Source organism: Flavobacterium piscinae (assembly GCF_004122145.1).
GTDB lineage: Bacteria > Bacteroidota > Bacteroidia > Flavobacteriales > Flavobacteriaceae > Flavobacterium > Flavobacterium piscinae.
On record NZ_SBKQ01000001.1, the window covers coordinates 1 to 57,671 of the forward strand.

Below are 57,671 nucleotides of genomic sequence, written 5' to 3' on the forward strand. Positions count from 1 at the left end.
GAATTGTTTGATAAAGGTAACGCATCCGCTGTTGCTCCTTGGCAATAAGTGGTGGTTATCGTATCAAAAGTAGCCGCTTGGGTTGGTTTTACCTCTACCGTAATTGTGGTTGCAATAGCACATTCAAAGGTGCCATCAGGCGTGAAAGTAAAATCAAAATTACCCGCCACACTCGTGTCAATTGTCCCACTCCATGTTCCCGTTACTCCCTCCAATGAAGTCGTCGGTAATAACGGTGATTCCGAACCTTGACAAACTGATATCGGATCAAAAGTTGGTAAAATCTCTGAGGATACGGTGACAGTAAAGCTACTTTGATCTGTACAATTAGGTGTTGTTTCTGAACTAGCATAAACGTAAACAGTAGAGGTTTCTGTAATAAATTCACCAGGAAGTAACTGAGTCCCCAAACCGTCTGCTTGAGTGTAATAAGCATTATTTGCACTTAGATCAGGTAATGTATAACTTTCACAAACACTTACATCTTCAAAAATATCTGCAACAATTGTATTAATTGTGATAGTAAATGTTTCCTCGTCTGAACAATCATCGTTTTGAACGAAAACAAATAGAGTTGTCGTTTCTGTAATTTCGGAACCAGCAAGTAATTGTTCTCCGGTTCCATTAGATTGAGTATAATAATTTCCAACTGAAAGTTCAGGTAGCACAAAAGTATCACAAGCTGAAACATCCTCAATTGGTTCAATATCAACAAAAGGAATGACTGTTACCGTTGTAGAAGCAGTATTTGTACATCCTCCAAAATCAACAGTAACTTCATAAACACCTGCGGTAGTTACTGAAATAGAACTAGTTGTATCAGGCAGAGGATTGGTATCAATTGTCCAAGAAAAAGTAACAGAATTTGGATCATAGTTGGTTGGTGTAACTTCAATGGTTCCAATAGCTCCTTCACAAATGGAGAAGTCAGGTGTTATTGTAAACTGAGGCGTTAAGTCTTCCACAATTAATTGGAAATTATTCAACGCAAAACAATCACCACTCACAGGAGAAACTCTAACGTAAATCGTTTGAGGGTTTTCAGTGTTGTTGAAAGCGGTTGGATTCGCTATTACATTTTGGTTAAGTGTAGCGTCTACTTCAGTTAAATAATAACCAATAACATAGTTAATTCCTAAAGGAGCTGTTAAGGGCTCATCATTTTGAGTTAAATCAAATGTTCCAAATCCAGAAGCACTACAGAAGTATAAATCATTTGGTTCACCAGTAACAAAATCATCAAAATATTCAATGATAATTGAATCTGAAGTACTACAGTTGGTATTGGTATATTGTGCTATAAGTGTGTATTGTCCCGGTTCATCAACAACAAGAGATGGACCTGTTTCATCAGCAATTACATCTTCGCCTAAAAGCCATTGGAATGTAAAAGTATCTGGACTTAACCCAGAGTCAATAACAGTAGTGTCACCAGGGCATAAAGCATTTCCAGAAGCTACTAAAAAGTCCTCTCCTAACTCGATATTACCAATATTAAAACTGCCCCCTTTTAAGAAAACGGCAGAGTCAAACGAGTTGTCTTGACGATCTGCAATAACTAACTTAATTCTGTAAGTGTTATTTGGAATTACAGATGAAGATGCAATCATTGGGATTGTAACTCCATTATAATCTATTGGTGCACCAAGGGGATTTAATCCTGTTGGCAACTCATAAAAAGCATCAAAATATTCAGGGTTAACAGACCCACAATCGTCATTATGTGCCTGATCACGAATCGTTACAACTGAAACTGGAACGTTTGTATTAGGAATTACAGCTAAATTAGTTGTTACGTTTGTATTTAAATCGGTTAATAAAAAAGCAAATGCATCGGAGAATGTACATTGGAAAGTTCCATATTCTTCAGAAGCAAAAATAAAATCAAAACTTATAAAGTCAGTTAAGGGTACAAAATCAAATTCTATGATTGAAGCGTTTCTGGAATTCATCGGATTACCTGTAGCCGCTAAAATAATAGCTTCTAAATCAGCATCTCCGACCCAAGCTTGATTACCATCTCCTAAAGTATTTAAATTTGGTCCAGGTGAACTTGCCGCATTACCTGTTGTCATTACAATTCCGTTTTCAAATGGGAAGGTAGAACCGTTTTGTTCAAAATAACCAATACCATTTTCAGATCCAAAATTTGTGCCCGTAGACCAAGTGATATTACTTACCAAAGCACAAGTAGAATTAATTAAAATATCTTGAACAAGTTCAGGGACAGTGTATTGTGTCGTATTCGCTGAAATTGGAGGAGGAACAGTTCCAACACACACATCAAATGTTGACGTTTGATTTGGAGTACCTGTCCAAGTGAACACTCTAATTTTATATGTTTCACCCGGTGTTAAACCAGAAATAACACTTTGGTTATTATCATTACATTCGATTTGAACAAGATTACCACATTCGTCTCCTGAATAAACAGCATGTATCAAGAAAGTAGTAGAGCCTGTTATATTAATTAAGTTGACAGAGTGTGTAGTGGTTTCTGCTACGAATTCAAACCAAACATCATCATCTGCTGTTCCGTCACAATCATTTGGTTGAGAAGAGGCTGTTGCTCCAATTACCGTTCCGTTCACAAATAGAGAACAATTTGTATCAGGATTAACAGGCACAGGTATAGCATTATCACAATCGTCATTAGCAATCAAAGTTACAAAAGCTCTTGGTCCGGCCCAATTGCTAAGATCATCTACTGCACAAATTGCTCTTACATAAAACACATATGCAGTACCGGGTTCTAAATCATTTACAGTGTATGTTGGTTCTGTAAGCACAACACCGGTATCAGTTGGAAGAGGTGCAGGAGACCCTGCCGGTAGAATTATTACTTCCCAGGAGGTAGCAGTTCCTATTTCATTCCAAGTTAAGGTTGCTCCGGTTTGTGTTAATGCAGAAGCTACTAATGTATTCGGCTTTGGGCAAGATGGGGGAGTACAACTTACAAAGCCAGAATACAATGATGTTCCTTGCGTACCTTCACCAGGTAATTTTATAAATAATTGTTCTCCAAATGGGTCAATAATTTCAACACCAACTTCAAATGCAAAAGCACCACCTGTATTCCAAAATAATTCAAAAGGTAAGTTGTCACAAAGTGGTACTGTCACGGTTACAGGGCCAAATCCATTTGTAAAAGTCGGTCCAATCACTCCAACTACAATGCCATTTTGTGTAACATTCATCGTATTTCCATTCCATCCATCACCAAAACTATCTGTCAAAATAAATGAATATAAACATTGATTTGCCACTTCACAAATGGTTGTGTTAAATGAAGCAGGTTGAGTCCAATTACTTGGTGTTGGTGTAGAACAAATTGATCGAACATATACATCATATAAGGTGGCTGCTGTTAATCCTGTTAATTCAAGCGAATTTCCGGTAACAATTTCACCTGTACTGGATGCAGTAGGAGCAGGAGAACCTGCAGGAAGCACAATCACTTCATATTGTGTCACTCCGGGAATTACAGTCCAACTAACTGTTGCTGATGTATCTCCAATAGTACTGACAGTAACACCGCTTGGTGGTAAACATGCAGGATTATCACAGTCAACCGTTCCGGAATAGAGAACACTTCCAACTAACCCGGGAGAGGATGTTGTTAAGGCATAAAGTACTTGATTAAAGGGTGAGGGATTAATGATTGAAACCCTAACTTCAGTAGAAAAACCTCCACCATTTTCCCAAAAAAGGTCAAATGGTAAGTTATTACATAGCGAAACTGCTATATCAATTGGCCCAAAACCATTAATGAAAGATGGACCTAAGGTAGCTACAATTATCCCGTTTTGTCTTACCAACATGGTTGCACCATTCCAGCCATCACCAAAACTATCTTGCAACCTAAATGTATAGGTACACTGTTCGCTTGGTTCACAAATGGTTGTATTAAATAAAAATGGACCTGACCAAACACTGAATGTTCCGTCTCCACAATCTGCTCTGACATAATATTGATACGCAGTTGCTGCTGTTAAGCCATCGGCTAAAAATCCTGAATTTGTAGTTGCCGTTACACCTGATCCAGATGGAATTGCAGAACCAGCAGGTTGCACGGCTACTTCCCATGCAGTCGCACCACTCGGATTAGACCAAGATAATTCAGCACTTGATTGACCGATATTGGCAGCTGAAAGTGATGCCGGTGGTGGACAATTAACAACTTGAAGTGTTAAAGTGTATGCAACACTCTGAGGTGCAGCCCAAGTTGAAATTACAATATAATAGGTTTGGCCTGCCGTAACCGGTAAGTCTATGACTCTAGGTGTTTGATCACTGTTTGCAACACCGGCAATACAACTCACTCCAACATTAGCACAACTATTATAAACAAATAATCCTGACCATGTTCCTGTGGGCGTCATTGTAATGTTAACTACGCCATTGTTTTGGGCAGTAAATGAATAAAAAACATCATCACCATCTAAAAATCCATTTGGACTACCACAACCTGTTCCTGGGGGTCCATTTACATCATCTCCATAAACGGAGGTATTATCTGTGGTTGAATAAGGTAATGAGGCAATTTGAATCGGTGCATTACACGTTTGACCGGGTGATGTTGTTAAGAAATTTGCCGGACCAACCCATTCGCTATTACTTTGGTCGCAAACTGCACGAACATACACTTCGTATTGTGTAGTTGCAGAGAGACCGGTTGCATTAAATGTTGTTCCCGTTACCAATTCCCCTGATCCAGTGGGAGTGTTTGGAAATTCTACTATTTCGACTTCAAATTGAGCTGCTCCACCCGGATTATCCCACGTAATGGTAGCTCCATCTAAGGAAATCCCACCCACTTGAATATTTTCCGGATTAATACATTGCTCCACTAATCGTATATCATCCACAATCCATCTATCTCCGGTGGGAGCAGTAGTAGGTTGATTTACTAACATCACAAAAGCAATGTATATATCTTGTCCTGCGAATCCTGCAGTACCTAAATCGACCGTTTTTTCTTCACAGATGTTGAATATTGCGTTCAACTCCGCTTCTGACCATTGAGCTACTATAGTAAACCCACTAGTTTGAGACACTGTAGAAACTCTAATTTGGTAAGTTGTGTTATCAAATCCGTTGATAGTAGAACGCGTCGAAAAAATTAATTGACCGTTTTGAGGAACAGTCAAAAGGTCAGTAACCATCCATTTTTCAGAGGTGTTTCCGGCCCCAATATTTTCGCGGCCATTTGCAAAGGCAGAAATTGTTCCTTCACACACGGTTGGGGGATTTGTTACTGTTGATACGGTTGTCCATTGATTGGTACCAAACCCATTGTTAAATACTGTCCATCCTGATGGAATTCCGCCCTCAAAGTTTTCTTGAGCGAGGGAAACCGTTCCGGTCAGTAAAAACAACAGCAATAAAAATGTAATTTTTTTCATAAAATAAAGACGTTTAGGTTGTTGTTATTTAGTCATCTAAAATAGAAAAAATATGTTGCTATAAATAGTAAAAACGACAAAATGAACTTAAAACCGATATAATTCACAAAAAAGAGATAAAATGTTTAATTATTTATAAAAGATACAATTTTGAAGTTTAAAAAGATGATAAACATTTTTTGTATCTTTGAATCACATTATAATAATTTGAAAACAAAAATATACTTCGCATCCGATCAACATTTTGGGGCCCCGACTCCAGCGGCCAGTTTCCCAAGAGAACAAAAATTTGTGGCTTGGTTGGATGAAATCAAACACGATGCTACAGCACTTTTTTTATTAGGTGATTTATTCGATTTTTGGTTTGAATATAAAACAGTTGTACCTAAAGGCTTCGTGCGTGTTTTGGGAAAGTTAGCCGAACTTCGAGACAGCGGAATTCCCATTTATTTTTTTGTGGGAAATCACGATTTATGGATGCATGATTATTTTGAAAAAGAATTAAATATTCCCGTTTTTCATGATAATCAAGAATATACGTTTAATGGTAAAACTTTTTTAATTGGCCATGGCGATGGAAAAGGTCCGGGCGACAAAGGCTATAAACGCATGAAAAAAGTGTTTACCAATCCGTTTTCTAAATGGTTGTTTCGTTGGTTGCATCCGGATATCGGGGTGAAATTAGCTCAATATCTTTCCGTAAAAAATAAATTAATTTCAGGAGCAGAAGACGTAAAATTTTTAGGTGAAGAAAACGAATGGCTCGTGCAATATGCTAAACGAAAACTGACTTTCAAACACTATAATTATTTCATTTTCGGACATCGTCATTTACCCATGCAATTGGAAGTAGGAGAAAATTCAACCTACATCAACCTCGGTGATTGGATTGGCTATTTTACTTATGGTGTTTTTGATGGCGAAAAATTTGAGTTGAAAGAATTCAAAAACTAACGAACATCTTTCGCTCTTAATTGAACCGTAACATTTCCATTGAACTCATTTTCATCAATACAAAAAGCCATTTCAAACGGTTTGTGATTTTTGGTTAGCTCTAATTTTTTTCCTAAACCAAAACCAATTACACCAAAACCTTCTGAGTTATTTTGTTTTACAAATAATTTCAAATGTTCATCGTTTTGACCAAGTGTTTTTCCATAACCGGTATCCGTTAGATTTTTTGCTGTAAAAACTGGGGTCATGTTTTCAGGACCAAAAGGCTCAAATTGATGTAAAAGTCTAATTAATTTCGGATTAATTTCTGTTAAATCTATTTCGGCATCAACCGATATTTCAGGAATTAATAAATCGGGATGAATGGATTCTTGTACTACTTTTTCAAATGCTTCTTTAAATTGTATATAATTTTCTTCTTTCAATGTCATTCCGGCGGCATACATGTGTCCGCCAAATTGCTCTAAATATTCGGAACATTTTTCCAACGCATTATACACATCAAAATCTTTGACAGAACGAGCCGAAGCCGCTAATTTATCACCACTTTTGGTAAAAACTAACGTCGGACGATAATAGGTTTCCGTCAAACGAGAAGCTACAATTCCAATTACACCTTTGTGCCAATTTTCATTGTAAACAACTGTTGTAAATTTTTCTTTTTCGTTGTTTTCTTCAATTTGAGCCAAGGCTTCAATGGTGATTTGTTTGTCTAAATCTTTTCGATTCAGATTATATCCTTCAATCTCAGAAGCAAATTGTTCTGCTTGTTCCAAATTAAATTCAGTCAATAACTCAACTGCGTGATTACCGTGTTTAATTCTTCCGGCGGCATTAATTCGTGGTGCGATTATAAAAACTACGTCGGTAATCGTAAGCACTTTTTTCTTTACATTTTGAATCAATGCTTTAATTCCGGGTCTTGGGTTGGAATTGATGAATTCTAAACCAAATTTGGCTAAGATGCGATTTTCTCCCGTCATCGGAACAATATCGGCGGCTATTGCTGTAGCGACTAAATCTAAATACGGAATCAAATCTTCAATCGTTTCACCTTTATTTTGTGCTAAGGCTTGTATCAATTTAAAACCCACTCCGCAACCACAAAGTTCATCGTAAGGATAAGTACAATCACTTCTTTTTGGGTCTAAAACGGCAATGGCGTCGGGTAAATTTTCCCCAGGTCGATGGTGATCACAAATGATGAAATCAATATTTTTTGATTTCGCATAAGCTACATGATCAATTGATTTTATCCCACAATCTAAGGCAATGATTAAAGAAAAACCATTATCGTCTGCAAAGTCAATTCCTTTGAACGAAATACCGTAACCTTCATCATACCGATCCGGAATATAGGTAGCAACATTCGGATAAAAACTTCTAAAATAAGAGGAGACCAAAGAAACCGCTGTTGTTCCATCCACATCATAATCGCCAAAAACTAAAATATTTTCTTGATTGGCAATCGCTTTTTCAATTCGTTGAACAGCTTTGTCCATATCTTTCATCAAATACGGATCATGCAAATCGTTTAAAGACGGTCTGAAAAATTGTTTGGCTTGGTTAAAAGTAGTAATTCCTCTTTGTACTAAAAGAGAGGCAATGAGTTTGCTAACCTTAAGTTCGGTTGCTAATTGCGAAACCAAATGAGGCTCCGGTTTGGGTTTGATGTTCCAACGCATAATAAATTAATTTTGAATGGCTTATACTTTTGGATGGTACTCAATTTTCACATCCACTTCGGCAAATTTACGAAACATTTCCATAACGCCGCAATATTTTTCTACTGATAAATTTACGATTTTTTGTAATTTTTCTTTTTCTAAATCATTTCCATAGAAGTGGTAAACTACTCGAACAGCATGATAATATTTAGGATGCTCTTCGGTTAAATCGCCTTCAACATCAATATGAAACGAATCTACTGCAACTTTCATTTTGGGCAACAAAGAAGCCACATCAATTCCTGTGCAACCCGCTAAGGCATCCAACATCAAGGCTTTTGGACGAAGTCCGTTATTCGTTCCACCAATTTCAATATCGGCATCAATTCTGAAATTTCCTCCTGGATTGGTCGCTTCAAACGCCATTCCTCCCAACCATTTTGTTGAAATTTGATGTGTCATGTTGAACTTTTTTTTCAAAGATAATGATTTTTTAAAAATTTTTTAATTCAAAAAAATATTGTAAATTTGTTGCATATTTGTTTCATTAATGAACAAAATAAGTAATAATGTATCAAAATAGCTACAATAAAAATTGGTATGCCATGACCGATGCCGCTGTTGTTCGATCGCTTTGTTCCAGTTTGAAACAAATGCGACTAAACAAAAACATCTCTCAAGAAGAGCTTGCCGAACAATGCGGTTTAAGCCGAATAACCATTAGTCGTATGGAATCCGGAAAGGCAATCAACTTGTTAACCATGGTGCAAGTCATGCGAGCATTGGGAAAATTAGAACTACTCAATTACCTCAACGAAGAACCGGAAATTAGTCCGTTACAAGTTATGGAAGAACGTTCCAAATACCGCAAAAAAGCTTCTCCATCCAAATAAATATGAATACAATTGCTGCTGTAAAAATATGGAATCGCAAGTTAGGTGCGGTGCTTTGGGACGAGTCTAAAAATGTGGGGGTTTTTGAATTCGACAAAAATTTTATTGACTCTGGTTTAGATTTATCGCCTATAACACTTCCAATGTCTGAGGTGAGCAAAGGACGGCGGGTTTTTTCATTTCCATTTTTAAATTTTGAAACATTTAAAGGGTTGCCTGGTTTGTTAGCAGACAGTTTACCGGACAAATTTGGAAATCAAGTAATTGATGCTTGGCTCGCTCGACAAGGTAAAACTGCTCAAAGCTTTAATCCGGTTGATCGACTTTGTTACATTGGCAAACGTGGCATGGGAGCATTAGAGTTTGAACCAGAATCAGGACAACAAATGATTCCTTCCAATGCATTAGAAATTGAAGCTTTGGTTGAATTTGCGAAAGAAGTTTTGGCGGAACGGGCTTCTTTTCAAACCAATTTGAAAGATGAAAAAGGTTTTTCAGATATTCTTCAAGTGGGAAGTTCTGCCGGAGGAGCACGTGCGAAAGCCATTATTGCCTACAATCAAAAAACGGGTGAAGTTCGCTCAGGTCAAATTGATGGATTGGAAGGTTTTGATTATTGGTTGATAAAATTCGACGGTGTGACCAATCATCAATTGGGCGACCCAAAAGGCTACGGAAACATTGAATATGCCTATTATTTGATGGCAACCGCTGCCGGAATCAACATGATGGAAAGCGAATTGAAAATTGAAAATCAGCGAGCTCATTTTATGACGAAGCGTTTTGATCGACAAAACAATCAGAAAATGCACATGCAAACGTTGTGTGGTTTAGCTCATTTTGATTATAATTTGCCGGGTTCCTATTCGTATGAACAAGCGTTGATGGTGATGCGACAAATGCAATTGCCCTATCCCGACATGGAAGAATTATACCGAAGAATGATTTTTAACGTAATGGCCAGAAACCAAGATGACCATACTAAAAACATTTCTTTTTTGATGAATTCGGATGGAAAATGGTCGCTTTCACCGGCATATGATGTGACTTTTGCCTTTAATCCGTCCAATTTTTGGTTGAAAGCTCATCAAATGACGGTTAATGGAAAAAAGGTAAACATTGAGTTGAATGATGTAGTAACGTTAGCGAAAAACGTCAACATTAAAAGGCCAAAACAAATTATTGATGAATGTCGGAAATCGATTTTAAAATGGGATGAATTTGCCGAAAAAGCACTCATCTCTTCGGCTCAACAAAAAGAAATAAAAAGCTTTTTTAATTTATTGATGTAACTTTATTGTTTCATTAATGTTTAAAAACAGTCATAACGAAACTTATTTGTTACAATTTATTTTGATGCTTTTCCCCCAACTACCACTACAATTTCCCCTTTGGCGGGTTTAGCTTCAAAATGTTTTAAAACATCAGCTGCTGTTCCGCGAACGGTCTCTTCATGTAATTTTGATAATTCCCTAGAAACGGAAACTTGTCTATCGGCACCAAAATACTGTACAAATTCCGCTAAGGTTTTATTTAATTTGTGTGGCGAAACGTAGAAAATCATCGTTCTGACTTCTTCGGCTAAGGCTAAAAAACGAGTTTGTCTTCCTTTTTTATCAGGCAAAAAACCTTCGAAAACAAATTTATCATTGGGTAATCCGCTGTTCACCAAAGCAGGAACAAAAGCGGTGGCTCCGGGCAAACATTCTACTTCAATGTTATTTTCTACACAAGCTCGGGTGAGCAAAAATCCCGGGTCGGATATAGCAGGAGTTCCCGCATCAGAAATCAACGCAAGGGTTTCTCCGGTTTGCAAACGTTTAATCAAACCTTCTACGGTTTTGTGTTCGTTATGCATGTGGTGACTTTGCATGTGCGTTCCAATCTCGAAATGCTTCAATAATTTTCCGCTGTTTCGAGTATCTTCGGCCAAGATGCAATCGACTTCTTTGAGCACTTTGATGGCTCTGAAAGTCATGTCTTCTAGGTTTCCGATGGGTGTGGGAACGATGTAGAGTTTGCTCATCTACGCAAATTTTTTCTCCACCAAATTCATAAAACGATCCGCATATTCTTCTTTCCCTTCCCAATTATTGTAATCAGGTTTCACCATATCAACGATAAATTGTTGCACTTCTTCAAACGAATCGTAGGTGCTGATTTGAGAGATTACACGGTTAAAATCTTCGTTACTTCCGCCAAATAAATGTTTCACAAAGGCAATTCGGTCATTCAAACCAATGTTAATTCCTTTGATTAAGGTATCATTTAAAGAGGCTGTTTTGTGTTCGGTTTTTACTGTAAAAGCCTCTGTTTTGGTTTCGTTTTTAACCTCCGGAATGATGGTTTCTTCTACTTTTTCAAATGAAATTTCGGTTACTTTTTCTACTTCTTTCGGAACGTCATTCACTTTTACAAATTCCGGTTCTTTATAATCTGTCCCTAGTAAATCTTCAAATGAAATTTGTTTTTGCTCCATTTTAGCAGCCGGTTTTTCCTCTTCTTCTTCCGCCAATTCAAATAGTGGACTAAAAACCGGTTCTTGTTTTTCCTCTTTTAATTCTTCTTGAACAGGCTCTGCTTCTTCGGATATTTCCTCTTCTATTACTTCTTCAACCATAATTTCCTCTTCCTCCAATACGATTTCTTCTTCCATGGTTTCTTCTGCCACCACTTCTTGAATAGGTTCCTCTTCCACAGTTTCTAGAGAAACTTCTGTTTTAACTTCTTGTATTTTTTCTTCCGCGACAACGACTTCCGGTTGAGATAGAGTTTCAGCTAGGAGTTTTTCTTCTAATTCATCTTCTGAAATTTCATTCTTCAACACGTTTATGTTTTCTTCATAAAACCGAAGAACCGCTAATTTTTCATATAATTTTTGAGCTTCCTGATGCAATTGAATTACATCTTCTTTTCCTTTTAATTTTAAAACACGGTGTGCAATACTAATTAAATCTGCTTCTAACTTTTTCTTCATAACTTTTACAATTATATTGAATTTAGCGAATGGAATTTTATAAATTTGTTTCTGATACAAAATAACATAAAATATGTTATTCTTTAGCTAGAAAAGTAGAAAATGTTTCTTGAAAATACCGTAAATCATAAAGAACAATTTGGCTGGATTGAAGTAATCTGCGGTTCAATGTTCTCCGGAAAGACCGAAGAACTCATCCGAAGACTAAAAAGAGCTCAGTTTGCCAAACAAAAAGTGGAGATTTTTAAACCGGCCATCGATACGCGTTACCACGATGAAATGGTGGTTTCTCACGATTCAAATGAAATTCGTTCTACACCCGTTCCGGCCGCCGCCAATATTCGTATTTTAGCTCAAGGTTGCGATGTGGTGGGTATTGATGAAGCTCAATTTTTTGACGATGAAATCATCACCATTTGTAATGATTTAGCCAATTCCGGCATTCGGGTAATTGTTGCCGGTTTAGATATGGATTTTAAAGGAAATCCTTTTGGTCCAATGCCCGCACTAATGGCTACAGCTGAATATGTCACCAAAGTGCACGCCGTTTGCACCCGAACCGGAAATTTAGCTAATTACAGTTTCAGAAAAGCAGACAATGACAAATTGGTTATGCTCGGCGAAACCGAAGAATATGAACCGTTAAGCAGAGCCGCCTATTATCATGCTATGCGTGAACAAGCAGAAAACAAAACGGAAGCAGAAAACAAATCAAAAACCTAACCGTGAGTCTCGTTGTCAACGATATTATTCCTCAACTACAAGCTGAATTTTTCGGAAATCATCCTGAAAATAGTATTCAGAATGTTTCCATAGACAGCCGTTCGTTGCAAAATAATGAATTCACGCTTTTCTTTTGTATCATTGGTCCAAACCATAACGGTCATGATTACATCCAAGAGCTGATTGAAAAAGGAGTAAAAAACTTCGTGGTTTCACAAGTGGTGAATCCAACACCGGAAATTAATTTTTTAAAAGTTGAAGATACACTAGTTGCCCTCCAACAATTTGCCGCTTTTTATCGAAAAAAATTCAGTTTCCCAATTATTGGTGTTACCGGAAGCAATGGTAAAACGATTGTCAAAGAATGGCTTAATTTTTTATTGAGTCCTGATTATAACATCATCCGAAGTCCGAAAAGCTATAACTCTCAAGTAGGTGTTCCACTTTCAGTGATTGGGATCAATGAGCAACACAATTTAGGCATTTTTGAAGCGGGAATTTCCACCGTAAATGAAATGCAAAAGTTGGAAGCCATCATCCATCCTACCATAGGAATCTTAACGAATATTGGTTCTGCTCACGATGAAGGTTTTGAAAATTTGGGTCAGAAAATCAAAGAAAAATTAAAACTTTTCCCGAATGTTGATGTTTTGATTTATAACAAAAATAAATCAATTGACGCTTTCTTAAATCCGAACATCAAAACATTTTCATGGAGTTCAAGTGACAAATCAGCAGATGTTTTGATTCATCATAAAACTACGAATGATAAAACGAGTTTGAATATCACCATTGATAAAACCTGTTTTAAAATTAACATCCCATTTTCTGATGAGGCTTCTATTGAAAATGTGATTCAATGTTTGATGGTCATGTTTTATTTTAAGTATGATTTTGACACCATTCAAAATCGGTTGTCGCTTTTATATCCGATTGAAATGCGGCTAAAAGTGAAAAAAGGCATTAACAACACAACCATTATTGATGACAGTTACAGTTCCGACTTTCAATCGTTAAAAATCGCCTTAGACTTTTTGGAAAGTCAAAAACAACACCATAAAAAAACCTTGATTTTATCGGATATTTTTCAGAGTGGTTTAGAAAATGACGAATTGTATTCTCGCGTTTCTCAAATGGTGATTTCCAATAAAATTAATCGGGTTATTGGTGTAGGCGAGACCATTTCTCACTATAAACACAAATTTTTAAATGGCATAACATTTCTTTCTCAAGCCGACTTTTTAGCTCATTTTGATAGTTTACAATTTGAAAACGAAACCATTCTTATTAAAGGAGCACGCAGCTTTCATTTTGAAGAAATCGTATCGTTGTTAGAAGAAAAAACTCATGAAACGGTTTTAGAGATAAACCTGAATGCTCTTTCGCACAATTATAATTTTTATAAAGCAAAGCTAAAACCGGAAACCAAAATGATGGTGATGGTGAAAGCGTTTAGCTATGGAAATGGTGGGTTAGAAATTGCCAAATTGCTGGAATACCTCAAAGCAGATTATTTAGGGGTGGCTTTCGCCGACGAGGGAATTGCTCTCAAAAGTAACGGAATCCATTTGCCAATTATGGTTTTAAATCCGGAGTCTACCAGCTTTGAGGCCATTATTCAACATGAATTAGAACCCGAAATTTATAGTTTAAAAGGATTGAATGCCTTTTTAAAAATTGCCAAACAAAAACACTTGAAGGACTTTCCGATTCATTTGAAAATTGATACCGGAATGCATCGATTGGGTTTTGATGAAATTCACTTGGAAGAATTAATCTCGATTCTAAAAAACTGCAAAACAGTGCAAGTAAAAAGTATTTTGTCGCACATGGCCACAAGCGATGATTTAGCACACCACGATTTTGCATTGGAACAAATTGAAAAATTCAACCGTATTTCTACTTATATAAGTGCCGCATTAGAAATTAGTCCGATTCGACATATTTTAAACACCTCCGGCATTTCCAATTATCCGCAAGCTCAATTTGATATGGTTCGTTTGGGGATTGGTTTATATGGTATTTCAAACGATGCAAACGAACAAAAGTTTTTGGAAAATGTGGGCACTTTAAAATCGGTAATTTCACAAATTCGAACAATTCAAGCTGGAGAAAGTGTAGGTTATGGTAGACGTTTCATCGCCGAAAAAGAAACAAAAATCGCTACTATCCCAATTGGCTATGCCGACGGAATCAGAAGAAGTTGGGGCAACGGACTAGGTTTTGTAGTCATCAACAACCAAAAAGCCTCGATTGTTGGCAGTGTTTGTATGGATATGTTAATGGTCGACATTACTGACATTCCATGTGTGGAAGGAAACGAAGTCATCATTTTAGGCGAAAATCCATCCGTATCCTTCATGGCAGCAAAATTGAGCACCATTCCTTATGAAATTCTGACCGGAATTTCACAACGTGTCAAGCGAATTTTCTACAGAGAGTAATTTTTTTATTGCAATTGTTAAAATTTTAACTAACTTCGTGTTAACAAAACTTTAAAAACTAAAATTATGTTGAAAGAATTTAAGAATTTTATCATGACCGGCAATGTTATTGAATTTGCCGTTGCAGTAATTATGGCAGGAGCTGTAGGAGCTGTAGTGAATGGATTTGTTAGCGACATCGTTATGCCTGTTGTTGGGATGTTAACCGGAGGCGTTGATTTTTCTGAAATGAAAGTAGTTTTACAAGCAGCCGTAGCAGAATCAGAAGGCGTTGCTGCCGTTCCTGAAGTTGCCATCCGTTGGGGAGCTTGGGTAAACACTTTAGTTAATTTAGTGATTGTAGGCTTTGTGATGTTTATGATTATCAAAGCATACAACAAAATGAAAAAACCGGTTGAAGAAGCTCCAGCTGCACCTGCCGGACCAACACAAGAAGAATTATTAGCAGAAATCAGAGATTTATTGAAAAAATAGTCGTTCCGCTACACTATATATTCTAACTAAACCCCGACTTGTTCGGGGTCTTTTTTTACAAAAAACCAAAATTTTGTGAAACTGATTTTTTTCAACGTACTATTCTTTACTTTTGTACTTTAAATCTAAAAATTCACACATGAGAGTTGCAGTTGTTGGTGCTACCGGAATGGTTGGCGAAGTTATGCTTCAGGTTTTAGCGGAGAGAAATTTTCCGATTACAGAATTAATTCCGGTTGCTTCGGAAAAGTCGATTGGTAAAGAAATTGAATTCAAAGGAAATAAATACAAGGTAGTTGGATTGCAAACCGCAGTTGAAATGCGTCCCGACATTGCTTTGTTTTCTGCCGGAGGAGAAACTTCCTTAGCTTGGGCTCCCAAATTTGCTGAAGCCGGCACAACCGTAATCGACAATTCTTCCGCTTGGCGAATGGATCCAACCAAAAAATTAGTGGTTCCAGAAATCAATGCTTCCGAATTAACTAAAGATGATAAAATCATTGCTAATCCAAACTGTTCAACGATTCAAATGGTGATGGTTTTAAATCCGTTACATAAAAAATATAACGTAAAACGAGTAATTGTTTCCACGTATCAATCCATTACCGGAACGGGTGTAAAAGCGGTGCAACAATTAGAGAATGAGTACCACAACATCCAAGGAGCTATGGCGTATCCATACCCCATCCATAGGAATGCCATTCCGCAATGTGATGTGTTTGAAGACAACGGCTACACCAAAGAAGAAATGAAATTGGTTCGCGAAACCCAAAAAATTATGGGCGACAGAAGCATAGCCGTGACAGCAACTGCCATCCGAATTCCGGTGGTTGGCGGACACAGTGAAGCGGTGAATGTGGAGTTTTCAGATGATTTTGAGGTGAATGAAGTGCGTTCGATTTTACATAACACACCCGGCGTGACCGTTCAAGATAATTTAGACACCAAAACCTATCCCATGCCGATTTATGCACAAGGAAAAGACGATGTATTTGTGGGTAGAATTCGCCGCGATGAAAGTCAGCCCAACACCTTAAACATGTGGATTGTGGCCGATAATTTACGCAAAGGTGCAGCGACTAATACGGTGCAAATTGCGGAGTATTTGGTGGAGAATAATTTAGTTTAAGATAATATTATATAGTTAAAAGCTCCTTTTTAGGGGCTTTTTTTGTTTATAAAGAATTTTTTATAAAACAATATATTGCTGAATTTTTTTTATTTTTAATTAAATTTATATTACGCAAAGTTGGGAGACATTGTGGAGCGGGTTTGTAAGAAAATTCAATTCGTAAAAAGTAAATTAGTATTTTTGATTCAAAAAGTAATACAAGTGAAGAAAACATTACTTAGTATTTGGAAAGACCCTGTTTGGAGTAAAGTAATATCAGTTGCAATCATTGCAATAGTTGGCGGTATTTATACAGCTTATAACTGGGGGAGAGCAAAAAACTTCTTAAAAGAACAATATAACAATTTTATAAATTTGAATGTTCCTTTATACTATATAATATTATTTATTTTAATATTAGGTTTGTTTATTTGGGTCCTTTCTAAATTAAACATTACTAAAGTTAAAACTAAAAAAGACCACTTTATTGGTGATGATTATCGCTATACTTTTGGAGATGTAAATATATTATGTAGATATAGTGTTGGTGTTAGTAATTATACTGGTAAACCTTTCATTTTTAATCTAAAAGTTTATTGTAATAAACATACTCCTGCATTAGAATTAAATGAAGGTTATTGTTCTGTTAGGGATTGTTCAAATGATAAAGTATATATAGATTTATTTAAAGTAGAGAAGATTTTAGAAGCAGACATTATACATAGATGGGAGGAATATGACAAAAAATAGAATTTAAATTTAGTTCGTTTTTAATATCATTACCCTCATTAAAGACTTTCTATGAAATAATCCCCTTCCTAAACTCTTCCTAAAAATTTCCCTTTAAAGAGCTTTTTCCCTACCTTTGCACCCAATGAAAAAGAAAGTAGCCCTACTAAACCTGTATTTAATGTCGGCAGTGTTGTTCACAATACTGTTTCAGTCATTGCATAGCTATCAGTATTTAGTGGCTGGTTATGTTGAGGAAACGGAAGCTTGTCATCATTCTCACGATGGTATTTCGCATCAACATTCGGAAGAGAGCTGTTCCATCTGTGATTTTCATTTTTGGTTTTACACCCAACCGGAGGTATTAACCTATCGATTTGATTTCCCAATCAAACCTGTTCCTTACTTGTATCAGGAACAAGCACTAATTACTACCTTTTCAGGTTCCCTTTTTTCGCATCGCGGACCGCCGCAAACCGTTTAAAATCTTAGAAACAAAAAACAGTCATTTGCTACAAAATAGTAATGGCTTCATGTGTTTTATATTTTGAACCGGAAAAATGCGATACTTTTTTATCCTTTTCTTCTTGTTGTGGTTTGGATTTTCGAGCTATGGTCAATTCACGTTAAGTGGAACAATCACCAACGAAAAAAACCAACCGCTAACCGGAAGTCACATTCATACTCAATATTTGAATACCGTCAGTAATCCCATTGGCGAATTCGAAATCAATGGTTTGCCCAAAGGCGAATTGCGGGTGTATATTTCCTATTTGGGGTATGCAACCTGTGATACGTTGGTGGATATGACCCAAGATGTGGTACTGAATGTGCAATTGAAACCATCCGAAACGAAATTAGAATCGGTTACTGTCAAGCAAAAAACAGCCAAAGTCAGCAGTAGTTTATCGGAACAACGCATTTCAAAAGCGTCAATCGAGCGAAACAGTTCTAAAACCTTAGCTGAAGCGTTGAAGGAAGTCCCCGGCGTTTCGCTTTTACGCACCGGAACGACCATTGTCAAGCCGGTGATTAACGGTTTGCACAGCAGTCGAGTGCCTATTTTTTCCAATCAAGTTCGCTTGGAAGACCAACAATGGGGAACTGAACACGCTCCGAATTTTGATTTGAATGCGGCCGGAAAAATTTCGGTTGTCAAAGGAGCTTCGGGTTTACAATACAGTGGCGATGCGGTGGGCGGAATGGTAATTATTGAGTCAACCAATGTGAAACAAGACACCTTGTTTGGCAGAACGATTGTCAGCGGCTCCACGAACGGTCGTGGCGGAACAATAAGTTCGAGTATTCACAAAGGAAATTCGGAAGGTTGGCGATGGAATGCATCAACCACGCTTACTTATTTTGGTGATCGCGAAGCTCCGAATTACATTTTATCCAATTCCGGAAACCGCGAACTGAATTTTTCAGGTGATGTTTCGTATGTGAAAGAAAACTATGAACTCTCCGCGTTTTACAGTTTGTATAATGCTACGATTGGCATTTTGAGTGCTTCGCATATTGGTAATGTGACCGATTTGTATAATTCCATCAACAACCAAGTTCCTTATAGAATTGATGATTTCACCTATTCGATTGAACAACCGAGACAAGCCATTCAGCATCATTTATTCAAGTTGAATTATATGCAAAAGTTGGATGAAAGCAGTTCGATTACTACTTTTTATTCGCTACAATTCAACAACCGAAATGAATTTGACATCCGTAGAGGAGGAAATATCAACAAAGCCGCCTTGGATTTACAATTGACCACACATTCGCTTCAATCGGATTACAAAAAAGAGTTGGAACGTTTTAGTTTGAAAACCGGAATCAGTGGATTGTTTCAAAACAATTTTGCCAATCCGGAAACCGGCGTGCGACCATTGATTCCAACCTATGTGCGATTTGACGGAAGTTGGTATGGCATCGGAACGTATGAAATCAAAGAAGATGTAGTGGTGGATGGCGGAATTCGGTATGATTTTTCAACCATCGAAGCCACGAAGTTTTATTTGAAATCCCGTTGGGATGAACGCGGTTATCAAGCTGATTTTGCAGATATTATTGTGGGTGAAGCGGCCAGCCAATGGTTGACCAAACCGCATTTTACCTTTCATAATGTTTCGGCGAGTTTGGGGGTTCGAAAAGATTTTCAATCGGGTTGGAAATGGTTGAATAATTTGAGTTTGGCTAACAGAAATCCGAATCCGTCCGAATTTTTTTCGGATGGATTACATCATTCCACCGGACAAATTGAGTTGGGTGATTTGCGTTTAAAGAAAGAAGAATCGCTTAAATTTTCTTCCTCTTTATCCAAAAACGGAAAATCCTTTTCAGTGGAAATCAATCCGTTTTTGCATTACATTTCCAATTTTATGTATTTGCGATCTGTTGGATTTGAATCCACGATTCGCGGAGCTTTCCCGGTTTGGGAATTTCAACAAACCGAGGCTCGTTTACTCGGACTTGATTTTCATTCGCAGTGGAATATTTCTTCTAATTGGCAACATAAATTTTCATTTGTATACGTTAATGGGGAAGATATATCCGAAAACCAACCGTTGATTGATATGCCGCCGATGACGATTTCTACTTCCATCCACTACCAAAAACCGGAATGGAATGGATTGATTCTAGAACTTCAATCGGAATCGGTTTTTCGTCAAAACCGTTATCCTAATTTCAATTTTGAAACCGATATTATTGTGGATGGCGAATTTGTTCCGGTTTTGGTTGACATCAGCACACCGCCAAAGGGGTATCAACTGTTTCATTTTTATTCAGAAATGACGTTCAAGACTTTCAAAAATTTGGATACAACATTCGCTTTGTCCGTTCAAAATATATTCAACACAACTTACCGTGACTACTTAAATCGCCAACGTTTTTTTGTGGATGAAATGGGTAGAAACATACAATTACAAATAAAAATTAATTATTAAAAACACACAAAAATGAAAAATTTAAAAATCATGGCTTTGACCTTAACAGCAATCTTTACCTTCAATTCTTGCAGCAACGATGATTCTCCGGTGAACGAAGAAGAAGTAATTACCACCGTAATCGCACAATTTGTGGGAGGCGGTCAAACCATTACATTAACATCAAGAGATACAGATGGAGATGGTCCAAATGCTCCGACAATTACGGTAAGTGGTAATTTTGCAACTGCAACAACGTATACGGGTTCTGTTCAATTTTTAAATGAATTGGAAAATCCGGCAGAAGACATCTCCGTGGAAGTAGCAGAAGAAGATTTGGAGCACCAGGTTTTTTATCAAATTTCTAACAGTTTAGGTAATTTTAACTATGTAGATTTTGATTCTGAAGGAAAACCACTTGGGTTAGAATTTACCTTTACAACCGGAGCAAATGCAGGGACAGGAAATATTACTGTTATTTTGAGACATTTATTAAACAAAAATGCAGCAGGTGTTTCAACAGGTGATATAACCAATGCAGGTGGTTCAACCGATGCTGAAGTTACTTTTCCGGTAGTTGTAGAATAAAACGGTTCCATTTTATTATAAAAAAGCAAATTCGAAAACACGAGTTTGCTTTTTTTATTCCATATTGTGATTTTTATAATTAATTTTTTATTAATTTAGACAATTCAATATCAAATTCTAACCAAAAACTCGATAATTATGAATTCACAATTTACAAAACTTATGCGGATATTACTGGGAGCCATCCTGGTCATTTTCGGACTAAACAAATTTTTTAATTTTATTCCTGCTCCTGAATTACCGGAAAACGCTGCTGATTTTATCAATTCATTAGCCTCTACAGGATATGTTTTACAAGTTGTTGGAATTGTGGAGATACTAATTGGAGCATTGTTATTACTCAATAAATGGGTGGCATTTGCTTTGATTGTTTTGGTTCCGATTTCGGTCAATATTCTACTATTTCATTTGTTTTTAGACATTCCGGGAATTAGCGGAGCGTTACTGGTTACCATTTTTAATGGAGTGTTAATGTATAAGCTATGGCCTAAATACAGACCTTTATTTAACTAAAATTAACAACTCGATTGATTACTTTTGTACATCAATCAATTATTTCAATGAAAAAATCTTTATCAACAATTGCAATTGTTTGTGTGATGAGTATGAATGCACAAACCAGTTCTTCTATTCAATATCCTGAAACCAAAAAAGGGGAAGTAAAAGACACCTATTTTGGTACGGAAGTAAACGACCCTTATCGTTGGTTGGAAGACGACCGCTCTAAAGAAACCGAAGAATGGGTGAAAACTCAGAATGTAGTGACGTTTAATTATTTGAATACGATTCCTTATCGCAATCAAATTAAAGAACGTTTAGAAAAATTGTGGAATTACGAACGAATTTCTGCTCCTTTTAAAGAAGGTGATTATACCTATTTTTATAAAAATAACGGTTTGCAAAATCAATCCGTTTTATACCGAAAAGATAAATCCGGCAAAGAAGAGGTTTTCTTAGACCCCAATACCTTTGCCGCAGACGGAACCACCTCGTTGGCGAATTTAGAATTTTCAAAAGATGGTTCGTTGGTTGCCTATTCGATATCTGAAGGAGGAAGCGATTGGAACAAAATCATCATCATGGATGCCGTTTCAAAAAAAGTATTGGAGCAACCGATTGTGGATGTAAAATTCAGCGGTATTTCATGGTTAGGAAATGATGGATTCTTTTATTCCAGCTATGACAAACCGGAAGGAAGTGAACTTTCAGCCAAAACCGATCAACATAAATTGTATTACCATAAATTAGGAACTGCTCAAGAAGAGGACAAAGTCATTTTTGGACTGAACGAAAAGAGACGATATGTGGGTGGTGGTGTTTCTGAAGACCAACAATACTTGATTATCACGGCGGCTAATTCTACTACCGGAAATGAATTGTATATTAAAGATTTAAGCAATCCAAATAGTAAATTGGAAACCATTGTGGACAATTTCAATAGTAACAATTATGTGATTGATAATGTGGGTTCAAAACTATACATCGTGACGAACTTGAATGCTCCTAACCAAAAAATCGTAACGGTGGATGCTAAAAATCCTAAACCTGAAAACTGGAAAGATTTTATTCCGCAAACGGATTATGTGTTATCTCCTTCAACCGGAGGAGGCTATATTTTTGCCCGTTACATGAAAGATGCTATTTCGCAAGTAGTCCAATATGATTATGAAGGAAAAGCAATTCGCGAAGTAAAATTACCCGGCGTAGGTTCAGCCGGAGGTTTCGGTGGGAAAAAGACAGAAAAAGAATTGTATTTTAGTTTTTCAAATTATGTCACACCCGGAACCATTTATTCCTTTGATCCAAAAACCGGAACATCTAAAGAGTATCAAAAACCGAAAGTAGATTTCAATTCTACCGATTACGAAAGCAAACAAATATTTTATACTTCCAAAGACGGCACAAAAATTCCGATGATAATTACCCATAAAAAAGGACTAAAATTGGATGGTAAAAATCCAACTATTTTGTATGGATATGGTGGATTCAATATCAGTTTAACACCAAGTTTCAGTATTACCAATGCTGTTTGGATGGAAAATGGCGGAATTTATGCGGTGGCTAATTTACGTGGTGGCGGTGAATACGGTAAAAAATGGCACGATGCCGGAACACAAATGAAAAAGCAAAACGTATTTGACGATTTTATTGCCGCCGGCGAATATTTGATTGCACAAAAGTACACCTCATCTGATTATTTAGCCATTCGTGGTGGTTCAAATGGAGGATTATTGGTGGGAGCTGTTATGACGCAACGTCCGGATTTAGCAAAAGTGGCATTACCTGCGGTAGGTGTGTTAGACATGTTACGTTACCACACATTTACAGCAGGAGCAGGATGGGCGTATGATTATGGGACGGCCAATGACAGCAAAGAAATGTTTGAGTATTTGAAAAATTATTCGCCTGTTCACAACGTGAAAAAAGGAGTACAATACCCTGCCACTTTAGTGACAACCGGCGATCATGACGATAGAGTAGTGCCGGCTCACAGTTTTAAGTTTGCTGCGGAGTTGCAAGACAAACAAGCCGGAGAAAATCCTGTTTTAATTCGAATTGATGTGAATGCCGGGCATGGTGCCGGAAAACCAATTTCTAAAACCATTGAGGAAAACGCCGATATTCAGGCATTTACGTTGTTTAATATGGGGATAAAGAAAATTTAAAAACAGATTTAGAAAAGGATAACCGCTAATTCGCGAATAATAATCTGCGAATCAGCGGTTATTTTTTGTTTATTTAGTATAGAGATTAAAGGAAGAAATAAAATTTTTAAAATTATATAGTTACTATTTTTAAAATCCGTGTTCCTAAAAAATTAATACTCAATTTTCCCTAAATAACTCATTTGTCTTACGATGAAATTTTTTCTGCGGTTAATATAATTAGAAGAATTAGAAGCTTTAAATTTTCTTGGATTAGGAAGAATCGCTGCAATTCCGGCGGCTTCTCTTGGTGTTAAGTTAATCGCATCTTTTCGGTACCAAACTCGGGAGGCTTCTTGAGCACCATATACGCCATTACCCATTTCAATACTATTTAAATATACTTCCATAATGCGTTCTTTTCCCCAAATCAATTCGATTAAAACGGTGAAATAGGCTTCCAAACCTTTACGCAAATAACTTCTTCCTTGCCATAGAAAAACGTTTTTAGCGGTTTGTTGCGAAATCGTGCTTCCACCTCGTAATTTTTTGCCTTTTTTATTGGCTTCCATGGCTTTTTCAATCGCCTCAAAATCAAAACCATTATGGGTTAAAAAATGACCGTCTTCACTGGCAATGACTGCTTTTTGCAGATTGATGGAAATTTCTTCTATCGGCACCCAATCGTGACTACAAATCATTTCTTTGCCTTCTTTTTTTTGTTCGATGGCTCTAATTCCCATTAAAGGGGTAAAGGGAACCGGAACAAATTTGAATAGAATCACTAAAAAAATAGAAATTCCAAAAAACCACCACATCGCTTTCCAAAGGAAACGGAATAATTTTTTTATCATACATTAATCGATTAAATCTGCTAATTCTTTACCCACCAAACTACCAATCGCCACACCCATTCCCCCTAAGCGAACACCACAAAATACATTTTCACTCAACTGTTTTACAATTGGTTTTTTATGATTGCCAACACCCATAATTCCGCTCCAGCGGTGTTCAATTTCAAACGATTGATTGGGCAAAATTACTTCTTTTAGCAATTGCTCCAACTTATTCTGAATAATTTCTGTTTGGGATAATTCTGTTGTCGTTTCACCTTCAAAATCTAAATTTCTTCCTCCGCCTATTAATATTCTATCTTCAAAATTTCTGAAATAAAAATAGCCTTTATCCAAATGAAACGTTCCTTTTATATCTAAATTAGGGATTGGTTTAGTAATCAAAACTTGAGCTCTTGCCGGTTTAACTTCGCCATTGGTCAATGCATTGGCAAATCCATTTGTAGCAAAAAATAATTTTTTACTTGAAAAAGAAAAATCACCTAAAAATACTTCTACCTGACTGTTTGTCTCAACAAAAGAAGTAACGGTTTGTTGATTTAAAATTAGAATATTGTTTTGTACTGCTAATTTCAACAATTGTTGCATCATATTTCCGGTATCAATTTGAGCTTCATACGGATTAAAAAGCACATATTCCTGAATTCCCTTGAATGCAAATCGATCTACTTCTTTTGAGAAAACATCATTTTTAAATAACGGTTTCAACAATTCATTGATAAACGGTAGCTTCTGCAAACATTCTTCATACGTAGATTCATCTTCTATTAAAAACAATTCATATCCGCCGTAAGGTTTTAAATCTAATTTTTCATCACCCACTCGCTTACGAAGTAATTGCAATCCATCCCATCTTTTTTGGACCAATTGCAAGACTTCTTCTTCGGTGTGTGAGTTTAAATCATCTAAGATTTCAGAAACAGAGCCGAAGCAGGCAAATCCGGCATTTTTTGTACTCGCTCCTTGTGGAAGAACACCTTTTTCGAGTACTAAAATTTTTGCAGAGGGAAATTTATCACGCAATTCAAGAGCACAATGCAACCCGACAATTCCACTACCTACAATCGTGAAATCTACGTTTGTAAACCAATTTTTAAGTTCCCAAAAACTAAGCTGCATGATGATGAAAATTTTTTCATAAATGTACTTTTTATTTTAATGTATTGAAAATATTTTCCAAAGCGATGGTTTTTTATTGAATCTGTTTCTGTATATATTCTAAATTTTAACATATGTATTGTCAATACATCAACAGGTTAAACATATTTTTTTCAAATTGTTAATAAAATAGTCATAACATCGGTTAACAGCATGAAAATAATTTTACATTTGGCTTTCTATTAACTAATTAACCAAAATGTATGAAGCTTAAATTACTTACGATTGCACTGCTGGCAAGTGTATGCTTTTCCAATGCACAAGAGAAAAGCAATTTTTGGAAATCCGCTACTTTAAAAAGTACATCAGCTCTTTTGGAAAGCAAAAAAGAAATTCCTCAAAGTAAATTGTTTGAATTGGATGTCAATGGTATTCAATCGGTTTTATCAACTGCACCTAATCGCTTTGCACAAACCAAAAACGGAAAAGTTATCTCTTTACCAAATGGAGAGGGTATAATGGAACGTTTTAGTGTATATGAAAACTCAATTTTAGCACCTGAATTAGCCGCTAATTATCCCAATATTAAATCCTATATCGGAATTGGTATTGACAATCCAACCTCAACGGTTTATTTTAGTATTTCTCCGTTAGGGTTTCAATCGATGCAATTAAATGGCGGAAAGCCAGCTGTTTTCATAGAACCGCTTACCCAAGATTTACTTACCTACTCAGTGTTTAAAAAAGCGGATAAAGTAAAACAATTTTCTCCATTTGAATGTGGTGTCATCGATGCGGTAGCAGATCAAATCGACCCTTCAACTTTACGCCCAAATGCGGATGACAGTACCTTAAGAACTTTCCGTTTAGCGGTTTCAACAACCGGTGAATATACGGCTTATTTTGGTGGTACAAAAGCACAAGCATTGGCTGCCATCAATGCTACAATGACAAGAGTAAACGGTGTTTTTGAAAAAGATTTTGCCGTGAGAATGGTTTTAATTGCCAATACCGATTTAGTAATTTATACTAACGCCTCAACCGACCCTTATACTACAAGTTATAACAGTCAGGTTCAAAGCACATTGACTTCTGTTATTGGTGAGGCCAATTATGATATTGGACATCTATTTGTGAGAGCTTCTAACAATGGAAATGCGGGTTGTATTGGTTGTGTATGTGTGAATGGTTCGAAAGGAAGTGCATTTACAGCTGCAACAGTTCCAACCGGAGATTTATTTGACATTGATTATGTAGCTCACGAAATGGGTCACCAATTTGGTGCCAATCATACTTTTTCTTTCAGCAACGAGGGAACAGGTGCTAACATGGAACCGGGTTCAGGCTCTACGATTATGGGATATGCCGGAATAACCGGTCAAGATGTTCAACCAAATTCAGACGCTTATTTTCATGCATTTAGCATTCAACAAGTAACGAATAATGTGAAAGGAAAAACCTGTCAAACGAATACAGCAACAGGAAATGCGGTACCAACTGCTAATGCAGGTTTAGATTATACCATTCCAAGAAGTACTCCTTTTATGTTAACCGGTTCAGGGACCGATGCAAATGGAGATGCCTTAACCTATATCTGGGAACAGTTTGACAATGCCGCTTCTAACGCAACAGGAGCAAGTTCTGCGGCTAGTGCAACTCGTACTTCCGGACCTACTTTCAGGTCTTACAGTCCGAGTACCTCGCCTGTTCGTTATTTTCCAAGAATGCAATCTATTCTAGCGGGTGCGACTACAACAACAGGAACAGAAATTACCGTTGAAGCTCTTCCTTCAGTTGCCAGAACGATGAATTTCAGATTAACTGTTCGTGACAATAGAGCCGGTGGTTCTGCCAATAATAGCGACGATATGATTGTAACAGTAAATGGAACTGCAGGTCCATTTACAGTAACTTCACCCAACACAGCAGTATCTTATCCGGCCGGAAGTACACAAACCGTCACTTGGAACGTAGCCGGAACCACAGCCAATGGCGTTAATTGTGCAAACGTTGATATTTTAATCTCTACAGATGGAGGAAACACATGGTCAAATTTAGTTACCGCCACGCCAAACGATGGTTCACAAGCGATTACAATTCCAAATACACAAGGTAATCAAAACCGTATCATGGTCAAAGGAAACAATCATATTTTCTTTGATGTTTCCAATGCTAATTTTACCATCACTGCCGGTTCCTCTGATACCGTAGCTCCAACTGCTCCAACATTAGCCGCAGCCGGAACTACGTCTACCTCCACCAACTTATCTTGGTCAGGTGCTACAGACAATGTGGGCGTAACCGGTTATGATGTGTATAGAGGCGGTGTCTTGATTGGTTCAACAACAACTGCTACTACCTTTGCGGTAACAGGATTAACTCCATCAACAACTTATGCCTTTAATGTAAGAGCAAAAGATGCAGCAGGAAATATATCCGTAAACAGCAATACAGTAAGTGTAACAACCCTTGCAGCCGGATTGACTTATTGTACTTCGCAAGGAAATAGTATTGTTGATGAATATATAGGAAGAGTTCAAATAGGAACCATCGATAATTCTTCAGGAGGTGTAACGGGTTATGTTGACTATACTTCACTGTCTACTGATTTAACAAAAGGGTCCAGTGCTACAATTACCATCACACCTACTTGGACGGGGACAACTTATAGTGAAGGATATGCCGTGTTTATCGATTATAATCAAAATGGATTATTTACCGATACAGGTGAAACGGTTTGGAGTTTAGCTCCTACAACAGCAACACCGGTTTCCGGAACGTTTACCATTCCAACTACAGCGGCTAATGGCCCAACACGAATGAGGGTTTCGATGAAATACAATGGTACACCAACAGCTTGTGAAACATTTTCGTATGGTCAAGTAGAGGATTATACTGTTAATCTTGTTGTGGGCACAACGGACACAACGGCTCCGTCAGCCCCTACCAATTTAATAGCTTCCGGGACTACACAAACGACAACAAATTTATCTTGGAATGCTTCAACAGACAATGTGGGTGTAACAGGATATGATGTATACAGTGGAACTACATTATTAGGAACTGTAGCTACTACTACAGCAGGAATTACAGGTTTAACAGCCTCTACAACTTATACCTTTAGTGTTCGTGCAAAAGATGCTGCCGGAAATATTTCATCCTCCAGTAATACTGTAAACGTTACAACATTGGCAGCAGCCGGAAACGGAACAGATTTATTATTCTCCGAATATGTAGAAGGTACGTCAAATAACAAAGCTTTAGAAATTGCCAATTATACCGGTAGTGCTGTAAATTTAAGTGGTTACTCAATCAGAAAGCAAACGAATGGTTCCGGTTCTTGGGGTACGGCGTTGAACTTGTCCGGTACAATTAACAATGGAGCAAAATTTGTTATTGTTCACAGTTCAATCAGTGCGGCTTGTTATAATAGAGCTAATGCAAATATTTCAACTTCGGTTACAGCCATGACATTTAATGGGAATGATCCGGTTGGATTATTTAAAAACGGGGTGCTAATTGATATTATCGGAACGTTTAATGGCGGTTCTTCAAATTTTGCGGCAAACACAACTTTGCGAAGAAAAGCATCTATTTTATCACCAAGTACAACGTTTAACCGAACAGCAGATTGGGATTCTTTTTCTTCCAACACGTGCAACGGTATTGGAAATCGTTTAGATGAATCTGACGATGAGGAAGGCTCAGATTTTGTTTTATATCCTAATCCTATTAAAGGTGATATTTTAAATATTGCTAATTTAGAAGGAGAATCAACCTATGTGATTTATAATATGATGGGTCAAGAATTAGGAAAAGGAAAAATTGAAAATGAAAGTATTTATGTAGGTTCTTTAGCTACAGGAACTTATTTAATTCAAATTTCAAATGAAACCGGTTCTAAAACAAAACCATTCATCAAACAATAAGAGAAATCTAACTTCAAAAAAGCCATCTCTGTTGAGGTGGCTTTTTTTATGGCAAAAAATTCGTTACTTTTAGCCTTTAATTTTTTATCAAATGAAGAACATAATTTTAATCGTAAGCTGTTTTATGGGATTAACCGCCGCAACTGCTCAACAAATATTGACGCCTGAGTTATTATGGAAATTGGGACGAGTATCACCTTTAGGAATTACCAAAGACGGGAAAAGTGTTGTTTATAAAGTATCTATCCCTTCGGTGGAAGAAAACAAATTGAATTCTAAAACGTTTAGTGTCCCAATTAATGGTGGAATGGCTATTGAAGTTGCTGATACCAAAGAACTTTTAATGGACAAAAACTTATCTCCTGATGGGAAACATATACTTTCCCACAAAGAAATAAAAATTGAAAAAATTAACGGAAAAGATATTCATCCCGACTTAAAAAAGTCAGAGGTACAAATTTATAGTGGTTTAAATTATCGCCATTGGGATACTTGGAACGAAGGAAGTTACAACCATGTTGGCTTTTCTGAAGTTAACAAAGAAAAATCATTTGTGGATATTATGAAAGATGAACCCTTTGATTCTCCTCAAAAACCTTTCGGTGGCGATGAAGATTATATTTGGTCTAAAGACGGCAAAAGTATTATTTATGTTTCTAAAAAGAAATCCGGTACGGCTTATGCTACTTCCACCAACACCGATTTATATGAATACAATTTAGAAACCAAAACCACTAATAATCTTACTGAAAGTAATTTAGGATATGATACCCATCCCACCATTTCACCAAACGGGGAATTGTCTTGGTTGCAAATGAAACGTGATGGTTATGAAGCCGATAAAAACGACATCATCGTTCGATTCAAAGGAATGGATATGAACCTTACGGCCAATTGGGATGGCACAGTGGACAGTTTTACTTGGAGTGCCGATGGAAAGAAAGTCTTTTTCTTAGCTCCGGTGGATGGGACTAAGCAATTATTTGAAGTAAACTTTCCGGGTCTAACTCGAATAGCCATTACTGTTCGTCAAATTACTTCAGGTGATTTTGATGTGACGGATATCATAGGCTTTTCAGGCGATAAAATAATTTTGGGAAGAACGGACATGAACCACGCCAAAGAAATTTATTCCTACGATTTCAAGAAAAAAACATGGCTTCAAATCACTAAAGTAAATGATGAAACCTATAACAAATTAGCTTTACCAAAAATTGAAAAAAGATATGTTTCTACAACAGATGGTAAAAAAATGTTGGTGTGGGTAATACTACCGCCTAATTTCGATAAAACCAAAAAATACCCCACGTTGTTGTATTGTCAAGGTGGTCCGCAAGGAGCTTTGTCTCAGTTTTATTCTTTCCGTTGGAATTTCAGTTTGATGGCTTCACAAGGGTATGTCGTGGTAGCTCCCAACCGACGTGGAATGCCTGGACACGGTGTAGAATGGAACGAACAAATCAGTAAAGACTGGGGCGGACAAGTAATGGATGATTATTTATCCGCAATTGATGATGTAGCCAAAGAAAGTTATGTAGACAAGTCTCGATTAGGAGCTGTTGGAGCCAGTTATGGAGGTTACTCCGTGTTTTATTTGGCGGGAATTCACAACAAACGTTTCAAAACCTTCATCTCTCATTGTGGTGTGTTTAATTTAGAAAGTATGTACGGAACCACCGAAGAAGTGTTCTTCACCAATTGGGATATTGGGGGTGCTTATTGGGAAACCAACAATGCAGCCGCTCAAAAAACATACAACCAATTTAATCCTGTAAAAATGGTAAACAAATGGGATACTCCTATGCTTATCATTCAAGGTGGTAAAGATTACCGCGTGCCGATAGGACAAGGACAAGAAGCGTTTCAGGCCGCACAATTGCAGGGAATCAAAAGTCGTTTTATTCTTTTTCCTGAAGAAAATCACTGGGTGCTTAAACCGCAGAATGCGATTGTTTGGCAACGTGAATTTTTTGGATGGTTGAAAGAAACCCTTTAAAGGAATCCATAAAATAGCCTTTACTAACCGGTAAGGGCTGTTTTTGGAATTGCTGACGAATTAATAACGCTCACTTATCATGGATGCTTTTCCAAAAAAACTTTCTCTAAAATTATCGCTAAGAACAGAAAGTAACGCCTTACGGCAATTGTCAATTCCCAATCAATTAGTTGATTTTTCCTCTAATGATTATTTGGGTTTCGCCAAAAGTGAAGAAATTTTTCAGCAAACACATGAATTGCTGGTTTCTAGAAATTACAAAATAAATGGAGCGACCGGTTCACGTTTACTTAGTGGAAACCATTCGATTTATTCAGAAACAGAAGAATATATTGCTCAGTTTCATCAAGCCGAAGCAGCTCTTATTTTCAATTCCGGCTACGATGCTAATGTGGGTTTTTTCAGCTCCGTTCTGCAACGCAACGACATTATATTATTTGACGAACTCAGTCATGCCTCCATTCGAGATGGTATTCAAATGAGTTTGGCTAAATCATTCAAATTCAAACACAACGATGTCGTTGATTTAGAAAATTTACTGAATAAATGTAGTCAAATAACCGACAACGAACAACAGTCAACCGTTTACATTGTTACCGAGAGTATTTTTTCTATGGATGGCGATTCCCCTGATTTGGAAAAGTTGGTGCAATTAGCTGAAAAATATAAGGCCTATTTAGTAGTAGATGAAGCTCATGCTATTGGCATTTTTGGTGAAAATGGTCAAGGCTTAGTGCAACAATTGCACCTACACGACAAGGTTTTTGCACGAATTATCACCTTCGGAAAAGCATTAGGCTGCCACGGAGCGGCTATTTTAGGCAGCCAACAACTCAAGAATTATTTAGTCAATTTTGCCCGAAGTTTTATATATACCACCGGATTATCGCCCCATGCTGTCGCAACGATTTTTGTGGCCTATCAGCAATTGGCTAAAAGCAAGCAAGAAAGAGCAATACTTATTCAAAACATTGCTTATTTTAAGTCATGTCTTTCCTCTTCCAATTCTCATCTTCCATCCAATTCATCCATCCATTCCGTCATAATCCCCGGAAACGAGCGAGTAAAAACCATTGCACAACACCTCCAACAAAACGGTTTTGACGTAAAACCTATTCTTTCGCCCACCGTTCCTGAAGGTCAGGAAAGATTGCGGTTTTGTTTACATAGTTTCAATACTGAAGAAGAGATCAAGACAGTTCTTTCTTTATTATAATCTTTTCCAAAAATCCTTGTGAACTTCCCATATTCTTTGCGAACTTTGCAGTTAAACAAACGCCATGAAATTATTTATTACCGGAATAGGAACCGACGTAGGAAAAACAATTACATCCGCCATCATTACTGAAGCCTTGGAAGCCGATTATTGGAAGCCCGTCCAAGCCGGTGATTTACACTTTTCCGATAGCCATAAACTACAATCACTCCTGTCCAATTCCAAAACAAAAATTCACCCGAACAGTTATGCCTTGCAAACTCCGGCCAGTCCGCATTATGCAGCAGCAATTGACGGAGTTGCCATCGATATTCAAAACATCACAACCCCAAAAACAAACAACCATTTGGTGATTGAAGGTGCCGGCGGACTTTTTGTCCCGCTCAACCAAACAGCAACTATTCTCGATTTGATTCAACCTGATTATAAAGTAATTGTCGTTTCTCGTCATTATTTGGGGAGTATTAATCATACGTTGTTGACGATCGAAGCCCTTCAAAACCGAAAAATAGCCATTGCCGGAATAGTTTTTTCCGGTGATGAAAATCCCGCTACGGAATCCATTATTTTATCCAAAACCGGGGTCAACTTCATCGGAAGAATTGACAACGAACCGTATTTCGATCAAAATGTCATTTTCTATTACGCTGAAAAGTTTAAAGAAAATCTGCAACACATTGTTTAAAAATCCAATCATGAACCTTTCCCAAAAAGATCAACTTTACAATTGGCATCCGTATACCCAACACCAAACCACCGGACTTTTACCGGCGATTGTCAAAGGTGAAGGCGTTTACTTGTGGGATGAAAACGGGAAGCAATACATCGATGCCATTTCCAGTTGGTGGGTCAATCCGTTTGGACATTCCAACCCCATCATTGCCAAAGCGATTTATAACCAATTGACCACCTTAGAACATGTTTTATTTGGTGGTTTTACCAATAAACCCGCGGTGGAATTGGCTGAAAAACTTCTTTCTATTTTACCGTCCAATCAAAAAAAATTATTTTATTCAGACAATGGTTCAACCGCGGTGGAAATTGCTATCAAATCCGCGTTGCAATTTTTTTATAACAAAGGCGAAAAGCGTACCAAAATCCTCGCCTTTGAAGAAGGTTTTCACGGTGATACCTTTGGAGCCATGGCCGCTAGTGGTATTACTTTTTTTACGGAAGCGTTTCAAGGTTCCTTGTTGGAAGTGGTTCGGATTCCCTTACCAACAACAGAAAACAATAGTTTGACCTTGTTGGAAAATGTACTGCAAACCAACGAATTTGCTGCGTTTATTTTTGAACCGCTCGTACAAGGTGCAGCCGGAATGGTGATGTATGAACCACAAGAATTGGACAAATTAATTTCGCTTTGCCAAAAACATAAAGTGTTTACTATTGCCGATGAAATCATGACCGGTTTTGGTAAAACGGGAAAAACATTCGCGTGTGATTATTTAAGCGAACAACCTGATATGATGTGTTTGTCAAAAGCGTTAACCGGCGGAACCATTCCGATGGCGGTGACCAGTTTTACACAAGAAATTTTTGATGGATTTTTGTCGAATGATGTGAATAAAGCTTTATTTCACGGACATACTTTTACCGGAAATCCGACGGGATGTGCTGCAGCTTTGGCTTCGATTGAGTTGCTTTTTTCTAACGAAATGCAAGAAAACATCTCGCGAATAGAACAACAACATTTGCAATTTGCTCACCGATTGAAAAAGTATCCCAACGTTCAAAATTGCAGAACATTAGGAATCATTTTGGCCTTTGAAATCAAAAGAGAAACAACGGAGAGTTATTACGGTGATTTTAGGAATAAGTTGTATGCATTTTTTATCGAAAACGGCATCATTCTTCGTCCGGTTGGGAATACCATTTATGTTCTTCCGCCATATGTTACCACCAATGAGCAATTGGAAATAATTTATAAAACCATTGAAAAAGCCTTAGAGATAATGTAAATTTGCATTTTATAAGTAGACCCAAATTCCTCTTTTTTGAACTCAAAAATTGCCATAACTTCGTTTGCATCAGTTTCTCCTTTGGGAAATGATCCGGTTGCGGTATGGGAATCCTATCAATCGGAAGAATCCTTAATCAAACCCAATTCAATCGGAACAGCTACGGTTTTTGCTTCTTTTTTAGCGGAAGAAAGCAAACAAAAAGTTGAGGCATTGCGATTAGCTGAATCGAATTATAAATCACTGGACGATTCCGTTTTATTTGCTATTTTGGCTTCACGACAAGCGGTGGCAACAGCCGGATGGAAGCCGGATACTGTTTTTGGCATCAACATCGGTTCTTCTCGCGGAGCTACGCAATTGTTCGAAAAACACCTCACCGAGTTTTTATCCACCGGAAAAGCTCAAACCTTAGCTTCGCCAACCACTACCTTGGGCAATATTTCCAGTTGGGTGGCCCAGGATTTACAAAACAACGGCCCCGAAATTTCGCATTCCATTACGTGTTCAACTGCTTTACATGCGTTGTTAAATGGCATTGCTTGGCTTCGGTCGGGGATGGCTGATAAATTTTTAGTGGGTGGGAGTGAAGCACCGCTTACGCCGTTTACCATTGCACAAATGCAAGCCATGAAGATTTATTCCTCGGTAGAAAGTGATAATCCGTATCCGTGTAGAACCTTTGATTTTTCTAAAACCAAAAACACCATGGTGTTGGGAGAGGCAGCTGCAGTGATTTGCATGGAAAACGAAACGAAAGAAAATGCCCTCGCCTATGTAGAAGGATTTGGTTATGCCACTGAAAATTTAACTCATTCTGTTTCCATTTCGGCGGAGGCGACTTGTTTTCAAAAATCGATGAAAATGGCTTTAGGAAAAACGAATCCCGAAGAAATTGATGTGATTGTCACCCATTCACCCGGAACCATTCAAGGTGATTTGAGTGAAAGAAAAGCAATAGAAATTGTTTTTGGAAAGAACCTTCCATTACTCACCAATAACAAATGGAAAATAGGCCATACGTTTGGAGCATCCGGCATGTTGAGTGTAGAAATGGCGTTGTTGATGTTGCAACACAATCAATTTATAAATGTTCCTTTTTTGGAGTCGCAACAGCAAATCCGACCATTACAAAAAATCATGGTCAATGCCGTGGGTTTTGGAGGCAATGCGGTGAGTATTGTGTTAAGCAAAAACGAGTAGGTTACACATTTTTCTCCAAAGCTTTCACTTTTTGATACACCCAATCGCTTTCCCAACCTTTTCGGAGTAAGGTGTCACAGTATTTTTTTCGCTTTTTCAGTACATTTTTTTCAGTAATCGAATGCCACGTTTTTTCGGCCAATTCGTGAAAAGTGGTTGTGTATTCTTCCTCCGGAATTTCTTTCAACCCAACTTTTATCAGATAATCAGAAATATTTCGTTGTTTCAATTCGTTTGAAATTCTATTTTTCCCCCATTTTTTTTGATGAAATTTACTAATGGAAAACAACTTGGCAAACCGTTCTTCGTTCAGAAAATTATGACGAAGTAAATGCACTATGATTTCGTCCTGTTGGTTTGAAGGAACCGATAAGGCGTAGAGTTTTTGAACCACTTCGGCATGGCAACGTTCTTGGTAAGAGCAGTAATATTCCATCTTCTGAATGATATCCAAAACGGAAGTGTTTGAGAGTGAGTGCAATGCTAAAAAATTTAATGTTTTTTTGTTAATAATTTAGTAACGCAAAGATATTGAAATTCTGTAATTTAGCCGTAAATTTGTACCCGCTTTAAACAATAGGAAAGCAATAAAAAACAGATCATTTCTAAAAATGAAAAAGAGAATACTTTTATTGGTGCTTTTTATAAGTGCTTTTTCGTGGGGGCAAGTACAATTGAGTGAGGGAACACCAACACAAACAATTGATTTTTCTTCCACAGTCACAGGTGTATCGAACGGGGCATTCACCGGAACAGGTTTTCAAGCCACACCAACTGCCGGACAATTGGATTCGGATGCGTGGGCGGTAACAGGTTTGAGTGATGGAGCTTTAGCTTTCGGAGTAACTAGAATTACTGGAGATTATGCAAGAGGAGCGGTTAATAGTCAACAGTCAACCGGAGGAATTTACGCCCATACAGGAGCACCTAATAGTGTGGCAAATCCTTGCTTAATGTTTCAGCCTTCTGGTAGTGACTTTTCACCAGGAACAATAACGCTTCGAATCCAAAATAACGGGGTTGGATTCATCAATCAAATTGTTGCATCCTATAATATTTTTTATAGAAATGACCAAGCTTCTTCAAACACGTTGAATTTTTCATATTCTACTGATGATACTTCGTATATTGCAGTGGGGGCATTGGATTTTGCAACTCCAGTAGCCGCAAGTGGTACAACTTGGCTACAAGAAGGATCAACTCCTTCCAGGTCAACAACGATTACAGGGTTGTCCATTGCTCCTAGCGATTATTTTTACATTCGTTGGAATAGTGATGATGTTGTGGGCGGAACAAGAGATGAGCTTGGCTTAGATGATATTTCTGTAACAGCATCATTTGGTCCACCAAGTGCACCGGTTATCACGAGTGATTTAACGGCGTCGGGTTTTGTAGGGGTGCCTTATACTTATTCAATTTTGGCCACAAACAGCCCAACTTCTTATAACGCAACCGGTTTGCCGGCAGGGTTTTCAATTAATACGAGCACGGGTGTTATTACCGGAACACCAGGAGCTACAGGTACTTTTTTAATAACGATTACCGCTACCAATGCCGGAGGTTTTGATGAGCAAACCTTAATTTTAACCATCACCAATCCCGGTCCGGAAATTAATATACGGGGTGCCACCGGAGGGACAAATAATATCATCAATGGCAATACCATTCCGAATGCGTTCAACAATACGTTGTTTGCAAGCATAGCGGTGGGTGCCAACCAAGACAAAGATTACCGTATTGAGAATTTAGGAATTTCAAACCTTACTTTAACGGGGGTGCCAAGGGTTCAAATCTCAGGGACACATGCGGCTGATTTTACGGTGTTTACACAACCTATAGCAACAATTACTTCCGGTAACAACAGTGTGTTTGTCATTCGTTTTTCACCTTCAGCGGGTGGTGTGCGAAACGCTACGGTTACGATTATCAATAACGATTCCGACGAAGCACCCTATACGTTTGCCATACAAGGAGGCGGTTTAGCTCCGGATATTAATATTGTTGGGAATGGAAATCAAGTAGTATCAGGTAGTACAATTCCGGATTTGAATAACCATACCAATTTTGGTAATGCAAATGTGACTGCAGGCACAAAACTTCGTAGCTTTTTTATCATCAATTTGGGAGGGGATATTTTGGATATTACCGGTGTAACCATCTCGGGAACAAACGCGGCGGATTTTACAATAACCGGTATGCCTTCTGCAACGGTAGGTTTAAATAACAGTACTACGTTAGAGATTACTTTTGACCCTTCTGCATTAGGTCTACGGGAAGCTTTGGTTACTATTACGAACAATGTGCCCGGGAAAAGTCCATATACTTTTGCTATTTCAGGGGTTGGAATAGATTTTGACGAATGTGTGATTGGAGGTTCGTCAATATTTAAAACCCAAACTTTTGAAGGAGCTGTGGGAACAAACGTTTTAGGCTATACAGTGGCAACAGCGTTAGGGGCTAATCCACCGGTGATTACCGGAGGTACAGCATTTGGCGGTAGCAGAACGGTTGTTTCAAATAAATTTTTGAACAACAATAGCTTACAAGTAACAGGTCCTTATCCAAGTACATTTGATCCGAAGGCAAAAGTTATTGTGACATTTGATGTTGTAGATACTTCGATTTATCAAGATGTGTCTTTCAATGTTAATATAGGAGCTTATTCTACCAATGGAACACAAGGACTTGATGTGTCGGATTGGGTTACCATATTTATCAGTGGAGATGGTGGGCTTACTTGGTCGAGAGAAGCTATTGTAAAAGGAAACAGTAATGCTATTTGGAATGTTTTTGGCGGCGGAACAACATTTACAAATCCTTTTAAAGGATTAGACATTCCTTATGAAATACAACCCACAGCTAGTTCAGTTGGAAACGGAACAAGGTTGTTAACTTTAACGAATTTACCACAAGTCGCACAACTGCAAGTAAAAATTGAATTAGATGTTGACCGTAATGATGAGATATGGGTCATTGACAATGTGCAATTAAGAGGAAGATTACCGGTTCCTAAAACATGGAATGGTGTTGCGTGGAGTGGCGACGGATTACCTCCAACCTCTGTAGAGAAAGCCATATTTGCAGGTAATTATAATACTAGCACTCATGGTAACGTCACTGCCTGTGAATGTCAAATAAATTCGCCAAGAATAGTCACAATTACCGATGGAAATTATATACAATCCGCCGGAAGAATTGTCAATAATGGAACATTAAATGTACAAAACAATGGAAGTTTAGTGCAATTAGATGATTATGCTGTAAACACCGGGAATATAAATTTAACCAGAACCGCTAATATTCGTCGGTTGGATTATGTTTACTGGTCGTCGCCAGTGGCTTCTTTTCCAGTGCTAAATATTTCTACAGGGACACCGGCATCCAATGTGTTCAAGTGGTTGCCAACTATTGCAGGAAATTTTGGAAACTGGACAACGACCAATGAAATTATGGAACGAGGAAAAGGATATATTGTTCGCGGACCTTCTTCTTTTACGAATACCATACAACCTTTCAATGCTGCTTTTGTGGGAGTGCCGAATAATGGTATTTTCACCCCAACCATCGAACGAGGAGGGTATACCGGAGGAGGTTATCCGAGTCCAACCAACCCGGCGATAACCGTTACGGCTAACGATGATAATTTTAATTTACTTGGAAATCCCTATCCATCTGCAATAAGAGCGTTAGATTTTTTAACTGAAAATACAAATATTGAAGGTTCGGTTCGCATTTGGACCCATGGATTGTTGCCGGATGTTGCTTTTAACGATCCTTTTTACAATAATTTCGGATACAATTATAGTCCGAATGATTACATTGTACACAACGGAACAGGAACAGTCAGTGGTCCGTTAGGATTTAATGGTTTTATTGCATCAGGCCAAGGATTTTTTGTGTTGATGAATGACGGTGCAGCTGCGACAGAAACAGTGACCTTTAAAAATTCGATGCGTAATGTAACACATGCAAATAATCAGTTCTTCAGACAATCTAATGCACTGCAAGGAGAAGAAGATTTCAAAATTTGGTTAGATTTTATACCGCAAAATGGCAATCCGGTTCGAACATTAGTGGGTTATGTGGACGGTGCAACTTATGAAAATGACAGGTTGTTTGACGCTTCTACTAAAGTACATGGATCTTCTAAAATGTATTCATTGATAGATAATAAACCATTTATCATTCAAGGAAGAGCATTACCATTTGATGAAAATGATCGAGTGCCAATGGGTTACAACGCCACAGCAGCCGGTAGATTTACGGTAGCAATTGCTGATGTTGAAGGGTTGGGAGATAAAAAAGTGTTTTTGGCAGACAAACTGTTAAACATTATTCATGATTTAACGGAAAACCCTTATGAATTTGATTCAGAAAGCGGTGTTTTTGATGTTCGTTTTGAATTACGATTTGTCAATGAAATTTTATCCAATCCGGATTTTGATACAATAACTTCTAGTGTTATTGCCTATGGTTCTGAAGGGCAGCTCAATATTAAATCTACCTTGCAAAAAATTACAGAAGTTTCTGTTTATGATACTTTGGGTAGATTGATCCATACGCAAAAAGGTCAACCTGTAAATGAGTTTGAATCGAACGTCAATTTTACAAAACAAACAGTTATTGTTCAGATAAAATTAGAAAACGGTCAAGTGGTCACTAAGAAATTGATAATATAATCTAAAGAGAAAATAAATTAAGAAATCCCTTCCATTTTTTGGTTGGGATTTTTTATTTGGCAGTGTATTTCATCGAATATTTAACAAAACAGGGTTGATTTTGTTAAATTTAATTGATGTTTTAAGTTTTTTTTATCATTTTTGAAAAACTAATTTCCAAAAAACACAATAGAATGCCTAATTTGAAACAAATCCTACTCTTTTTAGTAGTAGTTGTTTTTTCTTTTGAAACAACTGCTCAACGCCAAAACCCATGGCAAATTGAAAACAAACAAACGCCGGAATCGCTCTCAAAAGTAAATAGAAGCAGTACTCCAAGAACTTACAAAATTTTTTCACTGGATCTACAAGAATTTAAACAACAATTGACGGGAGCACCTGTCAGAGGTCATTTTAGCGGTAGATCGAACCATGAAATTCTTTTACCTAATGCGGAAGGTGTTGTGGAACGATATCACGTAATGGAAACGCCAATTATGGAAAAAGAATTGGCGGATAAATTCCCTATGATTAAATCCTATGCCGCTCAAGGAGTTGATGACCCAACAGCAGTTGCTCGTTTTTCAGTTACTCAATTTGGATTGCATAGTATGACTTTTTCATCCAAAACCAGTACAACTTTTATTGATCCATATACTGAAAACCAAGTGTTTTATATTGTCTACAAAAAGTCAGATTTGGTTGCTAATGAATCCAATTTTGAATGTTTAACCGACGAAGGGATTTCTTTACCTTCAACTGAATTAGACAGAAACGCTTTTGAACACGATATTTTTAATACAGACGATAATACCTTACGAACGTATCGTTTAGCTCAGTCGTGTACAGCTGAATATGGAAATATTTTTGCAGGAACAGGGACTTTGGCCCAGCAAAAAGCAAATATTCAAGCACAAATGGCTATCACAATGACACGTGTAAACGGGGTTTATGAAATAGATTTAGGCATAACAATGATTTTTGTAGCAAACAATGATGCCGTAATTTATTTAGGAGCTACAAATTCCGACCCTTGGGGCAATGAGTGGAATACAACCACGGCTCAAACATTAGACAGTGTAATTGGGGTTAATAATTACGATATTGGACATAATTTTAACACAACAGGAGGCGGAAACGCCGGTTGTATTGGATGTGTTTGTAGAGCTGTTTCTCAGTCAGGAACGCACAAAGGAAGAGGTTATACCGGAAGAGCAAATCCAACCGGAGATGCTTTTGATATTGATTATGTGGCCCACGAAATGGGTCATCAATTTGGGGGGTACCATACCCAAAGTAATTCTAGTTGTCGTTCCGGAAGTGGGCAAACAGAAGTTGAACCCGGAAGTGCCTCAACCATCATGGGATATGCCGGAATTTGCTCTGCCAATGTACAATCAAATAGTGATGCCTATTTTGCTTATGTAAATATCCGTGATATTATGGCATATGTTAAATCTGCAAACGGAAGTTGTTCGGTAAATACACCAATAGCGAATCAAACACCGGTGGTTACTGCCGGTTTGGATTATACTATTCCAAGAAGTACTGCTTTTGTATTAACTGCAGAAGCTTCAGACCCCGATGATGATACATTATTATATACTTGGGAACAACGTGACCCTGAAAACCCGTCTTCAAATGCTGCACCAACTGCAACAAGAGCTGTTGGGCCAATGTTTCGCTCTATAACAGGAACCACTTCACCCGAAAGGTATTTTCCTGCTATGGCAACTATCTTAACAGGAGCTACCTCAAATACGTGGGAAGTAGTTCCTTCCGTATCCAGAACTATGAATTTTTCAGTAGTTGTCAGAGATAATGTGGCAGGAAACGGTCAGACAAATTCAGATTTAATGTTGGTCACAGTGAATGCCGCTGCCGGACCGTTCTTAGTGAGTTCACCCAACACCAATGTTTCATGGTTAGCAGGAAGTAATCAAAATATCACTTGGGATGTTGCCGGAACAACGGCTAACGGAGTTAATTCTCCATATGTTGATATATTCTTATCCACTAACGGTGGAAACAGTTTCCCTGTTTTATTAGCCAGTAAAGTTCCAAACGATGGAGCAGAAACGGTGACCATACCCAATACTACAGGAAACCAAAACCGAATCATGGTAAGAGGACATAATCATATCTTTTTAGATGTTTCTAATACCAATTTTACTGTTTCTACAACAACACCAACTTTTGCGTTGGCGTTTAATGGACAAGCCGATGGTCAAAACAAGGCCGTTTGTCAAGGACAATCAGCTGTTTTTGATATTGATTATTCAACTATTGGAGGTTTCTCTGGAACGACAACACTTTCTGTAAGTGGAAATCCTGCCGGAACTTCGGTAAGTTTTTCGCAGCCGACCATATCATCAACAGGAACAGTTCAGTTGAGTTTAACAGATACAGATACTGCTATTCCCGGCATTTATCAAATGATAATTACCGGAACATCCGGTTCAATTACTAAAACAGTCAATTTATATGTTGAGGTTTTAAATTCAGCTTTTCAAGTTGTTTCGCCGGTTAATCCGTTGGATTTAGCAACCGGAGTTTCGAATAATTCAGTAACAATAGAATGGGTGGCTGATCCGAGTGCCACCAATTATGATTTTGAATTGGCCAGTGATGTAGATTTTACAACGGTGTTAGTGAGTCAAAACGTTACGACAAATCAATATACTGCCACCAATTTAGATCAAAACACCAATTATTTTTGGCGAGTATTACCAAAAAATAACGGTTGTCAAGGGGAAATGAGTGCAGTATTCAGATTTACAACAGGAAGTGGGATTTCTTGTGATCCAATAGTTAATTCAACTAATGTTCCTTTAGCGATTTCGGCATCAGGTACACCAACAATCAATTCAACCTTATCAATACCAACGAACCAAAACCAAAGCATTGATAAAATTACGGTTTCGTTAAATATTACCCATACATGGATGGCTGATTTAACGGTGACTTTAATCAGTCCACTTGGGACACAAGTGCAATTATTTTCAGGTCAATGTAACAATCGGGATAATGCCGTTGCGACGTTTGATGATGAAGGGATAACATTAACTTGTCAAACCACAACACCTACGATAACCGGAACGTTAATTCCTGCCCAACCACTTTCTACTTTAATTGGTGAAAATTCAGAGGGAACATGGACATTAAGGATTTTTGATGCATTTAATCAAGATGGCGGAACCTTAAATTCTTGGGGAATTACCATTTGTACAACTGATGATACACCTCTGAGTTGTGGTGATATTACTTCGGTTTGGAACGGTACAACATGGAGCAATGGTTATCCGGTTAACAATGTAGCTGCGGTCATCAATGATGATTTTGTAATTTCGAACAATCTTGAGTGTTGTTCCTTTACGATAAATAACTCGGCTCAAGTAGTCGTGGAATCGGGTAATAATTTAATTGTAGAAAATGAAGTGACCATTGCAGGAACAGCCTCTTTTACTCTTGAAAACAATGCAAATTTGATTCAGATAAATGATGTGGCAAATTCAGGAATCATTAATCAATTTAGAAATAGTAATTCTTTAATGCGATTGGATTATGCCATGTGGTCATCACCGGTAACCGGATCGCAAAGTTTGAAGGATTTTTCACCTTTAACGTTGAATAACAGATTTTATACGTATAATTCAACAAACAATATTTATTCCAGTGTCTCTAATCCTTTAAACACAATTTTTAATGAAGGAGTTGGCTATTTAATCCGAATGCCTGACAATCATCCGACTTCTCCAACAATTTGGACAGGAGAATTTATTGGTGTTCCAAAAAATGGAGACATAGCTGTTGATTTATCATACATTAGTAATTCACAAAAGTACAATGCTATCGGAAACCCTTATCCATCAACCATTAGTGCAGAAGCATTTTTGCTGTCGAATGTTGCCGACATCGAAGGGACAATTTATTTTTGGAGAAAGACAAACAATGCATCCGGAACAGCTTATGCTACCTATACTTTAGGCGGAGCTACTTCTACATCTCCTACCAGTCCGGTGCCAAACGGAACCATACAAGTCGGCCAAGGTTTTATTGTAGCGGCTCAAAATGTAGTAAATCCTACAGCACGATTTTCCAATGATTTAAGAGTGGATAACAATAGCAATCAAATTTTCCGATCCAACTTCGGATTGCCTTATGCAGTACAAACCGAAATGGAACGTCACCGAATTTGGTTAAACCTTACAAATGACGCAGGTTTCTTTAGTCAAATGATGGTAGGCTATTTGAGTGATGCAACGAATGATGTAGATCAACTAATCGACGGGAAATATATTGGCGACAGCGATACGGCTTTGTCATCTTCCCTGAATAATGAAGAATATGTCATCCAAGGAAAAGCATTGCCTTTTGAAGTTTCAGACGTAGTTCCGTTAGTTTTCAAAACCAATACACCAGGAAATTTTGCTATTTCCCTTGCTGCTGTTGATGGATTGTTTGAAGGAGACCAACCCATTTACTTGAGGGATAATCTAGCGGGAATTGTGCATGAATTGACTGATACAAACTATGTTTTTAACACAGAATCAGGTGTTTTTAAAGAGCGATTTGAAATAGTTTTTGAAGATGTTACTTTAGGAGTAGATAATCCGCAGTTGTCCAACTCACTTGTGATAGCAACCGGAAATCAACAAATTGAACTACAATCTATTTCTGAATTGATTCAAAAAATTCAAATTTTTGATGTTTTAGGAAGAAGATTGTATCAACTGGATGCGATTCAAAACCAATCTTTTGTTGTTCCCGGATTACTTCCTCAAAATCAAGCTCTTTTTGTAAAAGTTGAGATGAATAATGGTCAAACAATCACCAAGAAGATTATTTTTTAACTCGCTTTCAACCTAAAAATAATGAACCGGGCAAATTTGCTCGGTTTTTTTGTTTAAAAAAACAAAATTGTTCGTAACTGATTTACCGAATGTTAACATATTAATAACTTAAATAGATGGTCATTTTTTTCTTTATGTGTAAATTTGTAATTGTCAAAAATTAATAAACTATTTAAATGATGAAAACAATTTTACGAATGAAACTCTTAAATGTGTTTTCGATACTTTTATTGATAGTATCGAATTCAACTTTAGGACAAACGACGATTTTTTCAGAAAATATGGGTACTCCTTCGGGAACTACTGCTATTTCTGCCCACACATTTGAAAACTCTGGGACTCTCACTTATTCGGGAACAGGAGATGTTAGAACTTCTACCGCTTCAACAGGTTATACAGGAGCTTCTGCGTCTGGAAATGTTTTTATAACTAGTACTGTTGGAAGAGAATTTGTAATTTCTGGAATCAATACGACTAGTTATACTAGTTTAGTTTTATCTTTCGGTCATTTTAAAAGCACTACTGCAGGAAATAATGAATTAGTTGTTGAAGTAAGTTCAGATGGAACCTCTTACAATCCTTTAACTTATTCGCGTGCAACAGGTTCAGGAACTGCTAATTGGACTTTAATTACTGCTTCAGGTGTTATACCTTCTGTTGCTAATTTATATATTCGATTTAGACAAACTTCTGCTAGCGTTCAGTTTAGAATTGATGATGTTAAATTAGAAGGAACATTATCTGTTGGTACACCTATTATCAATCCGTCAGTTACTTCTTTACCAACTTTCGGAGATGTAAATACCGGTAGCAATTCGGCTAGTCAAACTTTTACTGTAACAGGGATTAATTTAACCGATGTTGTGGCAGTATCTGCTTCATCTGATTTTGAAGTGAGTTTAGACGATAGTTCTTTCTCAAGTGGTTTTAATTTGTCACAAACCGGCGGGTCGTTAGATGGTGAGCCGGTAACAATCTATGTGCGTTATTCTCCAACTGTTGCAGGTTTAAATGACGGAACAATTACCTTATCATCAACTGATGCAGATGATAAAACTGTTACTGTTTCCGGTACAGGAGTAATACCAACTCCGGAATTAACTGTTTCAACAAACACTTTACCTGATTTTGGAAATATAACTGTTGGTGAAGAATCAACTAGTCAATCATTCACGGTTTCCGGTTCTTTATTGACTGCAAATGCTTTAATCGTTGCTCCAGGAGATTTTGTGGTGAGTACAAACGATGTGACTTTTTCTTCCTTTTTAAATTTAGGACAAACCGGTGGTAACATCAATGGGCAACCGGTTACCATTTATGTGCGTTTTCAACCTTCTTTTACCGGTGCGACCGGAGGAGATATTGAAATTTCTTCTACAGGAGCCACCACACAAATAGTTTCTTTGAGTGGAACTGGCGTTGACCCAATTATCGGTGCTCCAATTGCCATTGATGCAACCGATATTCAAACCAATTCCTTTATTGCCAATTGGGAGGAAGTGAGCGGTGCAGCTTCCTATCGATTAGATGTGTCAACAAGTGCTACTTTTTCTAGCCTTGTTTCGGGTTCAACCACAGTAGAGACCTTTACGGCTATAGGGGGTGGTTCTTCAACTTCTTATTTAACGCGTTCTTGGACTGGAGTGGACGGAGTGAATTGGACGGCTTTTAAATCAAGAACCGATCAAGTTGTAAATACGGGTGATGATGCAATTACACTTCAAAATGCTGCAGATGCTTACTTAATTTCTGATGAAATTGAAAATGGTTTAACTGCTTTAAGTTTTGATGTGAAACAAAATTTTAGTGGTTCAGGCGGAGAATTAACCATTCGCGTATTTCATGGGGCCGGCTTGGCAACAGAAACGAATTTAGGAACTTTTGCATATTCTGCAACAGCATCCTCTTTCACTAGTGGAGCCTTGAATATTACCGGAAATTTTATCATTAGAATTGACAATAATACTGCAGCACGTCCGGCAATTGATAATTTAAGTTTTACCAGAAATTTAACTGAGGTACCTTCGTTTGTATCTGGATATGATGATTTGATAGTAAACGGATTGTCTCAAACAGTAAGCGGATTAGTAGGAAATACGGAATACTATTATAGAGTAAGAGCATTTGATGGAACAACTTCTGAAAATTCAAATGTAATTGCTGTTACAACTTTACCGGAAACAGACCCTTTAATTACAATTTCAGAAATCGCTTTACCTGATTTTGGTGAAGTAATTGTGGGTACGGATTCATCATCTCAAAGTTTTACGGTAACTGCAGAAAATTTAACGGAAGGTGTTTTAGTGTCTGCATCGACTGATTTTTTTGTTAGTTTAGACGATAGTACCTATTCTTCTTCTGTAGTATTAACACAAACAGCTGGGGTATTAGACGGAGAGCCTGTTTTGGTATATGTACGTTTTTCGCCCTCTTCTGTAGGAATAAACAATGGTACAATTACGTTAACTTCTGCCGGTGCTGATGATAAGACGGTATCGGTTGTAGCAACCGGATATATTCCAACTCCTGAATTAACAGTCTCAACAAATTCATTACCTGATTTTGGAGATGTTCTTGTGGGCGAAGAATCCGGAAGTCAATCTTTTACGGTTTCAGGGTCTTTTTTAACGGCTAACGCCTTAATTGTAGCACCTGGAGATTTTGTGTTAAGTACTGATGATGTTTCATTCTCCTCCTTTTTAAACTTAGGACAGACAGGAGGAAATATTAACGGACAACCGGTGACCATTTATGTTCGTTTTCAACCCTCTTTTAGTGGCTTTACAGGTGGTGATATTGAAGTTTCTTCAACTGGAGCTATAACACAAATTGTTTCAGTGAGTGGAAATGGAACAGACCCAGTTATAGATGCACCGATTGCAATTGCAGCAACTTCCATTGAAGCGGACTCTTTTGTTGCCAATTGGGATGCTGTAGACGGAGCTACAAGTTATCTTTTGGATGTTTATTCAATAAGTGAAGGCACTCCTGCAACAGATTTATTTATTTCAGAATATGGAGAAGGAGCTCCAGGGAACAGAAAATTTGTTGAAATTTATAATGGTACAGGTGCAAGTGTAGACCTTTCTCAATATGAGCTTTTAAGAGCAACCAATGGAGGGGGATGGCCAACAACCGGAACAGCAATTTTGGCTTTATCAGGAACCTTAGCAAACGGTGCAACACTTGTGGTTGCTAATAATGAAACTGATGTAACCGGTGCAGATATTTACAATGCTGGATTTGCGGGATGGAACGGAGATGATGCCATCGGATTGTTTAAAAACGATGTGTTAATCGATGTCATTGGAACTCCTGATACCGATCCGGGTTCAGGCTGGAGTGTTGCCGGTACTAATAATGCAACAGTTGATAACATTCTGGTTAGAAAATCATCAGTGAGTGCCGGAAATACGAATTGGTCTACATCAGCTGGAACTTCAACAGAGGATTCAGAATGGATAATTTCAAGAGTGTGGAATGCTTCTGACCCTAGCACACCTGAATCATTAGGAGCACATGATTTTGATGGCAATGGTAATACTATTGTTTATGTTCCTGGATTTGAGAATTTATCCGTGAATGGAACTTCTCAATTAGTTACCGGACTTAATGCTAACACAACTTATTATTATGTAGTTCGTGCTGTTGATGCGGTTTCGACGTCTGTAAATTCGAATGAAATTAGCGTTTTAACTTTAAATCCAATTCCTTGGTATTTAGATGCTGATAATGATGGTTTTGGAGACGATAACAATGTGATTGTAGCTGTTGAAAATCCTTTCCCAGGATTATATGTAGCCGTTGGCGGCGACTGCGACGACACTAACAACACAGTTTATCCGGGAGCAACAGAAATCTGCTACGATGGTTTAGACAACGATTGTGATGGCATCATCGACAATGGTTGTACGCCAATAGTATCGGTTGTTCAACCGGCACAGTGTGGAATAACGTTACCAACCATTGACAGTTATGTTTATGCCAACTTGGTAGCGGGAGCACAAGGATACCGTTTTAGAGTAACCAATTTATCAACCAATGAAGTACAAACCATAGACAGAGCTTTGCGTGTTTTCCGTTTTACACAATTAACAAGCTATGCTTTTGCAACCGAATATTCGGTTGAAGTTTCTGTGAGAATCAATAATGTATGGCAACCGTTCTACGGCACACCATGTACTGTTTCTACACCGGATACCACTACGCAAATTCAAGCTTCTCAGTGTAATACAGCTATTAGTAATTTGAACAATTCAATTTTTGCTGATATTGTACCTTTTGCAACGGGTTACCGTTTCAGAGTAACGAATACGTTGAATCCTATCGATGTGCAAACGATTGACCGTCCGATTAGAGATTTTAGAATGACTAATTTGGCTTCTGTTCAATACAATACAACCTACAACGTAGAAGTTGCGGTTAGAAATACAAATGGAGAATACTTATCGTATGGTCCTGTTTGTAACATTACTACACCATTGTTCCCAACGGTGGGCTTGGAAGATGCACAATGTGATGAGTATTTGGTAGGTTCTAATACTGAAACATTATTTGCAGAATCTTATCCTGGTGTTGAACAATACCGATTCTTATTGGAGAACATTAGTTTAGGATATAGCCAAACGGTTGACAGAGCCACAAGAACAGTTACATTAAATAACTTCACAGGTTTAGTACCGGGTGAAATGTATACTGTACGTGTAGCAATTCGCTTAAACGGCGAGTGGGGACCTTATGGTAAATCATGTAGTATAATTACTCCTGGTGGCTTCAGACCTGAAGAAGTAACAAGAGTAGATGCAAATGGTGTAAATGAGTTCAAAGCGGTTGCTTATCCAAACCCATTTGAAACAAGCTTTACAATTGATGTAAGAACTTCGAACACTGAAGCAGTAAGCTTGACTGTGTATGACATGGCAGGAAGACTCTTAGAAGTGAGAGAGGTAAAAGCTCAAGACGTTACCAACTACCAATTCGGTAATCAATATCCATCCGGAGTTTACAATGTGATTGTAACACAAGGAGAAGAAACGAGAGCCGTACGAGTGGTGAAACAATAAGCTAAGTTACTGAGTTAACTAAAGAGAAACCTCCGAGAAATCGGAGGTTTTTTTAGTTTAATTTTAATCGTTTGTGAGTTTGTGTTATGGCTTTATCATTTTTGTAATCTATCCATTGTTGACCCTTCCATTTTCGCATAAAATTATCGAGGTTTCTCATTATAAAAATATTGTAAATGGCTTTTGTTACATTTGAAAGTTTACCTTGTAAATCTCTTAAACTCATTTTAACGAGGGAACTTCTTTCATCAAATTGTAAAGAAAAATTCGATAATTAGTTGGTTTGGATAGTAACAAATCTACATAATCACTCATTTTCATTTTTGCATGAGCTTGGTTAAAGACATCTTTGTATGATACAGGTCTGTCTTCATATAAAGGAACTAAATTTTCTCCTGCCATCAATTTGATATATTGCAAGTTCTATTTTTTATAAATAGACCCATCTGCCGTAAGTTGTTCAATAACAACAGGTTTTTGTTTTTTTACATAATTAGTGTAAAAATCTTTTTTTGAAATAGTTTTAATACGTTCTATTTCAGTAAGATATAGCTTCATAGAATATAAATATTGCAAAAAAAATGCTCTTAACGATGTTGTTAAGAGCGAAGTTAAAAAAGGATTTGAGTATTTTTTACTTATTTTCTTTTGGTGGAAACCTCAAGATTGCGTTCGATGGTATGTCCCGGTCTAGACCATTTTGGTTTTTCACCTAAAGATTGAAATTTTGAATCTTCTGCTTCAACAGTTTTAGGTTGCATAATTTTGATAAAAGGTTTTTGTGGTTTTAGACCCAACAATTCAAACATTTTCATGTCCTCATTTACATCCGGGTTTGGTGTAGTTAATAATTTATCCCCCGCAAAGATAGAATTAGCTCCGGCAAAAAAGCACATTGCTTGTCCTTCTCTGCTCATTTCTGTTCTTCCGGCAGACAAACGTACTTGGGTTTCCGGCATTACAATTCTTGTAGTGGCAACCATTCGTATCATTTCCCAAATTTCAATTGGGTTTTGTTCTTCCAGTGGTGTTCCTTCCACGGCAACTAAAGCATTTATGGGTACCGATTCCGGTTGAGGGTTTAATGTAGATAAAGCAACCAACATACCAGCACGGTCTTCAATGCTTTCGCCCATACCTATAATTCCACCACTACAAACGGTAACATTTGTTTTTCTAACATTATCAATTGTTTGCAAACGATCTTCAAAACCGCGGGTTGAAATCACTTCTTTATAATATTCTTCCGAAGTGTCAAGGTTGTGGTTGTAGGCATATAAACCTGCTTCGGCTAAACGATGTGCTTGATTTTCTGTAAGCATACCGAGAGTGCAACAAACTTCCATGTCTAGTTTATTAATGGTTCGTACCATTTCTAACACTTGATCAAATTCAGGTCCGTCTTTCACATTTCGCCAAGCAGCTCCCATGCAAACGCGGGAAGAACCCGAAGATTTTGCACGCAATGCTTGAGCTTTAACTTGTTGAACACTCATTAAATCGTTTCCTTCTATGTTTGTATGATACCGAGCAGCTTGTGGACAATAGCCACAATCTTCGGGACAGCCTCCCGTTTTTATTGAAAGCAAGGTGGAAACTTGAACTACATTAGGGTCATGGTGTTCACGATGAATGGAAGCTGCTTCAAAAAGCAAGTCCATCATCGGTTTGTTATATATAGCTATAATTTCTTCTTTGGTCCAATTGTGTTTAGTGATGCTCATAGTATTATTTTATAAGTCAAAAATACTTATTTTCTCAGGATGAAGTTTAAGAAGTGGGAGAGATTTTTAAAGAAATAATCAACAATATTATTTTTCAATCAAATTCCCTTGTTTGTCATAAAGAAGAATCCAGTCATTATGACCAAAATAATTCCATTCTGCTTCTGCGAAATCAACAGTGGGGTCAATAAACGTTTTATAGGGTTTGTTGTTTACAGAAAGTTTCGAATCAATAAAAATACTAACGGTGACACCTTTTTTTGCAAATTCTTTTTTGATGTGTTGAGCCATTTGCCAAATGCCATCCGGTTTACTGGTTACTAAACTAAGTTGTTTACGGGTTAATTTTTCAACAATATTGTATGGTAATTCTTGTTTAGTGTTTTTATCAATTACTTTAAAATGTGTAATACCGTTTTTTTGTCTAAGCATCATTCGCCAGCTTAAACGATGAGCTTCTTCTGTCCAAAGGACATCACCTTTTATAAAATAATGTCTAATGGGAAGAATAAGTTGTAAGATAAAAAAAGGGATAAAAAAATAAGTTAAGGCTTTCGAAAAAGTATAACTTTTGTTTAAATCCTCCAATTGAAGTTGTGGTTTCTTTTTGAAAAAGAGATATCGAATGGTTTCCGGTGAATAAAAAAACACAATAAAACTCAAAGCAAAATAAGGGAAAATACCAATTTGTAGTGTAATCGAATTAAACAAATGAAATAGCAAACTGGCTATAAGTGCAATATTCCTGGTTTTTTTCCATAGTAAAGCGGGTATAATCAAACCGTCAAAGAAAATTCCGGCATAAGCAATAAAAATATGAAACCAATTTTCTGTAAACACCGAACCTAATACTGGATAATTGGATAAGCTGGAAAATAAAATTCCGGTAAAGGTTCCATCCAACCAATCGGGATAAAATTTGGCTAAGGTGGCAAAAAAGTATACAATTGCCATTTGAACAATCATTATCCATGAACACCATTGAGGCATTGTCAAACTTTTTAGGGATGGGTTTTTTTTGACATCCAAAGAAGCATATTGATTGGCTGGAAGAAATAGCATGATTAGACACACCAAGATGAGTAAATAATAATGATTGTTATAAGATGCTTTTTGCATTAAATAAACGCCTATCCACAGGATAGTAAATGAACCTAATGAAAAGCGATATTTGTATCCCAACATGATAAAAATCCCTAAAACCCCCATCAAAATATAATAAAAATACATCCCATAGCCGGGCAGAGGCACTAAGAAATCAAAGCCAATGTGTGGAATAGAAACGGTGGGTTCCATTAAATTTTTTTTAACCCAACCGGTAAAAATGGCAACAATACTTTCAGCGGCAATCAATAGCCCAAATGTAATTCTGAATAGAATTAATGGAGCATTATCAATTGGTGTAAAAGCTTTTTTTAACATTATAATGTTGCTATAAAATGAAGTGCAGCAGTTTTATCTTTAGAAAGCTGTTCTTTCAATTTTTCCAAACTTTCAAATTTTACTTCATCTCGAATACGGTCCAAAAGTTGTATTTCGATTTTTTTTGAATACAAATCACCTTCAAAATCAAAAAAATGCACTTCAATTGATTTTGATTCTCCGTTGACGGTTGGATTAAAACCAATGTTCATCATACCATAAACCAATTTGTTTTTCATCCTACTTTGAACAATATAAACACCGTTTTTTGGAACTAATTTATAGTTTTCCTCAATTTGAAGATTGGCAGTAGGGAAGTTTAATGTTCTGCCAATGCCTTTTCCTTTGATAATTGTACCTGTTAGTAGATAATCGTAACCTAAGTAATCATTGGCTAATTTTATGTTTCCTTCCAACAGAGCATTGCGAATTTTTGTAGAGCTAACTGAAACTTCATCGATTTCTTCTGCTGAAATTTGTTCTACTTCAAACGCGTATTTTTCTCCAAATTCTATTAAATCATTAATGTCAGCAGTTCTATTTCTGCCAAAACGATGGTCGTAGCCAATGATTATTTTCTTTACATTAAATTGATCTACCAAAATCGATGAAACAAACTCTTCTGCCGTTAGTCTCGAAAATGCCTGATCAAATGGATGGATAACAAGGTTGTCTAATCCGGATTGTTTTAGTAGCTCGATTCGTTCATCAATTGTATTTAATAGCTTAATCTCAGATTTTTCCTGTAGTACCATCCTTGGATGTGGAAAAAAAGTAAGAACTAAACTTTCACATTTACAACTAGTTGAATTTTGAATTAATTTTTCGATAATTTTTCGATGGCCTATGTGAACTCCATCAAAGGTGCCAAGTGTTAATATGGTTTTATTTATTGGTTTAAAGTCGTATATGGATTGAAAAGTTTTCAAAGATTTTTTTTTACAAATTTAATTATTATAAAAAGACTTACAACAACTTTATAATTAATAAGAATAATCTAAATCAAAGATTAAAAAAATTACGTAAATAACTAAGAATTAATAAGAATTATTAAAAATATGATATATTTGTCGCTTAATTAATTACCAAAAAATGAAAAAAATAGTACTTCTAACCCTTTTTACAGTATTTACTGTAGTAAACATGAGTGCCCAAAAAAATAATTTTTGGACACCTGTTAATGACAATGTTTCAGCGGTTGCTAAAACTGCACAAAGAGAATCATTTCCTTCAAATTTTTCGTTATATAGACTTAATATGGAGTCTTTTAAGACAAATTTGATTTCTGCTCCGGATAGGTTTTCAACTACTGCTGGTGTAATCATCACAGTGCCAAACGCAGCTGGTGAATTAGAACGTTTTGAAATGTTTGAATCTTCAAATTTTGAATCTGAATTACAAGCACAATTTCCTGAGATAAGATCATATGTAGGAATTGGTTTAGATGATCCAAAAGCCCAATTAAGAATGAGTATTGATCCAAAAGGTGTACAAGCGATGGTACTTAGATCAGGAAAAAAAACTGAATTTATGGAGCCATATGCTGAGAATGGTTTAATCTATGCCTTTTATGTTTCATCCAGACAAAAAGGAAAAATGCCTTTTACATGTACAACTGTAGATCACAATGTTAGTAATCGATTAGCTGATGAATTAGATAATCAAGAAGTGTTGGCTAGTAATGGTGTTTTAAAAACATTCAGATTGGCATTATCATGCACGGGTGAATATGGAGCATACCATGGCGGTACTGTAGCGGGGGCTTTAGCCGCAATGAATGCTACAATGACTCGTGTTAATGGGGTTTTTGAAAAAGATTTAGCCGTTAGATTAAATATTATTGCTAATAATAGTTTGGTTGTTTATACCAATGCGGCAACAGATCCTTATTCTCCGGCCTCTGGAATTAATAATTGGAATTCTCAATTACAAAGTACGTTAACGAATGTTATCGGTGAGGCAAATTATGATATTGGACACTTGTTTGGAGCAACCGGTGGAGGTGGAAATGCAGGTTGTATAGGTTGTGTTTGCGTAAATGGACAAAAAGGAAGTGGTATTACTTCACCTGCAGATGGGGTTCCTGCCGGTGATTTCTTTGATATTGATTATGTTGCTCATGAATTAGGACATCAATTAGGGGCTAATCATACTTTTTCTGAAAACATAGAAGGAACAGGCGTAAATGTAGAGCCAGGAAGTGGTTCAACAATTATGGCTTATGCCGGAATTATGAACAATAATGTGCAATCTAACAGTGATGATTATTTTACCTACAGAAGTATTTTACAAATTCAAAACAATCTAGTCAACAAAGCATGTGCAGTTAATACAACATTAAATAATCCTGCTCTTACAATTACATCTGGAGGAAATTGGACAATTCCAAATGGAACTGCATTCATTTTGACCGGGACTAATCCAACTAATAATCCAGGAGCCACTTTCACTTGGGAACAAAATAATAGTGCTACCGGTGCTGTAACTGGAGATAATAGTATTTGTTATCCTACAAAACCGGCAGGACCTAATTTTAGATCATTGCCACCATCGGATACTCCGGTTCGCTATATGCCTGCTTTTAGCTCGGTATTAAATAATAATTTAACAACAACATGGGAATCCGTCTTGACAATTGGTCGAACTATGGCCTTTACGTTAACCGCAAGAGATAACGTTGCTAATGGTGGACAAACTAGTACAGCTTCTGCTAACATTACTGTTAGTGCAACTGTTGGCCCTTTTGAAGTTACTTCACAAGATGTAGCTGGGATTTCATGGAACCAAGGAACTTCTGAAACTATTACTTGGGCAGTGAATAACACTACGAGTTTAGCAGGTTCTTCAAATGTAGATATTTTACTTTCTACTGATGGCGGACAAACTTTTTCAACTGTTCTAGCTGAAAATGTGTTAAATGATGGTTCAGAATCAATAACTGTACCCAATATTGCTGCACCTTTTTGTAGAATTATGATTAAACCAACAGGTAATATTTATTATGCTTTAAATAAGCAGACATTCGCGATTGGATATACAATAACTTCAACTTGTAATACTTATACGTATAGTACTCCTTTTCCAATACCTGATAACGGAACGACTTTCACAACGGCAACATTAAATATTCCTGATGATGTTACCATAAGCGATGTGAATATTGGCGTAAATTTAAACCATACTTATTTAGCAGATTTATTAATAGCTGTCTTAGGTCCAGGAAATAACCAAGTAAATCTTTTTGAAAGACAATGCGGAAGTAATGATAATCTTAATGTTGTTTTTGATGACAACGGTACCCTTATCACTTGTGCTTCTCCAACAGCCGGAACTTACCAACCTGCTCAACCTCTTTCGGTTTTCAATGGTTTACAATCTGCAGGAAACTGGGTTTTTGGAATTAATGACAACTTTGCAGATGATACCGGAATTGTGAATTCTTTCTTCATTGAAGTTTGTTCTCAAGAAGTTACATTAACTACACCTGATTTTGGATTTGATGATTTTGTGATTTATCCTAACCCTAGCAAAGGAAATTTTACAATACAGTTTAACAATTCATTCGATCAAGTTAATGTGTCAATTCATGATATGAGAGGACGTTTGGTATATGATAACCAATTTAATAGTGGAGACTCATTTAATCAAAATATTCAACTTAATGATGCACAAACGGGTGTTTATTTACTTAGTGTAACTGACGGTAACCGCAAAGAAGTGAAAAGAATAATTATTGAATAAATTATAGATTTTTTACAAATCTAATTGAAGACCGTCAGTTTTGACGGTCTTTTTTTTGGCTTTTATAAATTTTATTCATTATTTTTAAAGCCTAAAAACTAATTGTTATGAAAAAACTACTATTTTTATTGTGTTGCTTGTTGATGACCTTCTCAGGTTATGCTCAAAAAAACCATTGGCAAAAGTCATCACTAGAAGCATATTCACCCTTGCAAACTCTTAATCGAAGCACAATTCCTTCAAAATTCGAGGTGTTTTCATTGGATTTAAATAATTTTAAAGCTGATCTTTCTGTTGCTCCTAAAAGAGAGGATTTTGTTCAGTCAAACATAGTTTTAGAATTTCCGGATGCTAATGGAGAATTTCAAAGTTATACAATTTATGAAGCTTCGGTTATGCATCCTGAATTACAAGCTCAATTT

35 protein-coding genes and 1 pseudogene (1 of these 36 running past the window's edge) are annotated in these 57,671 nt (G+C 37.1%); 24 read left to right on the top strand and 12 right to left on the bottom strand.

What is annotated here, in order from left to right:
* The coding region (locus EQG68_RS00005) for a choice-of-anchor L domain-containing protein (protein ID WP_164975349.1) at window positions 1-5,405 on the bottom strand (5,405 nt) is incomplete at its 3' end.
* A gap of 165 nt (window positions 5,406-5,570) precedes the next feature.
* Here EQG68_RS00005 and EQG68_RS00010 point away from each other — a divergent pair.
* A complete protein-coding gene (locus EQG68_RS00010) occupies window positions 5,571-6,359 on the top strand; it encodes a UDP-2,3-diacylglucosamine diphosphatase (RefSeq protein WP_129462739.1) in 789 nt (262 codons plus the stop codon).
* Here the strand turns inward: EQG68_RS00010 and recJ are convergent.
* Both recJ and EQG68_RS00020 read right to left on the bottom strand, forming a co-directional pair.
* Window positions 6,356-8,044: a single-stranded-DNA-specific exonuclease RecJ gene (gene recJ / locus EQG68_RS00015; protein ID WP_129462740.1), complete on the bottom strand. Its 1,689-nt coding sequence runs from the start codon at window positions 8,042-8,044 to the stop codon at window positions 6,356-6,358. The genes EQG68_RS00010 and recJ overlap by 4 nt on opposite strands.
* A 21-nt stretch (window positions 8,045-8,065) precedes the next feature.
* A complete protein-coding gene (locus tag EQG68_RS00020) occupies window positions 8,066-8,488 on the bottom strand; it encodes an OsmC family protein (RefSeq protein ID WP_129462741.1) in 423 nt (140 codons plus the stop codon).
* Between the two features lie 107 nt (window positions 8,489-8,595).
* Between EQG68_RS00020 and EQG68_RS00025 the strand changes: the two genes are divergently transcribed.
* Window positions 8,596-8,919, top strand: a complete 324-nt coding sequence (locus EQG68_RS00025) for a helix-turn-helix domain-containing protein (RefSeq protein ID WP_129462742.1) — start codon at window positions 8,596-8,598, stop codon at window positions 8,917-8,919.
* 2 nt (window positions 8,920-8,921) lie between these two features.
* Window positions 8,922-10,211, top strand: coding sequence for a type II toxin-antitoxin system HipA family toxin (locus tag EQG68_RS00030; RefSeq protein WP_129462743.1), 1,290 nt, complete (start codon window positions 8,922-8,924; stop codon window positions 10,209-10,211).
* A gap of 56 nt (window positions 10,212-10,267) precedes the next feature.
* Here the strand turns inward: EQG68_RS00030 and rsmI are convergent, their stop codons facing one another.
* Complete coding sequence (rsmI, locus tag EQG68_RS00035) at window positions 10,268-10,945, bottom strand: 16S rRNA (cytidine(1402)-2'-O)-methyltransferase (protein WP_129462744.1); 678 nt, start codon at window positions 10,943-10,945, stop codon at window positions 10,268-10,270.
* Window positions 10,946-11,896 (bottom strand): hypothetical protein, encoded by a 951-nt coding sequence (locus EQG68_RS00040; protein WP_129462745.1) that lies wholly within the window; start codon window positions 11,894-11,896, stop codon window positions 10,946-10,948.
* A 102-nt stretch (window positions 11,897-11,998) separates the two neighbouring features.
* On the opposite strand from EQG68_RS00040, the gene EQG68_RS00045 reads away from it, so the two are divergent.
* From EQG68_RS00045 to EQG68_RS00090, 10 genes are all read left to right on the top strand, one after another.
* Window positions 11,999-12,619, top strand: a complete 621-nt coding sequence (locus EQG68_RS00045; protein WP_129462746.1) for a thymidine kinase — start codon at window positions 11,999-12,001, stop codon at window positions 12,617-12,619.
* Window positions 12,620-12,621: 2 nt separating this feature from the next.
* Window positions 12,622-15,063 (top strand): bifunctional UDP-N-acetylmuramoyl-tripeptide:D-alanyl-D-alanine ligase/alanine racemase, encoded by a 2,442-nt coding sequence (locus EQG68_RS00050; protein WP_129462747.1) that lies wholly within the window; start codon window positions 12,622-12,624, stop codon window positions 15,061-15,063.
* 66 nt (window positions 15,064-15,129) lie between these two features.
* A complete protein-coding gene (mscL, locus tag EQG68_RS00055; RefSeq protein ID WP_129462748.1) occupies window positions 15,130-15,537 on the top strand; it encodes a large-conductance mechanosensitive channel protein MscL in 408 nt (135 codons plus the stop codon).
* 139 nt (window positions 15,538-15,676) lie between these two features.
* Entirely contained in the window at window positions 15,677-16,666 is a 990-nt protein-coding gene (locus EQG68_RS00060; RefSeq protein ID WP_129462749.1) for an aspartate-semialdehyde dehydrogenase, read from the top strand.
* 204 nt (window positions 16,667-16,870) lie between these two features.
* A complete protein-coding gene (locus EQG68_RS00065) occupies window positions 16,871-17,398 on the top strand; it encodes a hypothetical protein (RefSeq protein ID WP_129462750.1) in 528 nt (175 codons plus the stop codon).
* 124 nt (window positions 17,399-17,522) lie between these two features.
* The gene (locus EQG68_RS00070; RefSeq protein ID WP_129462751.1) at window positions 17,523-17,861 is read left to right on the top strand and encodes a hypothetical protein; all 339 of its coding nucleotides are present in this window, start codon (window positions 17,523-17,525) and stop codon (window positions 17,859-17,861) included.
* A 76-nt stretch (window positions 17,862-17,937) separates the two neighbouring features.
* The gene (locus tag EQG68_RS00075; RefSeq protein WP_129462752.1) at window positions 17,938-20,319 is read left to right on the top strand and encodes a TonB-dependent receptor; all 2,382 of its coding nucleotides are present in this window, start codon (window positions 17,938-17,940) and stop codon (window positions 20,317-20,319) included.
* A gap of 12 nt (window positions 20,320-20,331) precedes the next feature.
* On the top strand, window positions 20,332-20,886 hold the full coding sequence (locus EQG68_RS00080) for a type 1 periplasmic binding fold superfamily protein (RefSeq protein WP_129462753.1): 555 nt from the start codon (window positions 20,332-20,334) through the stop codon (window positions 20,884-20,886).
* Between the two features lie 138 nt (window positions 20,887-21,024).
* On the top strand, window positions 21,025-21,399 hold the full coding sequence (locus EQG68_RS00085; RefSeq protein WP_129462754.1) for a DoxX family membrane protein: 375 nt from the start codon (window positions 21,025-21,027) through the stop codon (window positions 21,397-21,399).
* Between the two features lie 86 nt (window positions 21,400-21,485).
* Window positions 21,486-23,552: a prolyl oligopeptidase family serine peptidase gene (locus EQG68_RS00090; protein ID WP_394343603.1), complete on the top strand. Its 2,067-nt coding sequence runs from the start codon at window positions 21,486-21,488 to the stop codon at window positions 23,550-23,552.
* A 152-nt stretch (window positions 23,553-23,704) separates the two neighbouring features.
* Here the strand turns inward: EQG68_RS00090 and mtgA are convergent, their stop codons facing one another.
* Complete coding sequence (mtgA, locus tag EQG68_RS00095) at window positions 23,705-24,385, bottom strand: monofunctional biosynthetic peptidoglycan transglycosylase (RefSeq protein WP_129462756.1); 681 nt, start codon at window positions 24,383-24,385, stop codon at window positions 23,705-23,707.
* A gap of 3 nt (window positions 24,386-24,388) precedes the next feature.
* Window positions 24,389-25,504, bottom strand: a complete 1,116-nt coding sequence (locus tag EQG68_RS00100) for an NAD(P)/FAD-dependent oxidoreductase (protein ID WP_129462757.1) — start codon at window positions 25,502-25,504, stop codon at window positions 24,389-24,391.
* A 242-nt stretch (window positions 25,505-25,746) separates the two neighbouring features.
* Here EQG68_RS00100 and EQG68_RS00105 point away from each other — a divergent pair, with 242 nt between their 5' ends.
* The 6 genes from EQG68_RS00105 to EQG68_RS00130 all read left to right on the top strand — a co-directional run bounded on the left by EQG68_RS00105 (window position 25,747) and on the right by EQG68_RS00130 (window position 35,788).
* The gene (locus tag EQG68_RS00105; RefSeq protein ID WP_129462758.1) at window positions 25,747-29,412 is read left to right on the top strand and encodes a reprolysin-like metallopeptidase; all 3,666 of its coding nucleotides are present in this window, start codon (window positions 25,747-25,749) and stop codon (window positions 29,410-29,412) included.
* A gap of 91 nt (window positions 29,413-29,503) precedes the next feature.
* On the top strand, window positions 29,504-31,408 hold the full coding sequence (locus EQG68_RS00110; protein WP_129462759.1) for a S9 family peptidase: 1,905 nt from the start codon (window positions 29,504-29,506) through the stop codon (window positions 31,406-31,408).
* Window positions 31,409-31,487: 79 nt separating this feature from the next.
* A complete protein-coding gene (locus EQG68_RS00115; protein ID WP_129462760.1) occupies window positions 31,488-32,624 on the top strand; it encodes an aminotransferase class I/II-fold pyridoxal phosphate-dependent enzyme in 1,137 nt (378 codons plus the stop codon).
* 64 nt (window positions 32,625-32,688) lie between these two features.
* Window positions 32,689-33,309 carry a dethiobiotin synthase gene (gene bioD / locus EQG68_RS00120; RefSeq protein ID WP_129462761.1) on the top strand — a complete coding sequence of 207 codons (621 nt, stop codon included), beginning with the start codon at window positions 32,689-32,691 and terminating at the stop codon, window positions 33,307-33,309.
* 10 nt (window positions 33,310-33,319) lie between these two features.
* On the top strand, window positions 33,320-34,585 hold the full coding sequence (gene bioA, locus EQG68_RS00125) for an adenosylmethionine--8-amino-7-oxononanoate transaminase (RefSeq protein ID WP_129462762.1): 1,266 nt from the start codon (window positions 33,320-33,322) through the stop codon (window positions 34,583-34,585).
* Between the two features lie 36 nt (window positions 34,586-34,621).
* The gene (locus EQG68_RS00130) at window positions 34,622-35,788 is read left to right on the top strand and encodes a beta-ketoacyl synthase N-terminal-like domain-containing protein (RefSeq protein ID WP_129462763.1); all 1,167 of its coding nucleotides are present in this window, start codon (window positions 34,622-34,624) and stop codon (window positions 35,786-35,788) included.
* Window position 35,789: 1 nt separating this feature from the next.
* Here the strand turns inward: EQG68_RS00130 and EQG68_RS00135 are convergent, their stop codons facing one another.
* A complete protein-coding gene (locus EQG68_RS00135) occupies window positions 35,790-36,269 on the bottom strand; it encodes a regulatory protein RecX (RefSeq protein ID WP_246011578.1) in 480 nt (159 codons plus the stop codon).
* Between the two features lie 130 nt (window positions 36,270-36,399).
* Here EQG68_RS00135 and EQG68_RS00140 point away from each other — a divergent pair, with 130 nt between their 5' ends.
* From EQG68_RS00140 to EQG68_RS00150, 3 genes are all read left to right on the top strand, one after another.
* Complete coding sequence (locus EQG68_RS00140) at window positions 36,400-40,467, top strand: choice-of-anchor D domain-containing protein (protein WP_129462764.1); 4,068 nt, start codon at window positions 36,400-36,402, stop codon at window positions 40,465-40,467.
* 173 nt (window positions 40,468-40,640) lie between these two features.
* Window positions 40,641-45,299 carry a reprolysin-like metallopeptidase gene (locus EQG68_RS00145; RefSeq protein ID WP_129462765.1) on the top strand — a complete coding sequence of 1,553 codons (4,659 nt, stop codon included), beginning with the start codon at window positions 40,641-40,643 and terminating at the stop codon, window positions 45,297-45,299.
* Between the two features lie 179 nt (window positions 45,300-45,478).
* Window positions 45,479-50,362, top strand: a complete 4,884-nt coding sequence (locus EQG68_RS00150; protein ID WP_164975350.1) for a lamin tail domain-containing protein — start codon at window positions 45,479-45,481, stop codon at window positions 50,360-50,362.
* 52 nt (window positions 50,363-50,414) lie between these two features.
* Here the strand turns inward: EQG68_RS00150 and EQG68_RS00155 are convergent.
* The 4 genes and pseudogenes from EQG68_RS00155 to EQG68_RS00170 form a co-directional block, all read right to left on the bottom strand.
* Window positions 50,415-50,920: pseudogene (locus EQG68_RS00155) on the bottom strand (hypothetical protein).
* A gap of 80 nt (window positions 50,921-51,000) precedes the next feature.
* Window positions 51,001-52,086 carry a biotin synthase BioB gene (bioB, locus tag EQG68_RS00160; RefSeq protein WP_129462767.1) on the bottom strand — a complete coding sequence of 362 codons (1,086 nt, stop codon included), beginning with the start codon at window positions 52,084-52,086 and terminating at the stop codon, window positions 51,001-51,003.
* Between the two features lie 87 nt (window positions 52,087-52,173).
* The gene (locus tag EQG68_RS00165) at window positions 52,174-53,508 is read right to left on the bottom strand and encodes an HTTM domain-containing protein (RefSeq protein ID WP_129462768.1); all 1,335 of its coding nucleotides are present in this window, start codon (window positions 53,506-53,508) and stop codon (window positions 52,174-52,176) included.
* Complete coding sequence (locus tag EQG68_RS00170; protein WP_129462769.1) at window positions 53,508-54,437, bottom strand: bifunctional riboflavin kinase/FAD synthetase; 930 nt, start codon at window positions 54,435-54,437, stop codon at window positions 53,508-53,510. Before EQG68_RS00170 ends, EQG68_RS00165 begins: the two co-directional genes overlap by 1 nt.
* A 163-nt stretch (window positions 54,438-54,600) precedes the next feature.
* Between EQG68_RS00170 and EQG68_RS00175 the strand changes: the two genes are divergently transcribed.
* Window positions 54,601-57,249, top strand: a complete 2,649-nt coding sequence (locus tag EQG68_RS00175) for a zinc-dependent metalloprotease (RefSeq protein ID WP_129462770.1) — start codon at window positions 54,601-54,603, stop codon at window positions 57,247-57,249.
* 107 nt (window positions 57,250-57,356) lie between these two features.
* Window positions 57,357-57,671: the beginning of a reprolysin-like metallopeptidase gene (locus EQG68_RS00180; protein ID WP_129462771.1), read on the top strand. It continues 2,964 nt past the right edge of the window; the window shows 315 of its 3,279 coding nt (coding positions 1-315); it begins with the start codon at window positions 57,357-57,359; its stop codon lies off the right edge, out of view.

Excerpts from the sequence above, each read along its gene's own strand:
- EQG68_RS00145 (WP_129462765.1), top strand. The coding sequence starts at position 40,641 with ATGCCTAATTTGAAACAAATCCTACTCTTTTTAGTAGTAGTTGTTTTT.
- EQG68_RS00010 (WP_129462739.1), top strand. The coding sequence starts at position 5,571 with ATGATAAACATTTTTTGTATCTTTGAATCACATTATAATAATTTGAAA.
- mtgA (WP_129462756.1), bottom strand. The coding sequence starts at position 24,385 with ATGATAAAAAAATTATTCCGTTTCCTTTGGAAAGCGATGTGGTGGTTT.
- EQG68_RS00110 (WP_129462759.1), top strand. The coding sequence starts at position 29,504 with ATGAAGAACATAATTTTAATCGTAAGCTGTTTTATGGGATTAACCGCC.
- EQG68_RS00075 (WP_129462752.1), top strand. The coding sequence starts at position 17,938 with ATGCGATACTTTTTTATCCTTTTCTTCTTGTTGTGGTTTGGATTTTCG.
- bioA (WP_129462762.1), top strand. The coding sequence starts at position 33,320 with ATGAACCTTTCCCAAAAAGATCAACTTTACAATTGGCATCCGTATACC.
- bioD (WP_129462761.1), top strand. The coding sequence starts at position 32,689 with ATGAAATTATTTATTACCGGAATAGGAACCGACGTAGGAAAAACAATT.
- EQG68_RS00140 (WP_129462764.1), top strand. The coding sequence starts at position 36,400 with ATGAAAAAGAGAATACTTTTATTGGTGCTTTTTATAAGTGCTTTTTCG.
- EQG68_RS00040 (WP_129462745.1), bottom strand. The coding sequence starts at position 11,896 with ATGAAGAAAAAGTTAGAAGCAGATTTAATTAGTATTGCACACCGTGTT.
- EQG68_RS00025 (WP_129462742.1), top strand. The coding sequence starts at position 8,596 with ATGTATCAAAATAGCTACAATAAAAATTGGTATGCCATGACCGATGCC.
- EQG68_RS00115 (WP_129462760.1), top strand. The coding sequence starts at position 31,488 with ATGGATGCTTTTCCAAAAAAACTTTCTCTAAAATTATCGCTAAGAACA.
- EQG68_RS00030 (WP_129462743.1), top strand. The coding sequence starts at position 8,922 with ATGAATACAATTGCTGCTGTAAAAATATGGAATCGCAAGTTAGGTGCG.
- EQG68_RS00060 (WP_129462749.1), top strand. The coding sequence starts at position 15,677 with ATGAGAGTTGCAGTTGTTGGTGCTACCGGAATGGTTGGCGAAGTTATG.
- bioB (WP_129462767.1), bottom strand. The coding sequence starts at position 52,086 with ATGAGCATCACTAAACACAATTGGACCAAAGAAGAAATTATAGCTATA.
- EQG68_RS00020 (WP_129462741.1), bottom strand. The coding sequence starts at position 8,488 with ATGACACATCAAATTTCAACAAAATGGTTGGGAGGAATGGCGTTTGAA.
- EQG68_RS00085 (WP_129462754.1), top strand. The coding sequence starts at position 21,025 with ATGAATTCACAATTTACAAAACTTATGCGGATATTACTGGGAGCCATC.
- rsmI (WP_129462744.1), bottom strand. The coding sequence starts at position 10,945 with ATGAGCAAACTCTACATCGTTCCCACACCCATCGGAAACCTAGAAGAC.
- recJ (WP_129462740.1), bottom strand. The coding sequence starts at position 8,044 with ATGCGTTGGAACATCAAACCCAAACCGGAGCCTCATTTGGTTTCGCAA.
- EQG68_RS00045 (WP_129462746.1), top strand. The coding sequence starts at position 11,999 with ATGTTTCTTGAAAATACCGTAAATCATAAAGAACAATTTGGCTGGATT.
- EQG68_RS00105 (WP_129462758.1), top strand. The coding sequence starts at position 25,747 with ATGAAGCTTAAATTACTTACGATTGCACTGCTGGCAAGTGTATGCTTT.
- EQG68_RS00090 (WP_394343603.1), top strand. The coding sequence starts at position 21,486 with ATGAGTATGAATGCACAAACCAGTTCTTCTATTCAATATCCTGAAACC.
- EQG68_RS00175 (WP_129462770.1), top strand. The coding sequence starts at position 54,601 with ATGAAAAAAATAGTACTTCTAACCCTTTTTACAGTATTTACTGTAGTA.
- EQG68_RS00080 (WP_129462753.1), top strand. The coding sequence starts at position 20,332 with ATGAAAAATTTAAAAATCATGGCTTTGACCTTAACAGCAATCTTTACC.
- EQG68_RS00165 (WP_129462768.1), bottom strand. The coding sequence starts at position 53,508 with ATGTTAAAAAAAGCTTTTACACCAATTGATAATGCTCCATTAATTCTA.
- mscL (WP_129462748.1), top strand. The coding sequence starts at position 15,130 with ATGTTGAAAGAATTTAAGAATTTTATCATGACCGGCAATGTTATTGAA.
- EQG68_RS00150 (WP_164975350.1), top strand. The coding sequence starts at position 45,479 with ATGAAAACAATTTTACGAATGAAACTCTTAAATGTGTTTTCGATACTT.
- EQG68_RS00070 (WP_129462751.1), top strand. The coding sequence starts at position 17,523 with ATGAAAAAGAAAGTAGCCCTACTAAACCTGTATTTAATGTCGGCAGTG.
- EQG68_RS00100 (WP_129462757.1), bottom strand. The coding sequence starts at position 25,504 with ATGCAGCTTAGTTTTTGGGAACTTAAAAATTGGTTTACAAACGTAGAT.